Annotated in this window: 45 protein-coding genes and 1 pseudogene (1 of these 46 running past the window's edge); 21 read left to right on the forward strand and 25 right to left on the reverse strand. The window is 74.5% G+C overall.

Going from position 1 to position 57,671, the window contains the following annotated elements; all coding sequences use genetic code 11:
• Positions 1–140, reverse strand: a 140-nt coding sequence (locus CLV92_RS21100; protein ID WP_146099607.1) for a family 1 glycosylhydrolase, incomplete at its 3' end; no start/stop codon positions are given.
• 123 nt (positions 141–263) lie between these two features.
• Here CLV92_RS21100 and CLV92_RS16740 point away from each other — a divergent pair.
• Complete coding sequence (locus tag CLV92_RS16740; protein WP_158257296.1) at positions 264–1,469, forward strand: serine hydrolase domain-containing protein; 1,206 nt, start codon at positions 264–266, stop codon at positions 1,467–1,469.
• A 4-nt stretch (positions 1,470–1,473) separates the two neighbouring features.
• Here the strand turns inward: CLV92_RS16740 and CLV92_RS23110 are convergent, their stop codons facing one another.
• The 4 genes and pseudogenes from CLV92_RS23110 to CLV92_RS16755 form a co-directional block, all read right to left on the reverse strand.
• On the reverse strand, positions 1,474–2,124 hold the full coding sequence (locus tag CLV92_RS23110; RefSeq protein ID WP_425433586.1) for a nucleoside/nucleotide kinase family protein: 651 nt from the start codon (positions 2,122–2,124) through the stop codon (positions 1,474–1,476).
• Positions 2,125–2,199: 75 nt separating this feature from the next.
• Positions 2,200–3,057: pseudogene (locus tag CLV92_RS23115) on the reverse strand (PfkB family carbohydrate kinase); the annotation flags it as partial.
• Positions 3,027–3,752: an alpha/beta hydrolase gene (locus tag CLV92_RS16750; RefSeq protein WP_104434619.1), complete on the reverse strand. Its 726-nt coding sequence runs from the start codon at positions 3,750–3,752 to the stop codon at positions 3,027–3,029. The gene CLV92_RS16750 and the pseudogene CLV92_RS23115, both read right to left, overlap by 31 nt.
• A gap of 159 nt (positions 3,753–3,911) precedes the next feature.
• Positions 3,912–4,694 carry a hypothetical protein gene (locus tag CLV92_RS16755; protein WP_146099608.1) on the reverse strand — a complete coding sequence of 261 codons (783 nt, stop codon included), beginning with the start codon at positions 4,692–4,694 and terminating at the stop codon, positions 3,912–3,914.
• A 264-nt stretch (positions 4,695–4,958) separates the two neighbouring features.
• On the opposite strand from CLV92_RS16755, the gene CLV92_RS22040 reads away from it, so the two are divergent.
• The 6 genes from CLV92_RS22040 (at position 4,959) to CLV92_RS16785 (ending at position 18,674) form a co-directional block, all read left to right on the forward strand.
• Positions 4,959–6,758: a hypothetical protein gene (locus CLV92_RS22040; RefSeq protein WP_146099609.1), complete on the forward strand. Its 1,800-nt coding sequence runs from the start codon at positions 4,959–4,961 to the stop codon at positions 6,756–6,758.
• The gene (locus CLV92_RS16765) at positions 6,755–8,497 is read left to right on the forward strand and encodes a GGDEF domain-containing protein (RefSeq protein WP_104434623.1); all 1,743 of its coding nucleotides are present in this window, start codon (positions 6,755–6,757) and stop codon (positions 8,495–8,497) included. Before CLV92_RS22040 ends, CLV92_RS16765 begins: the two co-directional genes overlap by 4 nt.
• 41 nt (positions 8,498–8,538) lie before the next feature.
• A complete protein-coding gene (locus tag CLV92_RS16770; protein ID WP_104434625.1) occupies positions 8,539–9,894 on the forward strand; it encodes a signal peptidase I in 1,356 nt (451 codons plus the stop codon).
• Positions 9,891–13,493, forward strand: a complete 3,603-nt coding sequence (locus tag CLV92_RS16775) for a LamG domain-containing protein (protein ID WP_146099610.1) — start codon at positions 9,891–9,893, stop codon at positions 13,491–13,493. Before CLV92_RS16770 ends, CLV92_RS16775 begins: the two co-directional genes overlap by 4 nt.
• 185 nt (positions 13,494–13,678) lie before the next feature.
• On the forward strand, positions 13,679–17,221 hold the full coding sequence (locus CLV92_RS16780) for a LamG domain-containing protein (RefSeq protein ID WP_104434629.1): 3,543 nt from the start codon (positions 13,679–13,681) through the stop codon (positions 17,219–17,221).
• Between the two features lie 79 nt (positions 17,222–17,300).
• Positions 17,301–18,674, forward strand: a complete 1,374-nt coding sequence (locus CLV92_RS16785; RefSeq protein ID WP_104434631.1) for an FAD-dependent oxidoreductase — start codon at positions 17,301–17,303, stop codon at positions 18,672–18,674.
• A 3-nt stretch (positions 18,675–18,677) separates the two neighbouring features.
• Here CLV92_RS16785 and CLV92_RS16790 read toward each other — a convergent pair whose 3' ends face one another.
• Genes CLV92_RS16790 through CLV92_RS22050 form a run of 3 tightly spaced genes read right to left on the reverse strand, consistent with a single transcriptional unit; the run spans position 18,678 to position 20,932 of the window.
• On the reverse strand, positions 18,678–19,445 hold the full coding sequence (locus CLV92_RS16790) for an amino acid ABC transporter ATP-binding protein (protein ID WP_104434632.1): 768 nt from the start codon (positions 19,443–19,445) through the stop codon (positions 18,678–18,680).
• Positions 19,442–20,110, reverse strand: coding sequence for an amino acid ABC transporter permease (locus tag CLV92_RS22045; RefSeq protein ID WP_211291212.1), 669 nt, complete (start codon positions 20,108–20,110; stop codon positions 19,442–19,444). The genes CLV92_RS16790 and CLV92_RS22045 overlap by 4 nt, the downstream gene beginning before the upstream one ends.
• A 27-nt stretch (positions 20,111–20,137) precedes the next feature.
• On the reverse strand, positions 20,138–20,932 hold the full coding sequence (locus CLV92_RS22050) for an amino acid ABC transporter substrate-binding protein (RefSeq protein ID WP_211291213.1): 795 nt from the start codon (positions 20,930–20,932) through the stop codon (positions 20,138–20,140).
• Between the two features lie 184 nt (positions 20,933–21,116).
• Between CLV92_RS22050 and CLV92_RS16800 the strand changes: the two genes are divergently transcribed.
• A complete protein-coding gene (locus CLV92_RS16800; protein ID WP_104434634.1) occupies positions 21,117–21,413 on the forward strand; it encodes a GNAT family N-acetyltransferase in 297 nt (98 codons plus the stop codon).
• Positions 21,414–21,446: 33 nt separating this feature from the next.
• Here the strand turns inward: CLV92_RS16800 and CLV92_RS16805 are convergent, their stop codons facing one another.
• The 4 genes from CLV92_RS16805 to CLV92_RS16820 all read right to left on the reverse strand — a co-directional run bounded on the left by CLV92_RS16805 (position 21,447) and on the right by CLV92_RS16820 (position 24,894).
• The gene (locus CLV92_RS16805; RefSeq protein WP_245886917.1) at positions 21,447–21,947 is read right to left on the reverse strand and encodes a DUF6328 family protein; all 501 of its coding nucleotides are present in this window, start codon (positions 21,945–21,947) and stop codon (positions 21,447–21,449) included.
• 149 nt (positions 21,948–22,096) lie between these two features.
• The gene (locus CLV92_RS16810) at positions 22,097–23,179 is read right to left on the reverse strand and encodes an NAD(P)/FAD-dependent oxidoreductase (RefSeq protein WP_104434636.1); all 1,083 of its coding nucleotides are present in this window, start codon (positions 23,177–23,179) and stop codon (positions 22,097–22,099) included.
• A gap of 39 nt (positions 23,180–23,218) precedes the next feature.
• Positions 23,219–23,794, reverse strand: a complete 576-nt coding sequence (locus tag CLV92_RS22945; protein ID WP_281256953.1) for an isoprenylcysteine carboxyl methyltransferase family protein — start codon at positions 23,792–23,794, stop codon at positions 23,219–23,221.
• On the reverse strand, positions 23,791–24,894 hold the full coding sequence (locus CLV92_RS16820; protein WP_104434637.1) for a type III polyketide synthase: 1,104 nt from the start codon (positions 24,892–24,894) through the stop codon (positions 23,791–23,793). The genes CLV92_RS22945 and CLV92_RS16820 overlap by 4 nt, the downstream gene beginning before the upstream one ends.
• A gap of 145 nt (positions 24,895–25,039) precedes the next feature.
• Here CLV92_RS16820 and CLV92_RS16825 point away from each other — a divergent pair, with 145 nt between their 5' ends.
• Positions 25,040–25,915 (forward strand): UbiA family prenyltransferase, encoded by an 876-nt coding sequence (locus CLV92_RS16825; RefSeq protein WP_211291214.1) that lies wholly within the window; start codon positions 25,040–25,042, stop codon positions 25,913–25,915.
• A gap of 89 nt (positions 25,916–26,004) precedes the next feature.
• On the forward strand, positions 26,005–26,364 hold the full coding sequence (locus CLV92_RS16830; protein WP_104434639.1) for a hypothetical protein: 360 nt from the start codon (positions 26,005–26,007) through the stop codon (positions 26,362–26,364).
• A gap of 90 nt (positions 26,365–26,454) precedes the next feature.
• Here CLV92_RS16830 and CLV92_RS16835 read toward each other — a convergent pair whose 3' ends face one another.
• Together CLV92_RS16835 and sigJ are read right to left on the reverse strand one after the other, a co-directional pair.
• Positions 26,455–28,398, reverse strand: a complete 1,944-nt coding sequence (locus tag CLV92_RS16835; RefSeq protein ID WP_104434641.1) for a primary-amine oxidase — start codon at positions 28,396–28,398, stop codon at positions 26,455–26,457.
• A gap of 40 nt (positions 28,399–28,438) precedes the next feature.
• A complete protein-coding gene (gene sigJ, locus CLV92_RS16840; protein WP_104434643.1) occupies positions 28,439–29,341 on the reverse strand; it encodes an RNA polymerase sigma factor SigJ in 903 nt (300 codons plus the stop codon).
• Positions 29,342–29,503: 162 nt separating this feature from the next.
• On the opposite strand from sigJ, the gene CLV92_RS16845 reads away from it, so the two are divergent.
• Positions 29,504–30,268 (forward strand): SDR family oxidoreductase, encoded by a 765-nt coding sequence (locus CLV92_RS16845; RefSeq protein ID WP_104434645.1) that lies wholly within the window; start codon positions 29,504–29,506, stop codon positions 30,266–30,268.
• A 13-nt stretch (positions 30,269–30,281) separates the two neighbouring features.
• Here CLV92_RS16845 and CLV92_RS16850 read toward each other — a convergent pair whose 3' ends face one another.
• On the reverse strand, positions 30,282–31,097 hold the full coding sequence (locus CLV92_RS16850; RefSeq protein ID WP_211291215.1) for an NAD-dependent epimerase/dehydratase family protein: 816 nt from the start codon (positions 31,095–31,097) through the stop codon (positions 30,282–30,284).
• 325 nt (positions 31,098–31,422) lie between these two features.
• On the opposite strand from CLV92_RS16850, the gene CLV92_RS16855 reads away from it, so the two are divergent.
• From CLV92_RS16855 to CLV92_RS16865, 3 genes are all read left to right on the forward strand, one after another.
• Positions 31,423–32,817 (forward strand): glycoside hydrolase family 43 protein, encoded by a 1,395-nt coding sequence (locus CLV92_RS16855; protein ID WP_104434649.1) that lies wholly within the window; start codon positions 31,423–31,425, stop codon positions 32,815–32,817.
• A 152-nt stretch (positions 32,818–32,969) separates the two neighbouring features.
• Positions 32,970–34,163 carry an FIST signal transduction protein gene (locus CLV92_RS16860; RefSeq protein ID WP_104434651.1) on the forward strand — a complete coding sequence of 398 codons (1,194 nt, stop codon included), beginning with the start codon at positions 32,970–32,972 and terminating at the stop codon, positions 34,161–34,163.
• Between the two features lie 10 nt (positions 34,164–34,173).
• Entirely contained in the window at positions 34,174–35,631 is a 1,458-nt protein-coding gene (locus CLV92_RS16865; protein WP_104434653.1) for a sensor domain-containing diguanylate cyclase, read from the forward strand.
• 58 nt (positions 35,632–35,689) lie between these two features.
• Here the strand turns inward: CLV92_RS16865 and CLV92_RS16870 are convergent, their stop codons facing one another.
• Positions 35,690–37,465, reverse strand: a complete 1,776-nt coding sequence (locus tag CLV92_RS16870) for a glycoside hydrolase family 13 protein (RefSeq protein ID WP_104434655.1) — start codon at positions 37,463–37,465, stop codon at positions 35,690–35,692.
• Positions 37,466–37,731: 266 nt separating this feature from the next.
• On the opposite strand from CLV92_RS16870, the gene CLV92_RS16875 reads away from it, so the two are divergent.
• Positions 37,732–38,793, forward strand: coding sequence for a LacI family DNA-binding transcriptional regulator (locus CLV92_RS16875; RefSeq protein ID WP_104434656.1), 1,062 nt, complete (start codon positions 37,732–37,734; stop codon positions 38,791–38,793).
• Here CLV92_RS16875 and CLV92_RS16880 read toward each other — a convergent pair.
• Positions 38,756–39,763, reverse strand: a complete 1,008-nt coding sequence (locus tag CLV92_RS16880) for a LacI family DNA-binding transcriptional regulator (protein WP_104434657.1) — start codon at positions 39,761–39,763, stop codon at positions 38,756–38,758. The genes CLV92_RS16875 and CLV92_RS16880 overlap by 38 nt on opposite strands.
• A 162-nt stretch (positions 39,764–39,925) precedes the next feature.
• Here CLV92_RS16880 and CLV92_RS16885 point away from each other — a divergent pair, with 162 nt between their 5' ends.
• The 3 genes from CLV92_RS16885 (at position 39,926) to CLV92_RS16895 (ending at position 44,001) form a co-directional block, all read left to right on the forward strand.
• Complete coding sequence (locus tag CLV92_RS16885; RefSeq protein ID WP_104434658.1) at positions 39,926–41,209, forward strand: sugar ABC transporter substrate-binding protein; 1,284 nt, start codon at positions 39,926–39,928, stop codon at positions 41,207–41,209.
• A gap of 199 nt (positions 41,210–41,408) precedes the next feature.
• The gene (locus CLV92_RS16890; RefSeq protein ID WP_104434659.1) at positions 41,409–43,052 is read left to right on the forward strand and encodes an ABC transporter permease subunit; all 1,644 of its coding nucleotides are present in this window, start codon (positions 41,409–41,411) and stop codon (positions 43,050–43,052) included.
• 7 nt (positions 43,053–43,059) lie between these two features.
• Positions 43,060–44,001 carry a sugar ABC transporter permease gene (locus tag CLV92_RS16895; protein ID WP_104434661.1) on the forward strand — a complete coding sequence of 314 codons (942 nt, stop codon included), beginning with the start codon at positions 43,060–43,062 and terminating at the stop codon, positions 43,999–44,001.
• Between the two features lie 103 nt (positions 44,002–44,104).
• Here the strand turns inward: CLV92_RS16895 and CLV92_RS16900 are convergent, their stop codons facing one another.
• Positions 44,105–45,079, reverse strand: coding sequence for a zinc metalloprotease (locus CLV92_RS16900; RefSeq protein WP_211291216.1), 975 nt, complete (start codon positions 45,077–45,079; stop codon positions 44,105–44,107).
• A 280-nt stretch (positions 45,080–45,359) separates the two neighbouring features.
• Here CLV92_RS16900 and CLV92_RS16905 point away from each other — a divergent pair, with 280 nt between their 5' ends.
• Complete coding sequence (locus CLV92_RS16905) at positions 45,360–45,605, forward strand: DUF2630 family protein (protein ID WP_104434663.1); 246 nt, start codon at positions 45,360–45,362, stop codon at positions 45,603–45,605.
• A gap of 40 nt (positions 45,606–45,645) precedes the next feature.
• Here CLV92_RS16905 and CLV92_RS16910 read toward each other — a convergent pair whose 3' ends face one another.
• Positions 45,646–46,410, reverse strand: coding sequence for an endonuclease/exonuclease/phosphatase family protein (locus tag CLV92_RS16910; protein ID WP_104434665.1), 765 nt, complete (start codon positions 46,408–46,410; stop codon positions 45,646–45,648).
• 95 nt (positions 46,411–46,505) lie between these two features.
• Here CLV92_RS16910 and CLV92_RS16915 point away from each other — a divergent pair, with 95 nt between their 5' ends.
• A complete protein-coding gene (locus CLV92_RS16915) occupies positions 46,506–47,102 on the forward strand; it encodes a nucleotidyltransferase family protein (RefSeq protein WP_211291217.1) in 597 nt (198 codons plus the stop codon).
• Positions 47,103–47,158: 56 nt separating this feature from the next.
• Here the strand turns inward: CLV92_RS16915 and CLV92_RS22950 are convergent, their stop codons facing one another.
• The 3 genes from CLV92_RS22950 to CLV92_RS16930 all read right to left on the reverse strand — a co-directional run bounded on the left by CLV92_RS22950 (position 47,159) and on the right by CLV92_RS16930 (position 51,921).
• Positions 47,159–48,103, reverse strand: a complete 945-nt coding sequence (locus tag CLV92_RS22950) for a universal stress protein (RefSeq protein ID WP_104434667.1) — start codon at positions 48,101–48,103, stop codon at positions 47,159–47,161.
• 61 nt (positions 48,104–48,164) lie between these two features.
• Positions 48,165–48,374, reverse strand: coding sequence for a hypothetical protein (locus CLV92_RS16925; protein ID WP_104434669.1), 210 nt, complete (start codon positions 48,372–48,374; stop codon positions 48,165–48,167).
• Between the two features lie 148 nt (positions 48,375–48,522).
• The gene (locus CLV92_RS16930; RefSeq protein WP_104434671.1) at positions 48,523–51,921 is read right to left on the reverse strand and encodes a pyruvate carboxylase; all 3,399 of its coding nucleotides are present in this window, start codon (positions 51,919–51,921) and stop codon (positions 48,523–48,525) included.
• A 274-nt stretch (positions 51,922–52,195) separates the two neighbouring features.
• Here CLV92_RS16930 and CLV92_RS16935 point away from each other — a divergent pair, with 274 nt between their 5' ends.
• Positions 52,196–52,840, forward strand: coding sequence for a hypothetical protein (locus tag CLV92_RS16935; RefSeq protein ID WP_104434673.1), 645 nt, complete (start codon positions 52,196–52,198; stop codon positions 52,838–52,840).
• Between the two features lie 42 nt (positions 52,841–52,882).
• On the opposite strand, the gene CLV92_RS16940 is transcribed toward CLV92_RS16935, so the two are convergent.
• The 3 genes from CLV92_RS16940 to CLV92_RS16950 form a co-directional block, all read right to left on the reverse strand.
• Positions 52,883–55,411 (reverse strand): putative bifunctional diguanylate cyclase/phosphodiesterase, encoded by a 2,529-nt coding sequence (locus CLV92_RS16940; RefSeq protein WP_104434675.1) that lies wholly within the window; start codon positions 55,409–55,411, stop codon positions 52,883–52,885.
• Positions 55,412–55,578: 167 nt separating this feature from the next.
• Positions 55,579–57,087, reverse strand: a complete 1,509-nt coding sequence (locus CLV92_RS16945; protein WP_104434677.1) for a S8 family serine peptidase — start codon at positions 57,085–57,087, stop codon at positions 55,579–55,581.
• A gap of 109 nt (positions 57,088–57,196) precedes the next feature.
• Positions 57,197–57,671 carry the final stretch of a glycoside hydrolase family 2 protein gene (locus CLV92_RS16950; RefSeq protein ID WP_104434679.1) on the reverse strand. It continues 2,147 nt past the right edge of the window, so 475 of the gene's 2,622 nt are visible here — the last part of the coding sequence; its start codon lies beyond the right edge, outside the window — the gene reads right to left on this strand; it ends in the stop codon at positions 57,197–57,199.

Raw genomic sequence — 57,671 nt, forward strand, 5'->3', positions numbered from 1 at the left:
GTGTCCCAGATCGAGGGCGTGCGCCCACCCTCGGCCACCGCACCCTCGATCTGGTACGACGCCGTCGCCGACCCCCACGTGAAACCGGGAGGGAACTCGAGGCGGGTACCGGTGAGGTGGGGCGAGGTGCTGGTGCTCATCGTCCGAGTCTCGCCGAGGACGGCGCCGGAGCGCGCGGCGAGGCGGGGCCACCCCGCTCGAAGCGCTTTCCGAGACCCTAGGATCCCACCGGCGCGAGGAAGCCCCCGATGTCTGGAGCAGCGATGAGCCTTCGGTCCGATGCCACTCCCCCCGGCGACACGAGCCTGGACGGCCCGCAGGTCGGCGGCTGGGTCGCCCCCGGCTACGAGGGCGTCCGCGAGGCGTTCGCGGCGCAGCTCGCCGCGGGGGCGGAGGCCGGCGCCTCCTTCGCCGCCACCGCCGGCGGTCGCCCCGTCGTGGACCTGCACGGCGGGGTCGCCGACAGCGCGACCGGCAGGCCGTGGGAGGCGGACACCGCGACCGTCGTGTTCTCCGGCACCAAGGGCGTGATGTCCCTGTGCCTGCTGCTGCTCGCGGACCGCGGACTGCTCGACTACGACCGGCCCCTCGCCTCGTACTGGCCGGAGTTCGGCGCCCACGGCAAGGGCGCCACGACCGTGCGGGAGGCGCTCAGCCACCAGGCGGGGGTTCCCGCCTTCCGCGACCCCGTCGGCGTCGGCGACCTCGCCGACCACGACCGGCTCGCGGGACTGCTCGCCGCCCAGGAGCCGTTCGCCCTGGACCGCCCCTACTACCACGCCCTCACCCACGGCTGGATCACCGGCGAGCTGCTGCGCCGCGTCGACGGCCGCGACGCGGCCACGTTCATCGCCGAGGAACTCAGCGGCCCCCTCGGGCTGGACCTGTGGGTGGGTCTGCCCGAGGAGCTCGAACCCCGGGTCTCCGTGCTGGAACTGCGCGGTGACAAGCCCGCGGCGCCCCCGACGGACGACCCGGTGCGTGCCGAGGTCGACCGCCTCGTCGAGACGAACCCTCCCCTGCTGGGCGAGCCGTTCCTGTTCAACGAGCGGGCGGTCCACGCCGCACAGGTCGCCGGCGCAGGTGGCATCGCCACGGCCCGCTCCGTGGCGCGGCTGTACTCGGTCCTCGCCTGCGACGGAGAGCTGGAGGGCCGCCGCTGGCTGAGCGAGGACGCCGTGCGGACCGCCCGCACCGAGGTGGTGCAGTGGGCGAACCCGGACGGCTGGCCGAACCGCTACAGCGTGGGGTTCCAGCTGCAGATCTCCTCCGGCGGCGCGTTCGGGCCCCTCGCGGAGGGAGTGGGGCACGGCGGTTTCGGCGGCAGCCAGCACGGCTACTGGCCAGGCACCGGCGTCAGCTTCTCCTACTGCCCCAACAGGTTGGTCGTCGACGGCACCGACCAGCGCGCCGTCACCCTGCTGGCGGCGCTGCACTCCGCCTGGCGCGGGACCGGCACCCCGGCCTGACCGCTCAGTCCACCCAGCGCACCACGAGGTCGGCGCGCGGGCGGGTGGCGAGGACGACGTCGGCGTTGACCTGGTCGCTGCCCAGCGTCCAGGCCAGCGCCTCCTCCGGGGACTTGCCGAACTGCTCGTGCCGGCGCGCCAGCCGCCGCACCCGCAGGTCGTCGTCGACGTCGAGGAACCAGGTGGCGTCGAGCAGCCCCTCCAGCGCGGCCCAGGGACCCTCCCGCAGCAGCAGGTAGTTGCCCTCCACCACGACGAGGGGGACCTCCCCGGGCACGGGCAGGGCGGAACCCACCGGTTCCTCGATCTCGCGGCGGAACTCCGGGGCGAGCACCACGTCCTCCTCCGCCGTGCGCAGCCGCCGCAGCAGCGCCGCGAAACCCCCGGGGTCGAACGTGTCCGGGGCGCCCTTGCGGTCGCGGCGCCCCAGGGCCTCCAGTCGCGAGTTCGCGCAGTGGAAACCGTCCATCGGCACCAGCACCGCGGCGCCCGGCCCGGCCTCGGCGTTCACGGCCGCCACGAGCGCCGCGCCGAGGGTCGACTTGCCCGCGCCGGGGGCACCGACCAGCCCCAGCAGCACCCGCCGCCCGGGGGCGGTCAGGTCGACGGCCCGCCGGGTGAGTGCGGGCAGGTCCAGTTCCACGGCTTCCGGCACGGCCGGTCGCGCGGGTTCCCGGCGCAGGGGCAGGTCCGCGAACCCCGGCGCGCCGATCCAGGCCCGCGCACCGGGCACGGCGCACTTGAAGGCCGCCACCCGGACCGCGGCCTCCAGCGCCGCCGGCAGGTCGAGGCCGGCGGCCAGCGCCATCGCCGCCGCACCGTGCAGCACGTCACCGGCCCCGAGGGTGTCCGCCGCGTCGACGGCGGGGACCTCCACCGCACCCGAGCGCTCCCCCACCCGCCACTCGACCGGTGCGCCACCGTGGGTGACCGCGACCGCGGTGGGACCGGGGAGGTCTGCGAGCACGTCGCCGCCGTCGGGCAGCCGGAGGACGGCCGAGCACACGGCGACGTCCACGAGCGGCAGCAGCTCCGCCAGCACGGGTTTCCAGCTCCCGCCGTCCAGCAGCACCGGAACCCCGGCGCGCCGAGCGGCGCGGGCCCCTGCCAGCGCCAGGTCCGGGTGGTGGCCGTCGACGAGCAGGACCGCGGCGCCCTGCAGCAGCTCCCCGCCGGCGAGCGCCGGCGGCACGGAGGCCGCCTGCCCCTGCGCGTTGACGGAGGTCACGGACCGCTCGGCGGTCCCCGCATGCACCCGCACCCCCGACACCGCAGGCGGTTCCTCCCGCGACGGATCGGCGTCGACGACCTCCACCCCCTGGGCGGCCAGCTCGGCGGCGACGGTGCGCGCCAGCGGATGCCGGCCCAGGGCGGTGACGAGGCGGGCGCGCCCCCCCAGGGCGGCGAACGTCACCGCGGCGTTGGCGGCGGGCCCCCCGGCGACGACCTCCTGCGCGAGGGCGCCGACCTTCTCGTCCGGCCCGGGCAGGGCCTCGACGCGGTGCACGACGTCCAGGGTCGCCAGGCCCACGAACACGCCGACGGGCGGCTCCGTCGTCACCGCAGCCACCCCCTGTCGCCCAGCCACTCCGCGCAGCGCGCCGTCCAGGTCGCCGTGTGCGGTTCCTCCTCGGCCAGGCCGAGCCCGTGACGACCGGCGGGGTACACGTGCAGTTCGACGTCCACGCCCGCGGCGGCGAGGGCGGCGGTGTAGCGCAGGGAGTGGGTGACGTCCACGGCGTCGTCGGCGGCGGTGTGCCAGAGGAACGCCGGCGGGGTGCGCCCGTCCACGTGCAGGTCCGGGGACAGCGCGCGGGCCTGTGCGGGGGTCGGGTCCGGGCCGAGCAGGTTCCGCACCGACCCCGCGTGGGGTGCGTGCTCGAACGAGATCACCGGGTAGCAGAGGATCGACAGGTCGGGCACCGCTCCCCCGCCGAGGCCCGTGGACAGGCACGCGGCGAGGTGCCCCCCGGCGGAGAACCCCAGCACGGCGACGCGGCGCGGGTCCACGTCGAGGCCGTGCCCGCCGGCGCGGACGTGCTCCAGCGCGGCGGTGGCCTCGGCCAGGGGGCGGGGGTGGTGGTGCGGCGCGACGGCGTACTCGAGGACGACGGCGTGCAGGCCGAGCGAGGCCAGCCAGTCCGCGACCGGTGCGCCCTCGTGCGGGGAGCAGAACCCGTAGCCGCCGCCGGGCAGGACGAGCACGGCGGGACGGGGTCCGGCCTGCCCGTCGCGCGGGCGGGCGGGGAAGGGGGTGAGGCGGAGGTCCGCGTCGGTGCTCACGCACCCATCCTGGCCGGGACGGCGGGCGGGAACGGCGGAGGGGCCGCACCTCCCGCGCGTGCGGGTGGTGCGGCCCCTCCGGGTCCGGGCGGCCGGTCGCTCCCCTCCAGCGACCGGTTGCCCTGGATCCACCCCGGCGCCGTTGCCGGGGTGGAGTCATCAGGCCTGGCGCGCTTCCCAGGCGAGCCGCAGGGTGACCTGGTCGCCCTGGGCGCCGTCGTTCTCCGTGCCGGTCCGGGTGCCCAGCGTGTACGCGGTGTCGCGGTGCGGGAGGAGGTAGGAGATCCGGTAGGTGATGTACGTGGGGGTGGAGACCGAGCCGGCCGCGAGCCCCGCCATCCGGATGCCGTTGGTGTAGCTGGTGTGGGACGCCGGGAACGTCGTCGTGCTGACCGGGTCCTTCAGGTACGGCTGCGCGACGTTGCTGTTGTTGACCGTGAACTGGGGCTCGGTGGCGGCGGTCCAGGCGGTGCCGTTGGCCGCTTCCGCGCAGGTGGTGCTCGTCGCGTCGGTGGTGTGGCTGCCGAGGCGGGCGGACACGCGGAACTGGAGCTGGTCGTCGAGGTCCCACAGGTTGGTCGAACCGTCGAGGGTGGCGTCGTCGACGCTCAGGTAGGTCCCGGCGGCGGCGGTGTCCGCGGTGTGCGTCGTGGTGGTGTACAGCGCCAGGTCGGTCGCGGTCTGGCCGACGTAGGCGACCCGGATGCATCGGTCGACCCACGTCGTGGACGGGATGATGTTGGTGACGACGATCGTGGCCGCGCCGGTGTCGTTGTTCGTCAGCGTCATCGAGCCGGCCGTGAACGTGTTGTTGTCCGTCTCGGTCCGCGCCGTGAACGCAGCGGAGGAGGACTGGTAGACCAGGACCCCGCTCATGAGCAGACCGAGCGGGACAGCGGCGATGGCGGCGCCACGACGACGGCGCTCAGAACGTGCGGACATGTTCTCTTCCTCCGGTCAGAACAGGGGGATCACTGCCCCTCGACTCAGTGAGCGGTGCTTCCCTGCTCCCCCTCCGCATCGGTCCTGCCCCCACCCCCCTCAAGCCTGGATGAGCGCTCAATTTCCACGTGCCGCCCGATCGGCGTACTCATCGACTCGTTCGGAGTGCCGAAGAGTGACGGTGTAGCCGGCGAGCGTGCCGGTCTCGACGTCGTGCCCCGGGCAGTGCCCGGGGCACCGGTCAGCGGGGGTCCGATGGGAACGGTGGGCTCGAACGAGTCGCGCACGGGCCTCGGCGACCTCCTCACGCGCGCGCCCCTCGCGGGCTCGGCCCTGCTCGGAGCAGTGGCGGTCGCCGCCCTCGTCCTCACCTCGACCGGCTCCGCGGGGCTCGGCACCGATCCGCCGCGCTACGCCACCCAGCAGGTGAGCGGCCTGTCCCTCCTCGGGGGCACCGGGGCCGTGCTGCAGGCGGAGCACCTCGTCCCCGGCCGCCCGGCCGTCGGCTGCGCGGACGTCGAGGTCACCAGCGGCTCGCCGCCCGGGCCGGTCGTCTTCAGCGTCGCGGACGTCAGCGGCCCCCTCGCGAGCAGCCTCAACTTGCACATCGAGGAGGGGCCCCTCACGGCGGACGGGGACTGCACCTCCTTCGCGGGCGCTCCGCTGTTCACCGGGACCCTCGCGGAGCTCGCCGCCCTGTCGGCGGGTTCCGACCTCGGTGTCGCGGGGCCCTCCCTGCCGGGCGGCCGGCTGGAGCGCCGCTACAAGGTCACCGCAGAGGTGGCCGACGACGACGCCGCGCAGGGCCTCGCCGCCAGCGCCCGCTTCGTGTGGTCGGCCAACACGACCTCCCTCGTCGTCACGCCTGTGCCGCAGCCCGCCCCGGCCCCCGCGCCCGCTCCGGCACCCGCGCCCGCTCCGGCACCCGCGCCCGCTCCGGCCCCTGCCCCGGTTCCGGCACCCGCGCCCGCCCCGGCCCCGGCTCCCGCCCCGGCCCCGGCTCCCGCCCCGGCCCCGGCTCCCGCCCCGGCCCCGGCTCCCGCGCCGGCCCCTGCCCCGGTTCCGGCTCCCGCCCCGGCCCCGGCTCCCGCGCCCGCCCCGGCCCCTGCCCCGGTTCCGGCACCCGCCCCGGCCCCGGCTCCCGCGCCCGCCCCGGCCCCTGCACCGGTTCCGGCACCCGCCCCGGTTCCGGCTCCCGCGCCCGCCCCGGCCCCTGCCCCGGTTCCGGCACCTGCACCCGCACCCGACAACCGCCCGCGCTCGCCGATCAGCCCGGCCCCCCAGATCCCCTGGTTCCCGGACCGGACCCCCGCGCCCGGCCCTGTCCCCACGCCCGTCCCCACGCCTGTCACCACCCCGGGCCCCGACCGCGGTCCTTCCACGCCCCCGCGGGTGAGCTGGCCGATCACGCCGACGCCCGGCAACCCGTGGTACCCGCGCCTCGCGCCGCCGCCCGGCACGCTGCTGCTGCCGCCGCCCCCGACGGTCCTGCTGCCGGACCGCACTCCCCTGCCGCTGCCACCCGGCGCGCCCGGCACCCTGCCGCCGGGCCCGTGGGCGCCGGGTGTGGGCCCGGCCGGCAACACGGCGGCGGGCCCCGGCGGCAGCTTCCTCGTGAGCAGTGGCGACGCCGGCGAGGGCAGGTTCAGCGACGGCGGCGTCCGCGGCACGGGCGACGAGGACACCGGCATCCGCGCGCCCCTGCCCGGCTCCGACGTCTCGCAGTGGCTCGTCGAGAAGCTGCGGCTCGAGGGCCAGGCGGCCTCGATGGCGCAGGCGATGGCCGCCACCAGCGGCTTCCCCCTCCTGCTCCTGCTGCTGGTCCTGATGTTCCTCGTGATGCAGGACCGCCTCGACCGCCGCGACCCGAAGCTGGCCCTCGCCCCGCTGCGCCCGGATGCCGATGCAGTGTTCGAGGCACACCCCGACGACGCACCGGAGGGAGCGCTGCCGCGGCTGCTCCGCCTGCTCCTGGGCGAGGTGGCGGCGGACCAGCCGCCGAGGAAGGGCGGACACCGCCACCGGGAACACCCGCAGGCCCGCACGCCGGGGAGGACGTCATGAGCACGCGAAGCACGAGCAGTGGAGATGGGCGCCACACCGGCACCGCCGGTCTCGTCAGCCTCGTCGAGCGCCTGCGCTGGACGACCGCGCTGCGGCTCGTCGTCGCCCTGCTGCCCGTCCTGGCGTGGGTCCTGCTGCCGCTGGACCGCTCGGCTCCGTGGACGTCCGTGGCGGTGCCGGCGGTGCTGTACTCGCTGTTCCTGCTGGCCGGCAACGTGCTGGCCCGCACCCGCGAGTCCGCGCTGGCGCTGCTGGGCACCGGTCTCATCCTCGACGGCGTCTACCTGGGCTGGATGTTCCGCTGCCTGGAGGGCCTCGACGGCCCGATGGGCTACGTGCTCGTCCTGCACGCCATGTCGATCACGCTGCTGGCCTCGTTCCGCACCGGCGTGAAGCTCGTGCTGTGGCACTCCCTGGTGCTGCTCGTGGTGCTGGAGGCCGACCGCGTCGGGCTGCTGGGCGAGTCCGTCCTGCGCTCCTCCACCACCGACTACGCCCTCCAGCTCGTCGTGATGTGGGGGATCGTGCTGAGCACCGCGCTGTTCGCGGCGGCGAACGAGCGGGAGCTGCGGCGCCGCCGCTACGACGCCGAGGTCCTGCGTCGCCTCGCCCTCGCCCTGGAGTCGGCGGACAGCAGCACCGCCACGGCCCTGCTGCTGGCGCACCTCGCGAAGGGCGAACTGCTGGCGCGGCGGGCGGCGGTCGTCGTCCTGGACACCGCCGAGCACGTCCCCGCGGAGGAGCAGCGCACCGGACGGGCCGCGGCCGGAACCGCCGTGCGCGGGCGCGGCACCGCCGTCGTCCTCGGCGTGGACGGCTCGGAGCACACCCAGCGCTTCACCACCGACCTGCCCGCCCGGTCCCTGCTGGTGCGGGCGGTCGTGACCCACACGACGCTGCTGGCGCGCGCCCCCCACGCACTGCACGACGCGTGGCTGGAGACGCTGCTGCCGAGGGCGCACAACCTCGTCGTGGTGCCGTTCGCGCTCGAGGGCCAGACGGCCGGGGCGCTCGTCATGGAGCACCCGGGCAGCCGGTGGGGTCTGCGCTGGCTGGACGCCGGGCGACCGCCCCGCGTGGAGCGGCGCCTGCTGGCCACCGCCGAGCAGGCCACGGCACACGTCGGGCAGGCGCTCGGGCGGATCGCCCTGGTGACTCGCCTGCGGGCCGCGGCGAGCACCGACGGTCTGACGGGGCTGGCGAACCGGCGGGCGTTCGACGAGGCGCTCGCCGCCGAGTTGGCGCAGGCCGAGAGCCCCGCCGGGACCTTCTCCGTCGTGCTGGTCGACCTGGACCACTTCAAGGTCCTCAACGACACCCACGGCCACCTGGCCGGGGACGACGCCCTGCGTGCGGTGGGCCGGCTGCTGCAGCGCTCCCTGCGCGAGGGGGCGACGGCCGCCCGCTACGGCGGGGAGGAGTTCGTCGTCCTCCTCCCCGGCACGGACCGGGAGGATGCCGTCGCGGTCGCCGAGCGCCTGCGGCGCGGGATCGCCACGACGGAGGACGGCCCGGTCCCCGTCACCGCGAGCCTCGGGGTGGCGTGCTTCCCCGCGGACGGCACCGACGCCCTGTCCCTGCTGGCGACGGCGGACGCCGCGCTGTACGCGGCGAAGCAGCGCGGGCGCAACCGCGTGGAGGACTCGGCGGCCCTGCACCGCGCCGACCCCGTGGCGACGGCCGCTCCCGTCGAGGCGACCGCTCCGCGGAGGCGGGCGGCATCCGGCCGGAAGAGGTAGGGGGCGTCAAGGTGAGCTCTCAACGAGCCGACGATCCGCTCATGACCGCCCTGCCCGCGCCCACCGCCGCTGCCTCGCGCAGTGGTGGACGCGGCAGCGGCCGGCGGGTGCTGCCGGTGCTGACCGGCGCGCTGGCGGGCCTGCTGCAGGTGACGGCCACGGTCGCGATGACCACCGCGGCGGGCCTGCTGGTGTGGTCGATGCTGCCCCTGGCCTTCGGCTGGCAGGCCTCCGCCGTCGTCTCCGGCTCCATGCACCCCCAGATCCGCGTCGGCGACGTCGTCCTCACGTCCCCACCCGACGACGTGCAGGTCGAGCCCGGCATGGTCGTGATGTTCCCCGACCCCAGCGGCCTGCAACGCCACGTCATGCACCGCGTCGCCGAGGTCGACGAACAGGACCGCCTCATCACCCGGGGCGACGCCAACCAGTCCGCCGACTCCACCCCCCTGGAGCGCGGGACGGTCGAGGGCATCGGCCGCCTGCGCGTCCCCCTCGTGGGCATGCCCCGCGTCTGGTTCAACGACGGCAACTACCCCCCGCTCATCGCCCTCGCCGTCCTCCTCACCCTCGCCACCACCCTCACCCTGCCCCCCAGCCGGCGCGGTGAGACGGACGCGGCGCCGCAGGCGGCGGGCGATCACACGACCGGCGACACGAAGGACGACGCGGGCGACGAGCACGCGCGCGACGACACCGACCACGACGACGACCGGCCGGCCACCGCCGGCGACGCGGACCTGAGCGCGACCGAGAGCCTCATCGCCCTGCTCGCCACCGACCCCCGCACCGGCGCGCCCACCGGCGCACCCGTCGAGCACCGCCGCAGGGCCATCACCACCATCTCCGTCGCCGTGTCCCTCGCCGTCCTCGTCCCCGCCACCGTCCCCACCGACGCCCACGCCCGCTTCACCGCCGCCACCCCCACCGGCACCAACACCTTCACCGCCGCCACGGTCGTCCTGAGCCACGACCGGTCCAGCGCCCTCTTCACCCCAGGTTCGTCGACGACCTCGGCGAGTCCGATGCGCCCGGGCGACGCGGAGTCGGTCTGCCTCACCACCACGTACACCGGGCCCGTCCCCGCGACCGTGCGGCTGCGCGCCGTGAGCGGGTCGTCGGGAACTCTCGGGTCGCACCTCGACCTGCGCGTCGAGGGTCCCGTCGCGAACTGCGCCGCCTTCGACGCCCTGGCCTCCCACGCCAGCGCCGTGACCGAGCCCCTGAACACCTTCCTCGCCAACCGGACCTCCTGGACGAACGGCGTGGGGTCCTGGGCCCCGACGGCCGGCGGGCAGACGCAGGCCTACCGGATCTCCTACCGCTTCACCCGGGGCGCCTCGGGGACCGGCAAGACCGCGACCTTCGCGCTCGCCCTGGAGGCGAGGACGTCGTGAGCCACCTGACCCGGTGCGCCCGCTGGGTCCACGACACATTGGGCGTGCGGTCGGGGGCCCTGCAATGGGTGGCCCTCGCAGCGCTCGCCCTCAGCCTGCCCGGCCTCACCGGCGCGGTCCTGACCGCCACCGCCCCCACCGCGAGCAGCACCCTGACCTCGGACACGACCTTCCAGACGTACCCGCAGGCCGTGGCCGGCGGCGGCACGGTGGGCACCAGCCCCCACCTCTACTACCGCTCCGACGACAGCGCCGCCCACGCGCCCACCTCCACCGCGGCGCACCACTCCGACACCGCCCGCAACGGCACCTACCAGGCACCCACGGACGGCCCGGAGCTGTGGTGGCAGTTCGACGAGGGCACCGGCACCACGGTCGCCGACTCCTCCGGCTCCGTGAACACCGGCACGTTCGGGGCGACCACCGCAGCACCCGGCTGGACCAGCGACGGCTACGCCGCCTCCGCAGCGACCTTCGACGGCGGCGACCACGTGGTGAGCAGGCAGACCGCCGTGCGCACCGAGACCGACTTCACCGTCGCCGGCTGGGTCTACCTGGACGTCGCCAGTCCGAGCGCCGTGTACACCGTCCTCAGCCAGCCGTCCGGAACCAGCAGCTCCTTCATCCTCAAGCACGGCTCGACCGGCTCCGGCACGACCAGGAGCTGGGTGTTCCTCGTGAAGCAGGCCAACGGCATCGAGAAGCAGGCCGTCGCCACCTCCGGCGCCGGAAGCGCCCAGCGGTGGGTGCACGTCGCCGCGACGTACCGGGCGAGCACCAGAGCCTTGACCCTGTACGTCAACGGCAGCACCGCGGGGACGACCGGCGCCACCCTCGACTCGGGGCAGGTGGGTGCGGTCTCCACCTCGACCGAGGGGCTGAACGCGGGTCGCGCCTGGTACGGCTCGGCGTGGGTCGACCGCTGGGTCGGCCGCATCGACGACGTGCGGGCGTACTCGCGCGCCCTGAGCGCGGTGGACATCGCCGCGCTGCACGCCCGTCCGGTCGCGCGGTGGTCTTTCGACGAGGGCACCGGGGTGACGACGGCCGACGTGAGCGGCAACGGCAACACCGGCACCCTCACGAACGGACCCACCTGGGACACCGGCTTCACCCAGTGGGGCACCGCCTCGGGCACGGTGGGCCTCGGGTTCGACGGCACGGACGACCGCGTCGAGAGCAGCCGCAGCGCCGTCCGCACCGACCAGAGCTTCACCGTCTCCGCATGGGCCAACCTGTCATCCAAGTCCGGTGCCCGCACGATCGCCAGCCAGTACGGGGGCAGCGCCACCAGCCCTTCCGCGGTCGGCGGCTTCGCCCTGCGGTACTTCATCCCGCAGGACCGGTGGTCGTTCGTGATGACCCGCAGCAACGTCAACGGCGCCGCCACCGACGAGGTGTTCGGGGTCGCGTCACCGGCGACGGGGACCTGGCACCACGTGGCCGGGGTCTACGACGACGAACGCAACGAGATGCGGCTCTACGTCAACGGCGTCCTGCAGGGGATCCAGGCGAAGGCGGACGCCGACGAGTGGAACGCAGCGGGCCCCCTGGTGGTCGGTCGCGCGCGGTGGAGCAGTGACTGGTACGACTACTTCGCCGGCGGCATCGACGACGTGCGGGTCTACCGCCACGCCCTGACCGCCGAGGACCTCGCCGCGGCGCACCGGTTCCCCACGATGCTGTGGAACCTCGACGAGGGCGCCGGCACGACTGCGGGCGACGGCACCGGCGCCCGCAACCACGGCACCCTGAGCGGGGGAACGGCCTGGAACGCCGCGGGTCACCGGGGCGGCGCCGCGACGTTCGACGGGGTGGACGACATCGTCACGAGCGACCGCGCGCCCCTGCGCACGGACAGGAGCTTCTCCCTGTCGACGTGGGCCAAGCTCACGAGCGACACGGCGACCCGGACCATCGCCCACCAGGCGGGATCTCCCCTGCACACCTTCTCGCTGTCGTTCGTGCGCGACACCTCGCTCACCCCCGCCACCCGGTGGCGGATCGCGATGCCGACGGCCAGCGGTGGTCCGGGCGAAGTCCTGGACTCCACCGTCACCCCGGAGAAGGACCGCTGGACCCACCTCGTCGTCGTCTACGACGACCCAGGCAACACCCTGACCCTCTACGTCAACGGCACCGCGACGACGATGACCCGGCCCGACACCACTTACTGGACCACCAATCCGCTGGTCCTGGGCCGCAACCAGAGCAGCACCGCCTGGTGGGCCGGCAGCATCGACAGCTTCGCCACCTACCAGTACGCGCTGACCGCCACCCAGGTCGCGGCCCTCCGCGCCGAGTCCCCCGCCCTGGCGTGGAACTTCGAGGAGGGCACCGGCACCGCCACCGCCGACGACTCCGGCAACGGCGGCACCGGCACCGTCAGCGGCGCCACGTGGGTCACCGGCGGCAGGCCCGGTGGGGCGCTCTCCTTCGACGGGACCAACGACTGGGTCCACGGCCCCTCCTCGGCCCTCGACAGCTCCAGGAGCTTCACCGTCTCCGCCTGGGTCTACCCGACGTCGTTGCCCACCAGCGGGCACAAGAACATCCTCTCCAAGCACGGCGCTGACAACAGCCCCTTCTTCCTGCAGTACAGCGGCACCCCGCAGCGGTGGCAGATGAGCATGTCCAACTCCGACGCCCTGGATCCCGGCTACACCTTCACGCTGTCCACGAGCCAGGCGCAGGTGAACACCTGGACCCACCTGGCCGGTGTCCACGACGCCCGCGCCGGCGTCGTGAGGCTCTACGTCAACGGCGTGCTGGAGAGCTCGGCGACCGCGACGTCGACCCCCTGGAACGCCACCGCCTTCACCGGCTCCACCGGGCACTTCGCGGCAGGGAGCGCCTGGCACGGCAACGCCCCCGTCAACTACTGGCCCGGGCGCATCGACACCGTGCGGGCGTTCCAGCGCGTCCTCGGCAGCGACGAGGTCGCCGCCCTCCACGCGACCACGCAGCCGAACCCGGCGCCCGTCGCGACGGTCCTGCCGCACCGACCGGTGGAGGGCATGACCGCCATGCGCTCGGGCGCACTCCAAGGTGCGGCCCAGGGGCAGACGGCCTCCACCGCGATGGCCTTCAGCGGCGCCCGGAGCTCCGCCCTCCGCGACGGCGGCAGCGCCGAGGCGGCTCCGAGCGAGTTCACCGTCGAGTGCTGGGTGCGGCTCCACCCCGGTCACAGCGGCCACCTCGTCGGCTTCGCCTCCGAGCGGGAGTCCGCCTACAGCGGCAGCTCCGACCGCATGCTGTTCGTGAACAGCGCCGGTCAGGTGACGTTCGCCATCGCCGGCCCCGGGTACGCGAGCAGTCCGTCCCGCATCGACGACGGCCAGTGGCACCACGTCGCGGGGACGTACAGCGCGAGCACCGGCATGCGCCTCTACGTCGACGGCCTGCCCGTCGCCACGAGGAGCGCCGCGGCCCTGACCAGCTACAACGGCTACTGGCGCTGGGGCGGCGCCCGGATCTCGGGCTGGGGGACCGTCAACCCCCCCAACCCGTTCCTCACCGGCTCCCTCGACGAGGTCGCCGTCCACACCACCGCGCTCACCGACCGCGACATCGCCCGGCACTACTGGTCCAACTTCTGAGCAGGGCCCGCCTCCGCAGGGAGGTGGGCCGGTTTCCGGCCGAAAGGGGCAGGAGCCGTCAAGGTGGGCCCCGAACGCGCCGATCCGTCGAAGGTGACCGCTGCCTCCACCTCCGCTGCGCGCCTCCGCTCGCGCAACCGGATGCGGGTGGCGGCCGGCGCGCCGGCCCTGGAGCGGAGGATGCCGTGAGCGGCCTGGCCCGGTGCGCCCGCTGGGTCCGCGGCGTCCTGGGCGTGCGGTCGGGGGCCCTGCAGTGGGTGGCCCTCGCAGCGCTCGCCCTCAGCCTGCCCGGCCTCACCGGCGCGGCCTTCACCGCCACCGCACCCACTGCGAGCAGCACCCTGACCTCGGACACGACCTTCCCGACGCATCCGCAGGCCGTGGCCGGCGGCGGTACGGTGGGCACCAGCCCCCACCTCTACTACCGCTCCGACGACGGCCCGGTCCGCGCGCCCACCTCCACCGCGGCGCACCACTCCGACGCCGCCCGCAACGGCGCCTACCAGACGGCGACGGACGGCCCGGAGCTGTGGTGGCAGTTCGACGAGGGCACCGGCACCACCGTCGCCGACTCCTCCGGCTCCGTGAACACCGGCACGTTCGGGGCGACCACCGCAGCACCCGGCTGGACCAGCGACGGCTACGCCGCCTCCGCAGCGACCTTCGACGGCATCGACGACCACGTCACCGCGCCCGCATCCATCGTGCGCACGGACCAGAGCTACTCCGCTGCCGCCTGGGTGTACCTGGACAGCACCACCGTCAGCCGTGCCGTGATCAGCCAGGACGGCTCGCGGCAGAGCGCCTTCGCGCTGCAGTACTTCAAGGACACCGGCAAGTGGGCCGTCCGCCTCACCGGCACCGACAGCGACACCGCCACGGAGACCCGCGCCAGCTCCACGTCGAACGCGGCGCCGAACACGTGGACCCACCTCGCCGTGGTGCGTGACGTGCCGAACGGAAGGGTGCGGCTCTACGTCAACGGCGTCCAGGAGGCGGACATCGCCTGGTCCGGCACCTGGCTGTCCACCCAGGGGCTCGCCGTGGGCCGGATGAAGTCCTCGGGTGTCCTCGGGAGCTTCTGGTCCGGCCGCATCGACGACGTGCGGGTCTACTCCCGCACGCTCAGCGCCCTCGAGGTCGTGCGGCTCCAGACCCGCCCGGCCCTGCAGTGGCCGCTGGCGGAGGGGTCGGGAACGGCCACGGCCGACGTCAGCGGCAACGGGAACACGGGCACGCTCACGGACGGCGCCACCTGGGACGCCGGCGTCACCCAGTGGGGAAGCGCCCCCGGGGCCCGGGCCGTGTCGCTCGACGGCACGGACGACCACGTCGCCGGAACCCGGAACGCCGTCCGCACCGACCAGAGCTTCACCGTCTCGGCATGGGCCAACCTGCGCTCCAAGCCTTGGTACCACACCATCGTGAGCCAGCAGGGGGGGACCGCTGCCGACCCCTCCTCGGCGAGCGCGTTCTTCCTCCAGTACCGCTGGGACGATCAGCGGTGGGCGTTCACGATGACCCGCACCGACACGGCGACCCCGCTCACCGACCGGGCGATCAGCACGACCCTGCCCGTGGAGGGGACCTGGTACCACGTGGCCGGCGTCTACGACGACGAGCGCGACGAGCTGCGGCTCTACGTCAACGGCGTCCTGGAAGGCGTCGCCCCCAAGGCGGACAGCACCGAGTGGAGCGCGACGGGCCCCCTGCAGGTCGGACGCGCGCGGTGGAACGGCGGGTGGGTGGACCACTTCCCGGGACTCGTCGACGACGTGCGGATGCACCGCCGCGCCCTCACGGCCGCGGACGTGGGCGCCCTGTACCGGTCCCCCTCGATGCTGTGGAACTTCGACGAGGGCACCGGCTCGACGGCCGACGACAGCAGCGGCGCCCGCAACCGCGGCACCCTCAGCACGGGGATGACCTGGGACGCGATCGGCCACCAGGGCAGGGCCGTGCTCTTCGACGGCGACGACACCGTCACGAGCGAGCGCGCGCCCCTGCGCACGGACAGGAGCTTCTCCCTGTCGACGTGGGTGAGGCTGACGAACGACACCGCCACCCGGACCGTCGCCCACCAGGCGGGCACCTTCTCGCTGTCGTTCACGCGGACGTCGAACAGCACCGCCGTCTGGCGGGTGGAGATGCCGACCTCGAGCGGCGCCGCGGGTGAGGTCCTGAGCTCCACCGTCGCCCCGGTGAAGGACCGCTGGACCCACCTCGCCGTCGTCTACGACGACCCCGGAAACCTCCTGCACCTCTACGTCAACGGCGTCGTGACGTCCACGGCGCGACCGGACACCACCTTCTGGAACACCAACCCGCTGGTCGTGGGCCGCAACCAGGCCGGCACCGCCTTCTGGATCGGCAGCATCGACTCCCTCGCCACCTACGCGCACCCCCTCCCCGGCAGCCTGATCGCCGCACTGCGCGACGAGGGCCCCACCCTGGGATGGGACTTCGAGGAGGGCACCGGCACGTCCACCGCCGACGTCACCTGGAACGGCCGCACCGGCACCGTCAACGGCGCCACCTGGACCACGAGCGGCAAGCCCGGCAGGGCGCTCACCTTCGACGGAGTGGACGACTGGGTGCAGGGGTCGACCGCCGCGCTGGACACCACGAGGAGCTTCACCGTCTCCGTGTGGGTCAACCCCGCGTCCCGGCCGGCCAGGTTCATGAACGTCCTCTCCAAGCACGGCACGGCCAACAGCTCGTTCATCCTGGAGTACGCCGGGGGCAGCACCGGTGGGGCCGCGGCCCGGTGGCAGATGCTGCTCCCCAGCGACGACGCCGTCTCGCCCGCCGCCTGGGGAGGCGCCACCGCCGACTCCGAGGTCGTGGCCGGTGCGTGGACGCACCTGACCGGTGTCTACGACGCCCCGGCACGGCAGGTGCGGATCTACGTCAACGGCCGCCTCGAGAAGCTGGGCGGCGGTCCGTCGACGAACTGGAACGCCTCCGGCCCCGTGGCGGCGGGCGCCGCCTGGCACAGCACCGCCCGGACGAACCTCTTCCACGGCAGCATCGACACCGTGCGCATCGTGCAGCGCGCCCTGGACAGCGACGAGGTCGCGCACCTCCACGCTGCGACGACGCCGGTGACAGTGCCCCACCGCTCGACGGAGGGCGCGACGGCCGCACGGCAGGGGGCGTTGCAGGGTCCGACCCAGGGGCAGACCACGTCGACGGCGATGGCGTTCGACGGCGTCCGGGGCTACGCGGTCGGCAACTCCGCCGCTGCGGCGTCGGCGGCGCCGAACGAGTTCACCTTCGAGGCCTGGGTGCGCACCACGACGACGCAGGGCGGCGTCGTGGGCAGCTTCGTCAGCGACACCACCCCCGCCAACGGCGGCTCCTCCGACCGCATGACGTACGTGGACAGCGGCGGCTACGCCTCCTTCTACGTCACGGTCTCCAACACCGACCACCGTCAGCTCCGCAGCAGGACCCGCGTCAACGACGGCCAGTGGCACCACGTCGTCGCGAGCATGAGCGCGACGGGCACCAAGCTGTACGTGGACGGCCTCCTCGAGGCGCAGGGAGCGGGCGTGGCCTCGGCGGACGCCTACAGCGGCTGGTGGCGGTGGGGCGGCGCGCGGATCAGGAACCGGCCGAACCAGCCGTCGAGCGAGTACCTGCGGGGAACCCTCGACGAGGTGGCCGTGCACTCCACGCAGCTGAGCGACCGGGACGTCGCCCGGCACTACTGGTCGAACTTCTGACGCGCCACCTCGACACCCGCCCCGGCCCCGTCTAGCGTCGCCTCACCACGACGCCGACGTCGGACGCCAGGAGGCCCCCATGCCCGACCCCCTTCCCCGGCCGCTGCGCGTGGCCGTGGTGGGTGCGGGCCCCTCGGGTGCGTACCTGGTGGACGCCCTGACCCGCCATGCGGCGGAGGCCGGGGTGGACGTGCTGGTGGACGTGGTGGAGCGGCTGCCGACGCCGTTCGGGCTGCTGCGCTACGGCGTGGCCCCGGACCACCCGAAGATCCGCTCCCTGCGGCTGGTGCTGGAGCGTGCCCTGTCGGAGCCGCGGGTGCGGCTGTGGGCAGACGTGGAGGTCGGCTCCCACGTCACGGCGGAGGAGCTGCTGGCGCAGTCGGACGCGGTGGTGTGGGCGCTGGGGGCGTCGGCGGACCGGCCGCTGGGCATCCCGGGCGAGGACCTGCCCGGCTGCGTCTCGGCGGTGGAGGTCGTCGGCTGGTACTGCGGGGTGCCCGATGCGGGCGCGCGGGTGGCGGAGCTGCTGCGCCGCAGCCGCGAGGTGGTGGTGGTCGGTGCGGGGAACGTGGCGCTGGACGTGGTGCGGATCCTCGCCAAGGGCCCGCACGCCCTGGACGCCACGGACATGCCGCTGCGGGTGCTGGAGGCGCTGGACGCCAGCCGGGTGCGGCGGGTGACGCTGCTGGGGCGGCGCGGGCCGGCGCAGGCGACGTTCACCACGAAGGAGCTGCGCGAGCTCGGCGCCATCCCCGGCGCGCAGGTGGTCGTGGAGGACGCGCGGGCGGCGCTGGACCTGCCCGGACCGGCGCCGACGCGCACCGCGGAGCGCAACCTCGCGGTGCTGCGGGAGTGGGCGGCGAGGCCCTCCGACCCCGCGGTCGAGCGTGAGGTGCGGCTGCGCTTCCTGACCCGGCCGCTGCGGATCGTGGGCGACGGCGACGTCACCGGCCTGGAGGTGGAGCGCAACGCACTGGGCGCCGACGGCTCGATCAGCGGCACGGGCGAGACGGAGGTGCTGCCTGCGCAGATGGTGGTGCGGGCTGCGGGCTCGCGCGTCACGGGCGTTCCGGGGCTGCCGGTGAACGAGGCGGGCACGGCCGTCCCGAACGTCGGCGGCCGCGTCGTCCGCGACGGGCGGGCGCAGCCCGGTGAGTACGTGACGGGGTGGCTGGCGCACGGTCCCGTCGGGGTCATCGGCGACGCGAAGGCCGACGCGAACCGCACCGCCGCGACGGTCCTCGCCGACGCGGCGGGGCTGCTGGCACGGCCGGCGCCGTCGGGGCCGACGCTCGACGAGGTGCTGCGCGGACGGGGGCGGGCGCCGCTGTCCATGGCGGACTGGGCCCGCATCGACGCCGCGGAGACCGCGCTGGGTCGCGCGCACGGGCGGGAGCGGACGACCCTCGACACCCGGGAGGACATCCTCGCGGCCCTGCGCGGGGAGATCTGAGCCCTACCCTGCCTCGCCGAGCAGGCGCAGGAACCTGCGGGTGCGCTCCTGCCGCGGCTGCTCCAGCACCGCCGACGGGGCGCCCCGCTCCACGATGACGCCGCCGTCGAGGAACAGCACCTGGTCGGCGACCTGCCGGGCGAAGCGCATCTCGTGCGTGACCACCACCATCGTCCAGCCCTCGGTGGCGAGGTCGCGCATGACCGCGAGCACCTCACCCACGAGCTCCGGGTCGAGCGCGGAGGTCGGCTCGTCGAAGAGCATCAGCTCGGGCCGGATCGCGAGGGCCCGGGCGATGCCGACGCGCTGCTGCTGCCCGCCGGAGAGCTGGAAGGGGAACTGCTCCGCCTTGTCGGAGAGCCCGACGCGCTCCAGGAGGGCGAGGGCGTCGGCGCGGGCCTCCTCGCGGGGGCGGCGCTGCACGACGACCGGTCCTTCCATCACGTTGCCGAGGACGGTCAGGTGCGGGAAGAGGTTGTGGTTCTGGAACACCATGCCGCTCTGGGCGCGCAGCCGTGCGGCGGCGCGCTTGCCGACGCGGTGCCCCGGCGCGAAGTCGAGGCCGACGTCGCCGATGCGGATGCTGCCGGCGTCGGGGACCTCCAGGACGTTGAGGGAGCGCAGCACGGTGGTCTTGCCGGAACCCGACGGCCCGATGAGGACGGTGACGGTACCGGCCTCGGCGTCGGCGTCGATGCCGCGCAGGACCTCGTGGCCGTCGAACGCCTTGCGCAGGCCCCGGACCTGCAGCAGCGGACCCACCCCGCTCACCTCGCCACGTACCTGTTCAACCGCGTCTCCACCCGCGCCTGGGAGAAGGACAGCACGAGGCAGACGATCCAGTAGTAGAGGGCGGCCACCCCGTAGAGCGCGAAGAACTCGAAGGTGGGAGCGGCGAGCTCCTGCGCCTTGCGCAGCAGCTCGGTGACCTGGATGGTCGAGGCCAGCGACGTGTCCTTCACCAGGGCGATGAGGGTGTTGGACAGCGGTGGGACGGCGACGCGGGACGCCTGCGGCAGGACGATGCGCCGCATGGTGGTGGCGTACCCCATGCCGACGGTCAGCGCGGCCTCGGTCTGTCCCTTGGGCACGGCGAGGATGGCGGCTCGCACCACCTCCGAGGCGTAGCCCCCGACGTTGAGGGTTAAGGCGATGCAGGCGCTGGGGAACGGGTCGATCGTGACCCCGAGGGACGGCAGCCCGTAGTAGATGATGAACAGCTGCAGCAGCAGCGGGGTGCCACGGATGACGGAGACGTAGAAGCGGGCGATCGCGGCCAGCGGCGCGATGCCCGACAGCCGCATGAGGGCGACGGCGAGCGCGAGGGCGAGTCCCGCCGTGAAGCTGATGGCGGTGAGGGGGATGGTGCCGTACACCAGGCCCGCGAGCAGCGGTCCCAGAGCCGCGCGCACGAGTTCCCACGTGCCGGCGTCCATCCCCCTCCTCCCGTCCCCGGTCCTCGCTCAGCCGGCGACGGGGCCGCTGACGTCCTCGCCGAACCACTTCTCGGAGATCTTCGCGAGGGTGCCGTCGGCGCGGAGCTCGGCGAGCGCCTCGTCGAACTCCGCGGCCAGCTCGGCGTCCTCCTTGCGGAAGGCGAACGCCTGCTCGGTGCTCTCGTCCGTCTCGGCGGCGATCTTGATGCTGTCGTCGCCGGTGGACTTCAGGTACTCGAGGATCGTGAGGTTGTCGTTGAGGGTCAGGTCGACGCGGCCCTGCTTGAGCAGGGTGACGGCCTGGGTGAGGCCCTCCACGGCCTCCACCTCCGCCCCGGCGTCCTTCGCGACCTGCGCCCAGTTGCTGGTGGCGGACTGTGCGGCCCGCTTGCCCTGCAGGTCGGCGAGGCCGGAGACGCTGTCGTCGTCCGCGCGGGTCGCGATGACCCCGGTGGAGACGGTGTACGGCTCGGAGAAGGCGTACTTCCCCTTGCGCTCCTCGGTGACGGAGACCTGGTTGGCGACGACGTCGTACCGCTTCGCCTCCAGCCCGGCGAAGAGGGAGTCCCAAGCGTTCTCGGAGTACTCGACCTTCCGGCCGAGCTTGTCCGCGACGGCGTTGACGACTTCGACGTCGTAGCCGGTGAGCTCGTTCGTCGACTCGTCGTGGAAGGTGAACGGCGCGTAGGTGCCCTCGGTGCCGACGCGGAGGACCTCCTCCGAGCCGCCGGCGCCGTCCCCTCCCGCCCCGGTGCCACCGCAGGCCGCGAGCAGCCCGGCGAGGGTGAGGGCGCTGGCGATGCCGAAGATCCTGCGGCCCATGGTCGTGGTCCTCTCGTGACGGGTCCGACCCGTCGCCGACCGCCGGATGCGGCCCCGGCGGCGGGTCGCGCCCGGGTCGGGCGCGTGTGGCGTGCAACCGAAGCCTAGGCAGTCCTCTTCCCGACCCTGGAACGGCGGCGCCCACGGCGGGCGGGCGCGCGGGGAGCGGGAGAGGATCGGGGGCATGGACGTCACCGTCACCCACCAGGAGGACCGGCACCGGTACGAGGCGCACGCGGACGGCGCCGTCGTCGGTGTTCTCGACTACCGCCCGGCCGGGGACCCGCCGGGCAGCATCGCGGTGTTCACCCACACCGGCGTGCCCCCGCAGCACGAGGGCCGGGGCATCGCCGCGCGCCTCGTCCGCGAGGCCCTCGACGACATGCGCCGGCAGGACCGCCGGATCGTGCCGGCCTGCTCCTACGTCGCGGCCTGGGTGCAGCGCCACGCCGAGGAGTACGGCGACCTCGTGGCCCGGTGAGCCGGCCCGCCGAGCCCGTCCGCCGAGGGCGGTTCAGTCCGCGTGGGCCCGCTGGCGGCCCAGGCAGCGCAGCTCGTTGAGCGGCACGATGTACCAGCACGTGACGATCACCGAGAACATCGCGCCCGCGATGATCCAGCCGCCCGTGCGGCCGAGGACGACGTCCGCGACGAGCATCGACACCGTCGTGATAGCCATGACCAGCGTGACCAGACCGACCTTCGCGAAGCGGTCGCCCAGCGTGACGAGGCGGGCCTTGGCGTTGCGCCGGAACAGCATCCGGTGCAGGGAGACGGGGGCGAGGAAGAAGCTCGTCGCCGCCAGCGCGAAGATCAGTGCCACCAGGAAGAGGGTGCGCTGGTACTGGTCGAGCTCCTCGAAGCGCGCCTGGAACGGCAGGGTGATGAGGAAGCCGGCGAGGATCTGGACGCCGGTCTGCACGACGCGCAGCTCCTGGAGCAGCTCACCCCAGTTGCGGTCCATCCGCTCGGCGGGCGTCTCGTTGCGCAGAGCCGCCAGCTCCTCATCGGCCACCTGAGGACACAGCCCGTCGCGCAGCACCACGATCACCTCGTCCCGTTCCAGGACCCCCGCGGCCCTGGCCCGAACATAGGGTGTCTCCGGGATGAACGCACGATGAACGCGCTGGTCAAGGGGCCGCCAGGGGGACGGACGGCCGCCGGTCAGCGCGCCAGCCGCTCCACCACGCCCGCGAACAGCGGCGGGGCGAGCGCCGCGGCCGGCACCACCGCCCCCCGCGCCGGCGACGTCGCCACGGCAACGAGCGCCTCGGTCACCAGCCGGGCCTCGCGGGTCCCCGAGGCCCAGGCCCGCTCGTACGCCCTCCCCACGGCCCCCGGCGCGGCGCCCGCATCGAGGCAGGCGACCGCCGAGCGCGCCTGCGCCAGCCCCACCCGCAACCCCTCCCCCGTCAGGGCGTCGACGTAGCCGGAGGCGTCACCGACGAGCAGCACCCGCCCCCGGCTGCGCGCCCTCGTGCGCTGCCGCAGCGGCCCCGCCCCGCGCACCGGCCCGTCGGGCACCGCCCCGCGCAGCCGCCCCGCCAGCGCGGGGACCGAGTCGACGACGGCCTCCAGGCCACCTCCGCCCCCCCGCCCTCTGGCGGAGCGCAGGGCCCCGCGCCGCCCCAGCACCGCCACCCCCACCAGGTCCGGCGCGACAGGCGTCACGTACACCTCCGCCTCGTGGCTCCAGTGCACCTCCACCAGGTCCGTCCACGGGCTGAGCCGGTAGTGCCGCCGCAGGCCGAAGCGCGCAGCGCCCCGGGCCGGCCGCGACAGCCCCGCCAGCCCGCGCACCGTGGAGTGCAGGCCGTCGCAGGCCAACAGCCACCGCGCCCGGACCCCCGCTGCGCGCACCTGCGCCGCGCCCGGCTCCAGCCCCTCCTCCACGGCGCCGACGCGGGCCCGCAGGACCTCCACGCCCACCTCCTGCGCACGGGCGGCGAGTGCGGCGTGCAGCACCGTGCGCCGAACGCCCAGGCCGGCGGGACCGCGGAAGCGGTGCTGCACCCGGTGCCGGGCGTCGGCGTAGGCGAAACCCGCGATGGGGTGCCCGGCCGGGTGCACGCCCAGGCGGGCCAGCGCGGCGACCGCCCCCGGCATCAGGCCCTCACCGCACGCCTTGTCCACGGGCGTCCCGCGCGGCTCGACCACGACCGCGCTCAGCCCGGCCAGTCGCGCCTCGACGGCCGCCGCGAGACCCACCGGCCCGCCGCCCACGACGAGGACGTCGCAGTCCGTCACACCCCGTCCCCCGCGCCCGGTGCCGTTCCGGCGGCCACGTCAGACCCGGTCCCGGCGCTGCACCGGGAGGGCCGTTCCCCGCTGCGGCTCCCCCGCCGCCTCCAGGGCGCGCTGCTCCACCGGGATGCGGAACCCCAGCAGCAGGACCGCGTTCAGGACCGTGAACACCGCCGCGGTGACCCACGCGGTGTGCACCAGCGGCAGGGCCAGGCCCTCCAGCGCCACCGCCACGTAGTTCGGGTGCCGCAGCCAGCGCCACCGGTAGGGCCCGCGCGCGACCAGCGACAGGCCGGGGATGACGAGGACCCGGGTGTTCCACTGCGGCCCCAGCACGCCGATGCACCACCACCGCAGCCCCTGGCTGAGCAGCACCACCGCCAGCGCCGGCCAGCCCAGCCACGGCAGGAACTCTCGCTCCGCCACGTGGACCTCCACCAGGCAGCCCACGAGCAGGGCCGTGTGCAGCAGCACCATCGGCGGGTAGTGCCGCCTGCCGGACTCCACGGCACCGCGGGCCAGGGACCAGCGCGCGTTGCGGCGGGCGACGACGAGTTCCGCGACCCGCTCGCACACGGTCGCCCCGATGAGGACTGTGAACCACAGCGCGGAACTCACGACCCCACCCCCGCGACGGCCCCCGCCTCCGGCCAGCGCAGCAGCACCAGTTCCACGCTCACCCCCGGACCCACCGCCAGCACCACCGCCTCAGCCCCCTCCGCCCCGCCACCGCCGCCGCGCACGGCCAGCGCGTCCGCGAGGACGTGCAGCACCGACGCGGAGGACAGGTTGCCCACCCGCTCCAGCGAGCGCCAGCTCAGCTCCAGCGCACCCTCCGGCAGCGAGAGGGCCCCGGAGACCGCATCGAGCACCTTCGGCCCGCCGGCGTGCACCACCCAGGTCCCGACGTCACCGGGTTTGAGGTCGTGGTCGGCGAGGAACCCCTCGACATCCGCGCCGAGGTTGCTGCGCAGCACCTCCGGCAGGGCCGGGGACAGCACGATGCGGAACCCGCCGGAACCCACGTCCCAGCCGAGCTCCCCCTCGGTGCCGGGGTAGAGGCGGCTGCGGGTGGCGACCACCCCCGGACCGCCCGCGGCCGCCGCGGGATGCCCGTCACCGACCATCACCACCGCCGCCGCACCGTCGCCGAACAGCCCGCTCGCCACCAGGTTCGCCGCGGAGTCGTCGTCGTGCTGCAGGGTCAGCGAGCACAGCTCCACCGACACGAGCAGCGCCACCTCGTCGGGATGGCCCACGAGGTAGTCCGCGACGCGCGCGAGCCCCGCGGCACCGGCCACGCACCCCAGCCCGAAGGACGGCAGCCGCTTCACGTCGGGGCGCATGCCCAGGCGGGACACCAGCAGCGCGTCGAGGGAGGGCGCCGAGACACCGGTGACCGTGGTGAACAGCAGGAAGTCCACGTCCGCCGCAGCCAGGCCCGCCTGCGCCAGCGCGGCCTCCACCGCCTCCACCGCCAGGTCCGTGCCGACGCGGATGAACTCGCCGTTGGACGCGGTGAAGGAACCCAGGTCCGCGTAGCGCTCCAGGGGCAGCGCGAGGTGGCGGGTGCGGACACCGCTGGCGGCGTGCAGCCGGCGCAGCAGGGCACGCCGCTCGGGCGCCGGCAGGAGCATGGGGGTGAGGACCTCGGTGATGCGCTCCTGGGGGTAGGCGAACGGTGGCAGCGCCGGGGCGACTGCGGCGATGCTCGGCATGGCCGCATCGTGTCACCTGACTCCGGGGTCGGCCCGGTGGGACGGCACCCCGGCGGGCACGTCCGGCGGGCACGTCCGGCGGGCACGTCCGGCGGGGCGCGGGCGGTCGTTGCCAACCGGAGCGCGGCAGGGCACGGTGTCCGCCGTGACGGTCACCGACGGAGCCCCCTCCCCGGCCCCCCTGCGCAGGGGCGGGGGCTGGCTGCGGGCCCTGTTGCTGTCCTGCCACCCGCTGCCCACCGTGGCGGTCACCGCCCTCGCCACGGCCCTGGCCGCCGGCGCGGGCGGCGGGGTGGCGACGACCGCCCTCCTCGGGTCGGCGGTCCTGGCGGGGCAGCTCGCGGTCGGCTGGTCCAACGACTGGGTGGACGCCGCCCGCGACGCCGCGGTGGGCCGCGGCGACAAGCCCGCCGCCGCCGGGCTGCTGCCGGTGCGCGACGTGCGCGCCGCCGCCCTGGCCGCCGCCGCCGCCGTGGTGCCGCTGTCCCTCCTGCTCGGCTGGCGCGCCGGCCTGCTGCACCTGCTCGGCGTGGCCGCCGCCCTCGGCTACAACGCGGGGCTGAAGAGCACCCCCTGGTCGTGGGTGCCGTACGTGCTGTTCTTCGGCGGGCTGCCGACGGTGGTGACGCTGGCCGTCGCGGGCGGTGCCGCACCGCTGTGGGCGAGTGCGGTGGGGGCTCTGCTCGGGGTGGGTGCGCACTGCGCCAACGTGATCCCCGACCTCGACGACGATCGGGCCACCGGGGTGCGCGGCCTGCCGCACCTGCTCGGCCGGGCGGGTTCCACCGTCCTGGCCTCGGCGGCGCTCTCCGCCGCGAGCGTCCTCGTCGTCCTCGGCCCGCCCGGCCCGCCGGGAGCGCTCGGGTGGGCCGGCCTCGCGCTGGCGGGCGCCCTGACCGCCTCGGCCGCGTGGGCGGCCCTGACCTCCCCGCGCAGCCGCTGGCCGTTCCCGGCCACCGTGGCCGTCGCCGCGCTGGACGTGGCGCTCCTCGTGGCGGCCGGCGGGGCGCTGACCGCCTGAGCCCCACCGCCTCGCGCGATCACGGCTGGCCTTGCCGCTGGATCGTTGGCATCCTTGCGGGTCAGCCATCGACCGGAGGAGGAGCACCCATGAGCAAGATGACCGTGCTGATCGCGGGGGCCGCCGGCTACGTCCTCGGCGCCCGGGCCGGCCGCGAGCGCTACGAGCAGATCCGGTCCGCGGCCGTCCGGTTCTGGGGCAACCCCACCGTGCAGCAGAAGGTGAGCGTCCTCGAGGACAAGGCCACCGACGCCGCCAAGGCCGCCGCCAGCCTGGCGCAGGAGAAGGCCGGTTCCGCAGCCCGCGACGTGGTCGGCCGCGTCCGCCACCGCGCCGACTCCAGCCCCGACACGGAGACCGCGGAGACGACGGTGACGACCGTGACCACCGAGGACACGACCGTCATCCTGGGCGACCAGCGCTCCACCCGGACCGCCGACGCCCTCTGAGCGCCTCGGCCAGGAGCCCGGCATCCCGTTCCGGGGTGCCGGGCTCCTGTGTCTGCGGCCGAGCGCGGGCGCGTTGCCGGCAGCACGACCTCAGTGGCAGGACGGCCCGCCCTGCGCGGATCCGTGGCGCGCCCCCGGCGAGGGCGGAAGGTCCAGCGCCGGGTTTCGGTCGAAGAACCCCGACGGCTTCAGCCAGAACGAGACCACGTCCGCGGGCATGACGGGCCAGTCCTCCGGGCGCGTGATGTGGTGGATGCCGAACACGTGCCACAGCACCACGTCCGTGCCCACGAGGGGCTCGTCGTCGGCGATCCAGCGCGTCATGCCGGAGTCCGACTCGCTCTGCGTGGGGTGGTTCCCCGCCGGCCACAGCTCGTCATCGTGGTGGCGGGTGACCCACACGTCGTGCCCGATGACCGGTGCGCGCAGGAACTGCAGCGCCTGGGGGTCGAACATGTGCGGGATCGCCGAGGTCGCCACCAGCTTGTAGCCGACGGGGGTTCCCAGGCCGTTCCTCTTCGTGGCGTGCTGCACCTTCCAGGAGCGCTGCGCCGCCCAGTCCACGTCCCGCCCGGCCTGCGACTCCGACTCGATCGCCGTGGCGGTCGTCGTGACGGCCAGCCCGTGGGGGTTGCCCGGGCCGATCGGTGCGGCGGCCGAGTCCACCTCCAGCACCGTGTTCTCCGGGCCGTCCACGTCCAGGTCGAGGCGGGCCACGATGAAGTGCTGGTGGAACGGGGCGTAGGTGCGCTCGTCGACGAGCGTCCCCGTCGCCGGGACGGGGGCGCCCTCCGGCAGCGGCGTCGTCACCATGATGCCCGTGGCGCGCACCTCGCACTCGATGTTGCCGTCGGTGTAGAACCGCCAGTAGACGAGGTACTCGTAGTTCGCCACCGTCGCGTGGAAGGACACCACCATCCGGCGGGACCGGCGCACCTGCGCCCGCCCGTTCGCGTCCACGTGCTTCCACAGGACCGCGTCGTCCTCCTCGTGCAGGCAGACGGCGTTGGGGACCGTGTACGGCTCGCCCTTCGAGTCCGCCAGGACGGCGTCGACGTAGCGGATCTCCCCCAGGCAGTCACAGCCCAGCGCCAGCGACGTCGTCATGTACCCCAGGCCCCACTCGCCGATGTCGTAGGCGGTGCGGCGGTAGTGGTCGAACCCGGCGTCGCGGTAGGGCACCACCATCTCCGCGAACGACATCCGGTGGGCGATGGAGCGCTCGGTGCCGTCGTCGTCGTAGCGCACCCGGTGCAGGACGAGACCCTCGCGGCCGGTGAAGCCGAGACGCATGCGCCACTTCTGCCAGCGCAGCTCCCCGTCCTCCACGGTGAACGATGGCCCCTCCGGCTGGGTCACGTCGAGGGCTCGCACGTCCTCCCGCAGCCGGAACCCGGGCACCTTCGCCGCCACCAGCTCCGGTTCGTACTCCCCCATGACCGGTGCGGGCGGGGCGATCTCGTCGGCCACGTCGAGGTGCACGACCCGCATGGCGTCCATGTCCACGATCGGTTTCACGCCCTGCACGTGGTGGGCGTACGGACTGCCGAGCGGCGTCTCCCGCCGCCACACGTCGCACCAGCCGAGCCGCCGGTCGCGCCACTGCTCCGGCATCACCCCGAGCCCGTACGTCCAGACGTCGATGAGGACGAGGCCGAGGTCGGTGATGCCGCGGGCGGCCAGGGCCGCGACGACGTCCGGGTCGGCCTTCACCGCCCGCTCGCACTCGTGGTACTCGTCGACCGTGAAGTTCGGCGTCACGCCCGGCACGTGGTCGAACGACACGACCTCGCCGGCCACGAGGTCGACGACGGCCTCGTGGGTGCTGCGGCCGGCCCGGTCCCACAGCACGGACAGCGCCCGGCGCGGGACCGGGTCGCCCTCCCGCCACGCGAGCACGTCGGCCTTGGGGGGTTCCGCGAGGCTCACCGAGGCGAACCGCATGCTGGGCAGCAGGCGCCCCGACTCCTGCAGCACGCTGCGGCTGCGGTCGAACTCCTCGGCGCTGAGGGGGGTGAGCGGGTGGCGGGTCACGCGGGGTCCTTCCGGTTGGGCGGTCGACGACGGGGGTCCCTCAGCCGGGCAGCCGCACCCGTGCCAGCTTCGACGGCGCCCGCACGATGTCCACGCGGACCACCCGCCCACCGGACACGGCCAGCGCCACCACCAGCGTGACCCGCCCGCCGTCGTGGGCGACGAACCCGGGCCCGGAGTTGACCAGGACCGGCTGCACCACCTCGGTGGGCGAGCGCCGGCCCGCGATGCCGAGGACGAACCGCGCCACGGCGTCGTCGCCCAGCACGGGCCGCCGGGCCGCCGACACCTCACCGCCCCCGTCGGAGGTCAGGACGACGGCCGGGTCCAGGACCTCCAGGAGGTGGTGCAGGTCCCCGGTGGCGACCGCGGCACCGAACGCCGCCGTCACGCGGCGGTGCTCCTCCTGCGCCACGTCCAGGCGGGGTGCGCCCTCGCCGATGTGCGCCCGGGCCCGGGAGGCGAGGCGTCGCACCGCCTCCGGGGAGCGCCCCACCGCGGTCGCGACCTCCGGGAAGGGGAGGCCGAAGACGTCGTGCAGCACCCAGGCGGTGCGCTCGGCGGGCGTCAGCGACTCCAGCACGACCATCAGCGCGAACGCCACCGTCTCCGCCAGCACCACCTGCTCGGCCGGGTCGGCGCCCTCCCCGCCGGGCGGCGCCGCCAGCACCGGCTCCGGCAGCCAAGGGCCGACGTACTGCTCGCGGCGGTGGCGGGCGGAGCGCAGCACGTCGACCGCCCTGCGGGACACGGCGACGGTGCACCAGCCCACCACGTCGCGCACCTCGCCCTCGGCGGCGGCGCCCGCCAGGCGCAGCCACGTCTCCTGCACGACGTCCTCCGCCTCACCGCGCTCGCCGAGGACGGCGTAGGCGATGCGCTCCAGGCGCGGCCGGGCCGCCTCGAAGGAGTGCGCGAGCTCGTCGACGGCCTGCTGCGTCATCGCAGCACCGTAGGGCCCGGACGGCGCCGTGGGGCTGCGACGCGCATCACACCGCTTCGCGCCGCCGCCGTGTCACACTCCCGCCCGCCGTCTCGTCCTCCGTGTGCGGGTCCCGGTCGGCGGGGCCCGCCGGAGCAGGTGGACGGAACGAGGAGGCAGCAGATGCGCATCGTGGTTCTTGGGGGAACGGGCGTCGTGGGCCGGCACGTGGTGGCGGCGCTGCGCGCGTCGGGGCACGAGGCGGTGGTGGCGAGCCGGTCCACGGGGGTGGACCTGCTCACGGGCGCCGGCCTGGACGCGGCGCTCGAGGGGGCGGGCGCCGTCGTCGACGCGTCCACCGTCGCGACGTCGAGGGCGCGCACCGCGGTGGAGTTCTTCACCCGGTCCGCGGAGCACGTGCTGGCCGCGGAGGTGCGGGCGGGCGTCCGCCACCACGTCGTCGTCTCCATCGTGGGGCTGGAGCGGGTTCCCCTCGGCTACTACGCGGGCAAGCTCGCCCAGGAGCGGGCGGTGCTGGCCGGTCCCGTTCCGGTCAGCATCCTGCGCGCCACGCAGTTCCACGAGTTCGCCGGGCAGATGCTGGACCGGATGGCGTTCGGCCCCGTGGCGGCGGTTCCCGTGGCGCGGGTGCAGCCGGTGGCGGCGCGCGACGTGGGCGCGGCGCTCGCGGACCTGGCCCTGGGGAACCCCGTCGGCAGGGCACCGGAGATGGCAGGCCCCGAGGTGTTCCACCTGCCGGACCTCGCGCGCCGGACCGCGGCCGCCCGCGGTGCGCGGGTTCGCGTGCTGCCCCTGCGGCTGCCCGGCGCGGCCGGGCGGGCGATGGCGGCCGGGGCGCTGTGCCCGGACGGGGCCTTCACCTGCGGCAGCACCCCGTTCGCGCAGTGGCTGGCGGGGAGCGGGCCGGCGGTCGGGGCCGGTCGCTGACCCGCGCCGCGCGTCAGTCCTCTCCGCCGAGGGCGGTGTCGTGCATGTCGCCGCCGACGAGCTCCATCTCGGGGGCGTCGCAGTCGAGGTCGCCGACCCCGGCGAGGATGCTCTCGGCGAAGCGCTCGGCGTCGTCGGCGGGATCGAACCCGATCTCCTCGCCCTCGGCCAGGGAGAGCCACCGCCGGGTGTTGCGGGAGATGCCCCACACCTGGCGGTAGCCCGGTGCGGGCGTGGCGATCGCGGCCTCCACGAGGCGGGCCGCGTCGTCCGGCGACAGCCAGTTCGACAGGGCGCGCACCCCCTCGGGCTCCTCGGTGCAGTGGCCGATGCGCAGGGCCACGACGTCGAGGCCGCACCGGTCCGCGTAGAGGCGCCCGAGGGACTCCAGCGCGGCCTTGCTCCAGCCGTAGTAGGTGTCCGGGCGGGGGCTGACGGTCGCCGAGAGGCCACCGGGCGGCGCCTCGTGGCGGCCGTGCATCCCGGCGGCGTGGTTGCTGGAGGCGAGGACGACGCGCGGCACCCCGGCACGGCGCGCGGCCTCGAGGACGCAGTACGTGCCGCGCACGTTGACGCGCAGCACGTCGTCGAAGGGCGCCTCGTTCGGGATGCCGCCCAGGTGCACGACGGCGTCCACCCCGGCGCAGGCGCTGACCACGAGGTCCAGGTCCTCGGCCGAGCCCTGCACCAGCTCGGTGCGGGGACCGGCCTCAAGGTCCTCGCCGAACCGCACGTCGAGCAGGCGCAGGACCCGGTCCGCGCGGGCCATCCTGGCCAGCAGGAACCGCCCGATCCTGCCGTCCGCCCCGGTGATGAGCACCCGTTGCACCTGTCGCTCCCCTCGCCGCGCCGCCTCGTGGCGGCATCCTCGCGCGCGGGACGGGTGCCGACGAGTCGAGTCGTGACTCCCCGCAGCGCGACGGCGCCGGGCGGTGACGCACCGGACGCGCCCCGCCGGGGACGGCGGAAGTGCGCGTGAACAGGTGGTTGACAGGGCGGGCGGCAGCGGTTGGAATGGCGGCTCGCACCGATTGTTAACGCTCACATCGCTGCCGGCACCGCTGCCGACCGCGCATGCTCGCGTGCTCTCGTGCGTCCCCACCCGTGGCACCGCCCCCGCGCCTGCCGCGCACCAGCCGCCCGAACGGAGTCCCATGCCTGAGTTGACTCGTCGCACCGCCCTCGGTGGAGCGCTCGCTCTGGTCGCGTCCGCGTCCGTCCTCAACGCCCCGGCCGCCTCCGCAGCCATCACGCCCGCCGCGTACGTGATGGGCTACTTCGCGGAGTCCCCGAACTGGGAGGTCGCCTCCTACGGGCTGCACCTGGCCGTCAGCCGCGACGGGCTGGAGTGGACCCCGCTCAACCAGAACAACCCCGTCGTGCTCCCGACGGCCGGCACGGGCGGGCTGCGGGACCCCTACATCCACCGCAAGCAGGACAACACCTTCGTCGTGCTCGCGACGGACCTGAAGGGCACGAACTGGGCCGAGCAGAACCAGTACATCCACGTCTGGGACTCCACCGACCTGCGCAGCTTCACCGGCTACCGCCGCATCAAGCTGCACTCCCTGCCGACGCACTCGTGGGCGCCGGAGGTCATCTGGGACGCCGGCCGCAGGCAGTACGGCATCGTCTACTCCGCCAACGACGGCAACCGCAACGTGCTCATGGTGAACTACACGACGGACTTCCGGACCGTCGGCGGCCACCAGGTCTACTTCGACCCCGGCTTCAACGTGATCGACGGCAGCTTCGCCTTCCACAACGGCATGCACTACCTGTACTTCAAGCGGGAGCACGACTTCACGCTGATGGGAGCGCGGTCCTCCTCGCTGGCACCGGGCAGCTTCGACCGGGGCGTCTTCACCGGCGCCTACCGCGGACCCATCGGCACCGAGGCGCCCACCGTGGTCAAGGCGATCGGCCAGAACGTCTGGTACCTCTGGGGCGACAACTGGGCCCCGCGCAACGGCTACGCCACCGTGTGGCGCACCACCGACCTGGCGGCCGGCACGTGGTCCCCGGTGAGCAACGCGAACTTCACCCAGCCCATGCACGGCAAGCACCAGACGATCACCGAGATCACCCAGGTCGAGTACGACAACCTGCTCGCGCGCTGGGGAACCCCGGCCTGGAACCGGCTGAAGTCGCACAACTTCCCCGACCACTTCGTCCGGCACGCGAACAACGTCGGCCGGATCGACCAGTACCCGTTCGACCCGTACCGGGACTCGATGTGGCGCCTGGTTCCCGGCCTGGCCGCTTCGACGGGGGTGTCGTTCGAGTCGGTGAACTTCCCCGGCCGGTTCCTGCGGCACTCCGGGTTCGTGGTGGGACTCGCCCCGAACGACGGCAGCGCCGGGTTCCGTGCGGACGCCACCTTCCACCGCACCTCCGGGCTCGCGGACTCGAGGTGGACGTCGTTCCGCTCGCACAACTTCCCCACCCGCTACCTGCGGCACTCCGCCTTCGCGCTGCGCATCGACGAGATCTCCTCGGCATCCGCGCTGGGCGACCGCCGCGACGCCACCTTCCGCATCGGCTACTGACCCCACCGCACGCCGAGCAGCAGGAGGGGCCCGGCCCGTCCCGTCCTCCACGGACGCGACGGGCCGGGCCCCTCCTGCCACACTGGTCGAGGCACTCAGGGGCGAGCTGCCGCCGCGGCGCGCCCCGCCCCGACCGGGACGGAGACGGCACCATGACGGTTCCCCAGCTCGACGCCGGGACCATGGGGGTGGGCCACAGCGGCTCCCCGGACCCGCGACAGGCCGCGCGGGAGTGCGTGCAGGCCGCCCTGGCCGGCCGGACACCGCAGCCCGGCGACCTTCTCGTCGTCTTCACCACCGTGGGCGAGGACGTGCCCGCCTTCTTCGACGAGGCGGCGGCAGCGGCGGGGGCAGCCACCGTGGTCGGATGCTCCGCGTACGGCTGCTACACGACCGAGGCGCCCGGGGTGGGTGGCTGCAGCGCCGCGTACCTGCCCGCCGGGGACCTCACCTTCGGCGTCGGCACCGCCGAGAGCCTCGGCTCCGACATCGCCGCAGCCACCGAGGCGGCGGTGGTGCAGGCACGGGCCGACGCCGGCGGCTCGGGCGAGCACGACGCCCTCCTGCTGATGTCGGACGGCCTGGCCGGGGACCAGCGCGAGGTGCTGCGGGGCGCCTACCGCGCCGCCGGAGCCCAGGTGGCCATCGTCGGCGGGGCCGCGGCGGACTCCCTCACCCAGACGGGCACCTACCAGTACGCGCGGGGCCGCACCCTGACCAACGGGGTGGTGGCCCTGTGGATCAACTCCCGGCGTCCCGTGGGCATCGGGGTGGCCCACGGGTGGCGTCCCGTGGGGGACCTGATGGTGGTGACGCGCGCCAGCGGCAACGTCGTCCACGAGCTGGACGGGCGCCCGGCCCTCGAGGCGTACCTGGAGATGCGCGCCGACGCGGAGGCCGAGTTCGGAGCGCAGGACGCCCCGGCGCGCTCCCTCGCGGAGCGCCTCATGGACGGGCCGCTGGGCCTGCCCACGACGGCCGGCGGCTACGACGTCCGCCACATCTTCGGGGAGGGCCCCGACGGCGGGCTCGTGATGTTCGGCTACGTCAGCGACAACGCCGTCGTGCAGGTCATGACGACCAGCCACGACGAACTGCTGGCGGCCGCGCAGGAGGCCACGGCCGTCGCGACGCGGGCCATCGGCCGCGTGAGCCGCGGCGCGCTGGTCTTCTCCTGCACCGCGCGCCTGGCCAACCTGGGCGAGAAGGTGGTGGAGGAGGGACCGGCCATCGCCCGCGGCCTCGACGGGGCGCCCGCGTGCGGCCTCTTCACCTACGGGGAGTTCGGCCGCAGCACGGGGTCCAGCGGTTTCCACAACGCCACCGTGACCGTCCTGGCCGTGTGACGGAGCAGCCGTGAGCACGTTCGAGCCCGAGCAGACCGCTGCCGAGCTGCTGGCGGAGGTGACGCGGCTGCGGGCGGAGAACGAGCGGCTGCGCCAGCGCAACGCCACGGCCCAGGCCCGTGCGGCGCAGGCCCTCAGCCGCGCCACCCGCCTCGCCCAGGTCGTCAGCGTGCTGGGGCAGCTCACGGACGTCGACGAGGTCCTCGACCGCGCGGCCAGCGAGATCGCCGAGCTGTTCGGAGCGGACATCCTCGTCATCTGGCTCGGGACGCGGGCGGACCAGCCCGCCACCGCGTGGGGCATGCGCCCCGGCGCCCCGCCCCCGGTGCTGTCCCTGTCGGAGGCCGACACCGCGCGCCTGGTGGAGGTCCCGATCCTCGTCGGCCCTGTCGCGGAGTGCTCCGTGCCGGAGGCGGTGCGCGCCTACGAGCCGGCGCACGTGGCGTGGATCAGGCTCAGCCACCGCCGCGACGACCTGGGCACGATGCTCCTGGTGCGCCGGGCGGACCAGCCCTTCGACAGCTCGGACACGCTGGAGCTGCGCGCCGTCGCCACCCGCGTCGCGCTCGCCATCGACAACGGGCGGCTGCAGCGCCGCTCGCAGGAGCGCCTGGAGCGGCTGGAGCGGCTCTACGAGCGCACCGCCCAGCTCGTGGGGATGCTCGAACTCGGGGAGATCGCCCGGCTCCTGGCATCGGTGGCCCTGCAGGAACTGCCTGTGACCGGCGCCGAGATCTGCATCGAGCGTCCCGGGGCCGGCGCCGAGCACGCGGCCTCGGGCAGCCTCGCGGGGGACGGCTCGACGGAGGGGGCCGGGGACGCCGCCGTCCGGAGGGCACCGCTGACCCTCATGGAGCCCGCGACGGGCTGGCTGGGGGTGGCGGACCTCGACGAGGACGACTCCGAGGCCGTCGACCTGCTGCACCACATCGCCGACCTCGCCAACCTCGTGGTCGGCAAGGCGTTGCTCTTCGACGCCACCCGGACGCAGGCGCAGTACGACGCGATGACCGGTCTGGCCAACCGCGCCCTGTTCATGGACCGGCTGGAGGAGAGCCTGCAGCGCGCCCGGCGCTACCAGCACCTGGTCGGGCTCATCTTCGTCGACCTCGACAAGTTCAAGCAGGTCAACGACACCCTGGGCCACGCCGCCGGCGACGAGCTGCTCGTCACCGTGGCGCACCGCCTCCGGGACGCCGTGCGGGCGACGGACACCGTGGCACGCCTCGGCGGTGACGAGTTCGTGGTGCTCTGCGATCGGATCGACAGCACCGAGAACCTGCGGGTCCTCGCCGGGCGGCTGAGCACCCGGGTGCAGGAGCCGGCGACGATCGCGGGGCAGGAGATGCGGCCCGGGGCGAGCATGGGGGTCGCCGACACGGAGACGTCCGGCTACGAGTCAGCCGTGCTGCTGGCCGGGGCCGACGCGGCGATGTACGAGGACAAGGCCGACCGGCGCAGGCGCTGACGGGCCCCGCGGGGTCGAGGGGCTCCGCGGCCGGACGGCCGCGGAGCCCCTCGACGGGTCACTCGGCGCCGGCGCTGCGCGCCCGCGGGAGTCGCTGCGTGGGGGGCAGGATCCAGGCCGTCGTGTCCGGCGGCAGCAGGGTGCGACCGCGGGCGTCGGTCCCCAGGTGGTCGCTGGCGAGGAGGACGTCGGAGCCGGCCGGCAGGACGACGGGGCCGGGACCGTACGCGGTGATCACGAGGACCTCGCGGTTGCGCAGCGCCACGACCTCGGAGGGGTCGGTGTCGGCCAGCTCGACGCAGTCCAGGCCACCGGAGGCCAGGCCCAGGTGCCGGCGCAGCGCCACCGCCTGGCGGTAGAGCTCGTACGTCGACCCGGCCACGCCGCGCTGGGCGTCCAGGGCGTAGCGGCCGTAGCCCTCCGGCTGCGGCAGCCAGGCGCTGCCCGTCGGGGAGAACCCGAAGCCGGGCTCGGCGGCCGACCACGGCAGCGGGACGCGGCAGCCGTCGCGGCCCGTCTCCCGGTCGCTGCCGGCGTCGGCGGTGCGGAACCACGCCGGGTCCTGGCGCACCTCGTCCGGCATGGTGGTGTGGTCGGGCAGGCCGAGCTCCTCGCCCTGGTACAGGTAGGCGGCCCCGGGCAGGGCGAGCATCTGCAGGGTGGCCGCCCGCGCACGGCGCAGGCCGAGCTCCTCGTCGGGCTGCTCGTCGGAGGCGGCGATGCCCTTGGGCATGGAGCCGGCTTCGCTCAGGCCGAAGCGGGAGGCGTGCCGGACGACGTCGTGGTTGGACAGCACCCACGTCGTGGGGGCGCCCACGGCGTCGGAGGCCTCGAGGGAGTCGATGATCGACTGCCGGGCCTCCTCGGCGTCCCACCTGCTCGTGAGGTAGGTGAAGTTGAAGGCCTGGTGCATCTCGTCGGGGCGGACGTAGCGGGCGATGCGGGGCAGGTGCTCGATCCACGCCTCGGCCACCAGCACGCGCTGGCCCGGGTAGGTGTCGAGCAGGCGGCGCCAGGAGCGGTAGATCTCGTGCACGCCCTCCTGGTCGAACATCGGGCCGGTGCCGCTGTCGCGGGAGCCCTCGACCATGGCGGTGTAGCCGCTCCAGTCGGGCAGGCCGTCGGCCTTGACGAGGCCGTGGGCCACGTCGACGCGGAAGCCGTCGACGCCGCGGTCCAGCCAGAAGCGCAGGATGGACTCGAACTCCTCGTGCACCTCGGGGTTGGACCAGTCCAGGTCCGGCTGGCGGGAGTCGAACATGTGCAGGTACCACTCCCCCGGCTCCCCGTCGGGTCCGGTGGTCCGCGTCCACGCCGGTCCCCCGAAGATCGACTTCCAGTTGTTCGGGGGGAGCTCGCCCGCGGCGCCGCGGCCGGGGCGGAAGATGTAGCGGCCGCGCTCGGCGCTGCCCGGGGCCGCGGCGAGGGCCTGGCGGAACCAGGCGTGCTCGTCGGAGGTGTGGTTGGGGACGAGGTCGATGATGATCCGCAGGCCGAGGGAGTGCGCCCGGCCGAGGAGGTCGTCGAAGTCGGTGAGGGTGCCGAAGAGGGGGTCGATGTCGCGGTAGTCGGCGACGTCGTAGCCGGCGTCCACCTGCGGCGAGCGGTAGAACGGCGAGATCCAGACCGCGTCGACGCCGAGCTCCGCGAGGTGCTCCAGGCGCGAGGTGATGCCGGGCAGGTCGCCGATGCCGTCGCCGTCGGAGTCGGCGAAGGAGCGCGGGTACACCTGGTAGACGACGGCAGTGCGCCACCACTCCGCCCCGGGGGTGGCAGGGTGGACCGGGTGGAGGTCGACCCACGGGGCGGTGGAGACATCGAGCAGGGCGTCCATGGTGGTCCTCCTGGGAGCGCTGGAACCTCGCCGCGGCGTCGTCGCCGCCGGCGCGCGACCCGGCGCGCTGGAACGGCGAGCCAGGTGGGGACGGGGGCCGTGGTCGGCGTTCCCGCGAGAGAAGCAGGACACACCCGCTCACCCGGGTGCGCCAAACCTCGCGCTGAAAACCTTGCAAGCGATCCGACAGGGCCGCAAGATGTTGCAATCGAACGGTGCCGCACCGCACCGCCGGGCACCCCGGCCGAGCCTGACGGGGAGATCGGATGACACGCCGGCGCACCAGCCTCGCCGACATCGCGGCCCGCGCAGGGGTCAGCCAGGCGACGGTCAGCCGCGCCCTCAACGGCCGGCCGGGCGTGGCCCAGGCCACCCGCGAGCGCATCGCCGCGGCGGTGGAGGGCCTCGGCTACCAGCGCCTCACCGTGCCGCAGGCGCACCCCGCGGGCCTCGTCGGCGTCGTCGTCCCGGAGATCGACAACCCGGTCTTCCCGGCGCTCGGGCAGGCCGTGGGGCGGGTGCTGGTGGCCTCCGGCCTGAGCTGGGCCCTGTTCTCGCAGGGTCCCGGCGGCCTCGACGAGGACCAGTGCACGACGACGCTGCTCGGCCACGGCGCCTGCGGGGCGGTGATGGTCAGCGGCCTGCACGCCGACCTCTCGGCCGACGCCTCCCGCTACGCGCTGCTGCGGGAGCGCGGCCTGGCGCTGGTGACGGTCAACGGCTACCGGCCCACCGCGGGGGTGCCGTCGTTCTCCGTGGACGACCGGGAGGGCATGACGCAGGTCCTGCGCCACCTCGTGCGGCTGGGGCACCGCCGCATCGGCCTGGCCGTCGGCCCCCCGCACTACGTCACCACGGCGCGCAAGGTGGGGGCGTTCCGGGCGGCGCACCGGGTGGTGCTCGGCCACGACGCGCCGCCAGCGCTGCTCGCGCACGCGCCCTTCGGCCTCGCCGGCGGCCGGGCGGCGGCCGGTGCGCTGGCCGCCGCCGGTGCCAGCGCGGTCGTCTGCGGCTCCGACCTGACCGCCCTGGGAGCCGTGGAGGCGCTGCGCGCCAGGGGCCTGCGGGTCCCGGAGGACGTCTCGGTGGTCGGCTCCGACGACTCCCCGCTCATGGCGCACACCGATCCGGCGCTGACGACGGTGCGCATGCCGGTGGAGGAGCTGGCCGCGGCGGCGGTGGGCGCGCTGCTGGGTCAGCTCGAGGGCGAGGCGGTGGAGCCCTCGGACACGCTGATCGCCCCGCAGCTCACCGTCCGCCGCTCGACGGCGCCTCCCGGCGCGGGCTCGCTCAGCTCGCCGCGACGGCCGTGGAGGAGCGCACGATGAGCTCGGGCCGGAAGAGGAACTCCCCCCGCGGCGTGGGGTGACCGAGGATCTCGTCGACGAGCGCACGCACGGCGGCGTCGCCGATGGCCTGGACCGACTGGCGGATCGTCGTGAGCGGCGGGTCGGTGAAGGCCATCAGGGAGGAGTCGTCGGAGCCGACCACCGAGACGTCCTCCGGGACCCGCAGGCCCCGGTCGCGCACGGCGCGGATGGCGCCCAGGGCCATCAGGTCGGATCCGCAGGCGATCGCGGTGACGCCCCGGTCCAGCAGGCGGTGGGCGGCGGCCACCCCGCCCTCGACCGAGAAGATCGTGTGCTCGACGTGGGCCTCGGCGCCCTCGCCCAGGTGCCGGCGCACGGCCGGCTCGAAGGCGGCGGTGCGGCGCTGGACGGGCCGGAAGCGCTCCGGGCCGGTGGCCAGGCCGATGCGCCGGTGCCCCAGGCCCGCCAGGTGGCTGACGGCCAGGTCCATCGCGGCGGCGTCGTCGTTGGACAGGCACGGCACGTCGAGGCCCTCGACGAAGCCGTTGACGAGCACGATGGGCAGCCGCCGCTCGTGCAGGGCCACGTAGCGGGAGGCGTCGCTGGTGGTGTCGGCGTGCAGGCCGGAGACGAAGACGACTCCTGCCACGCCGCGGTCCAGCAGCATGCGCAGGTAGTCGTCCTCCTGGATGCCCCCGGGGGTCTGGGTGCACAGCAGCGGCATGTAGCCGCTGACGACGAGTCCGGTCTCGATGACCTGGGCGAAGGTGGGGAACACCGGGTTGCTCAGCTCGGGGACGATCAGCCCCACCAGGCCCGCGGCCGATTCCCTCAGCCGGGACGGGCGGTCGTAGCCGAGCACGTCCAGGGCGGTGAGGACCGCCTGGCGCGTGGCCTCCGACACACCGGGCCGGTCGTTGAGGACGCGACTCACCGTGGCTTCGCTGACGCCCGCCTGTGCCGCCACGTGGGCGAGTCGTGCAGTCACGCTCCGGAAGGTAGCGCACCCGTGGGCCTGAAATCTGCCTGCAAGCCGCTTCCGGTTCCTGCAATTTCTTGCTACGTTTCGCGTGTTCTGACGACGGGGTCGGACTCGAACGATCGAGCCGCTCCCCCGGGTCCCACCCCCACCGCCACGTGGAGCTCCCCCATGACCACCTCCTCGAAGCTGCTGCGCACCCTGGCCCTCACCGCCTGCCTCGGCCTGTCCGTCACCGCGTGCGGGTCGAACGGGGCCCAGCCCGCGCAGAACGAGCCCAGCTCCTCCTCCACCAGCACCCCCAGCGAGAGCGAGACCGGCGCCCCCGAGCGCGCCGGCGCCGACCTCGTCATCTGGGCGGACGACCTGCGCGCCAAGGCCCTGAAGGGCGTCGCGGAGGAGTTCGGCGAGGCCAACGGGATCACCGTCGCGGTCCAGGCCGTCTCCGAGGACCTGCAGACCAACTTCGTCACCGCCAACACCGCGGGCAACGGCCCCGACGTCGTCGTCGGCGCCCACGACTGGATCGGCAACATGGTCCAGAACAGCGCGATCGACCCGCTGAACCTCCCCGAGGCCCAGCAGGCGGAGTTCAGCGACATCGCCCTCAAGGGTGTGACGTTCGACAGCAAGACCTACGGCGTCCCCTACGCGGTCGAGTCCATCGCCCTCTTCCGCAACACCGACCTCGTGCCGGACGCCCCCGCCACCGTCGAGGACCTCGTCGCCAGCGGCAAGGCCTCCGGAGCGGAGAACCCCCTCTGCCTGCAGCAGGGCCAGGAGGGCGACGCGTACCACATGTACCCGCTCTACAGCTCCGCCGGCGGCTACCTGTTCGGCCAGACCCCCGAGGGCGACTACGACCCCACGGACCTCGGCGTCGGCGGCCCCGGCTCCATCGCCGCCGCGGAGAAGGAGGCGTGGCTGGCCAAGGAGGGCGCGCTGAAGACCTCCATCACCGGCGACAACTCCATCTCCCTCTTCGCCGAGGGCAAGTGCGCCTACCTGGTCTCCGGCCCCTGGGCCACCGCCGACGTGAAGAAGGCGGGCATCAACTACGCCCTCAGCCCCATCCCCGGCTTCGCCGGCATGGAGCCCGCCCAGCCTCTCACCGGCGTCCAGGCGTTCTACGTGGCGAGCAAGGGCAAGAACAAGGCCTTCGCCGAGCAGTTCCTCCTCGACGCCGCCGCCACCCCCGAGACGATGGACGCCCTCTACGAGGCGGAGCCCCGCCCCTCGGCCCTGAAGGACGCCCTCGCCAAGCAGACGGCCGCCGACGCCGACACCGCGGTGTTCGCCCAGGCCGCCGAGGGCGGGCAGATCCTCCCCGCGATCCCGGCCATGGCCGGTGTCTGGGAGCCCCTGGGCAAGGCCCACGCCGCCATCATCAACGGCGCCGACCCCGCGCAGACCATGACCTCGGCCGGCGACGCCATCCGCGCCGCCATCGGCTGACCCGAGCCCCGAGGCTCCTCAGCGACCGTCCGCCGCGCTGCGTTCCCCGCGCGCGGCGGGCGGTACTCCAACTCCCGGGCGGTGGCCCTGATCTGGACCGTCCTGATCAGGGTCACCGCCCGGGTCGCACCACCCCCGGTGCCCCCGCGCCCTCCCGCCGGCACCACGGCCGCCCGCACACCCGAGGTGAGACAGCCCCATGCCCGCTCGCACCCATGCTCCGACGGAGGCGTCCCTCCCGCGGACCGCCACCGCCGGGACCGGCCCCGACGGCCCGGGCCGGAAGCCGGCCCCCGCGCACCGCTCGCTGTCCGCGACCACCATCGCGATCCGCGTCGCACTCCTCGGAGCCGTCGCCGCCGTCGTGGTCTGGCTCGTCCCGGTCCTGGTGGCGCAGGAGCGCTGGATCGGGCTCGCCGGGCTGCTCCTCGGCGCCGCCGCCCTCGGGGCCGTGTACTCCACCAGCCGCCTCGTGCCGGCCAAGTACCTGCTCCCCGGCACGCTCTTCCTGCTCGCGCTGATCATCTACCCGATCATCGCCACGCTGCAGCTGTCGTTCACCAACTTCGGTGACGGCAAGCGCGGCACCAAGGAGGAGGCGATCGCGAGCATCATCGGCAGCTCGGTCGAGCAGCTGCCGGACTCCCCCGTCTACGCCCTCAGCGTCGGCACCCAGGGCTCGACGACGGACGGGCCGTTCACGTTCTTCCTCGTCGACGCCGAGTCCGGCGAGGTCAGCAGGGGTGACGCGGAGGGACTCGTCGACGTCCCCGCCGACGAGGTCGAGGTGGCCAAGGGCAGGGTCGTCGAGGCCGACGGCTACACCATCCTGACCCCCCGCGAGGTCAACGCCGCAGGCCCCGTCGTGCAGGAGTTCACGGTCCCCACCGAGAACGGCGCCATCCGCGCCCAGGGCGTGGCCCGCGCCTTCGAGGGGCGCACCGCCCTGCAGTACGACGAGGCGGCCGACCGGATCATCGACACCCGCACCGGCGAGAGCTACGGCATCGGCCTCGTCGGCGACAGCGAGTTCTTCGTCAAGGAGGACGGCGCCCCCGCCTTCTCCCAGAGCTGGCTGCAGGGCGTCGGCACCGCCAACTACGAGCGCATCTTCACCAACGACGTCATCATCAAGGACTTCCTGCGCATCTTCGCGTGGACCCTGGCGTTCGCGGCCCTGTCGGTGGGACTGGCGTTCGGGCTGGGTCTCGCGCTCGCCGTCATCCTCAACGACAGCAGGATCCGCGGGCAGCGGCTGTACCGCTCGCTCCTGATCCTGCCCTACGCGGTGCCCGCCGTGATCGCGATCCTGGTGTGGTCGAGCTTCTACAACCGCGACTTCGGCCTCATCAACGAGACGCTGGGCATGCGGCTGGACTGGTTCGGGGACCCGTGGCTGGCGAAGGCCGCGATCCTGCTGACGGGCACGTGGATGGGCTACCCCTACATGTTCATCGTCTGCACCGGAGCGCTGCAGTCCGTGCCCTCGGAGCTGCGCGAGGCGGCCGTCATGGACGGCGCCCGGCCGTTCACGGCCTTCCGCAAGATCATCCTTCCGCTGCTGATGGTCCCGGTCGCGCCGCTGCTGGTGGCGTCCTTCGCCTTCAACTTCAACAACTTCAACCTCATCGCGCTGCTCACCGAGGGCGGCCCGTTCACGGCGGACAACCCCTACGCCGGCGGGACGGACATCCTCATCAGCTACACCTACCGGCTGGCCTTCGGCGGAGCCGGCGCGCAGTTCGGCTTCGCGGCGGCCGTCTCGGTGCTGCTGTTCATCCTGACCGCTGTGATCGCTGCCGGGCAGTTCCGCGCCACGCGCGCGCTCGAGGACGTGAACTGAGGACACCATGACGACTCCGATCACCACCCCCGGCACGGCGATCGCCGGCACCACGGCCGCCTCCCTCGGCTCCCCCACCCCGGCCCCCAGGCGCCCGGACCGCGCCCGCTGGGTCCGCGAGGTCGGCTGGCGCCACCTCGTGGCGCTGGCCGCCGTGGCCTTCGCGATCTTCCCGCTCCTCTTCGTCGTCTCGGCGTCGCTGAACCCGATCGGGACGGTCGCCAGCACCAGCATCATCCCCCGGCAGATCAGCTTCGAGAACTTCACGCGGCTGCTGTCCGGCGAGCGCGGCCCGTTCCTGCGGTGGTACCTCAACACGCTGATCCTCTGCACCCTGGTCTCGGCGGCGCAGGTCCTGTGCAGCGCCCTGGCGGCCTACGCCTTCTCCCGCTTCCGCTTCCGCGGGCGGCGCACCGGCCTGCTGGCCCTGCTGCTGATCCAGATGTTCCCGCAGTTCCTCGCGGTGATCGCGCTCTTCTCGATGTTCGCGGGCATCGGGGAGATCGTGCCGGCGCTCGGGCTGAACTCCATCCTCGGCTACGGCCTCGTGCTGATGGGCGGGGCCCTGCTGCAGGTGTGGCTCATCAAGGGCTTCTTCGACACCGTGCCCCGCGACCTCGACGAGGCGGCGATGCTGGACGGCGCCAGCCACGCGCAGGCGTTCTTCCGCATCATCCTGCCGCTGGTGACGCCGATCCTCGCGACCACCGGGCTGCTCGCCTTCATCGGCGTGGCCAACGAGTTCATCATCGCGAGCATCTTCCTCACCGACGCGGAGTCGAAGACCCTGGCGACCGGCCTCTACGGGATCATCGACGGTGACCGCAGCAACAACCTCGGTCTCTTCGCGGCCGGTTCGGTGCTGTTCAGCATCCCCGTGATCATCCTGTTCCAGTACCTGCAGCGCTTCATCACCGGCGGTCTCACCGCGGGCGCCGTCAAGGGCTGAGCGTCGACCGCCCGCACGGGCGCGGAGGAGGGACCGGGGGCCGGTGGCGGCCCCCGGTCCCTCCTCCGTTCCGGGCACGAGCAGCCGGACCGCGGCGCCGGGCTCACAGCACCGGCACGCACTCCCCGCGCCCCAGCTCCGCCAGCCCCGCCAGGTCGCCCGGCCCGAAGGTCACGACCTCGCTGCCCGACGCGTGCATGAGCTGCCCCGGGTCCTCGACGTGGCCCAGGCCCACGACGTGCCCGAACTCGTGCAGCACGATCGCCCGCGCCCGCTCCTCACTCCCCGGCGCGGCGAGCAGCTCGCCGAAGACGGTGGCGTTCAGCTCCACCGTGCCGCTGACGTACACCCACGCACCGTCCGGTGCCGTCACGGGACGGGGGGCCGCCCGGCCGCCCAGCCCGCGCATCTCCGGCTCCTCCGCGGGGGTCGACCACACCACGAGCACCGGCGCCCAACGGTTCCCGTAGCGCTCGGGCTGCAGCGGTGCGCGCTCCGCGGACGGCGCCTCGTCCGTGACCCCGTCGTAGACGAAGCGCAGGCCGGTCGCCGCCGCCACCTCGTCCAGCGCGCCGGTGAGCAGCGCCTCGGCGCCGGGCGGGGCGCCGTCCGGGCGCATGACGACGTGCACCGGCCGGCACGGGTCCCAGGCGATGGGGGTCGTCCCGTCCCGTTGCAGGTGCGCCGGCATCCAGCCCGCGCCCGACGCGGGGGCGTGCTCCGCCGGCCGCGCCGGCGCCCCCTGCCGGGGACCCGGCCCGCTGCGCGCGGGGACGGCACCGTCCGGAGCGTCCGGCAGCACCCCCGCCCCCGAGACCGCGACGATCCCCGCGAGCAGCGCCAGGCAGCCGACGCCGAGCGCCGCGGTGCGCCGGCGCCTGCGACGCCGCCCCCGGGGACCGGCACCGCCGTACGTGGGCGCCGACCGCCACCCGCTGCGCTGGGGCGCCCTGCCCGTCGCCTCGTCCAGCACCCACTGCGGCACGCGCCCCGTCGGGGACCGCGGCACGTCAGGCAGGCCGTCCCGCCCCAGGCGGGGGCGGACCGGGGCCTCGAGGTCTGCGTACCGGGGGTCCACCGCGATGCTCCGCTCCGCTTGGGCGACGTCGTCCCGCCCGGCCGTCGCGGCGGGAGGGGCCGGCCGGGGCAGCGGCCGACCCTCGCAGGATGGCGGCGCCGCGACCGGGCTCCGCACCGCAGCCGTACCGGTTCACCCGCCCGGCGCCACCGGCTCCCCCACCCGGGTGCCCGCACGATCACGGCGCGCCACGGCGGCGCGGAGGTCATAGCGTGCTGTGCGGACCCGGCACCGGACCGCCCGCCACGGCGGCCGGCGCCCCGGACGACAAGGAGGCACGATGGACGAGAAGCAGCTCCTCCAGCGCATCCAGGAACTCGTCGACGAGGAGCACCGCCTGCGCCAGCAGCTGCAGGACGGGCAGATCGACGAGTCCGAGGAGCACGCACGCCTGCGACAGGCGGAGGAGCAGCTCGACCAGGCGTGGGACCTGCTCCGCCAGCGGCGCGCCCGCAGGGACGCCGGCCTCAACCCCGACGACGTCGACCCGCGTCCCGTCCCCGAGGTGGAGGACTACGAGCAGTAGCCCCCGCGGCTCAGCGCGGCCCGGGTCGGCGCGACCCGGGTCAGCGCAGGTCCACCACGAGGGGCCGGTGGTCGGACAGCGGAACGCAGGGGGCCTCCGCCGCCGCGACCTCGCCCACGTCGCCGCGGGCCAGGACGTGGTCCAGCTGGCGGTGCGGTGCGTGGGCCGGGAACGTCGGGACCTGCGCCAGCGAGCGCAGGCCCGTGACGCGCTCCGGCTCGCCGCTGTCCATGTTGAGGTCCCCGGTGAGCAGCAGCGGCTCCGGGCAGCACCCCGACACCGCGCGCATCAGCCGCCGCAACTGCCAGGAGTTCCACCGCGGCACGAACGACAGGTGGGTGTTCACCACGGTGATGAGCCCGCGCGGCCCCTCGACGACCGCTGCGACCGCCACGCGCGGCTCGTCGTGCGCGAGGACGGGCCAGCGCCTGTCGGGGAACTTCACCGGCATGCGCGTCGGAGGAGCCGGCAGGCGCACCGTCTCCCAGGAGTGCACCGGCAGCCGGGACAGCAGGGCGATCCCGTAGGTCGCCGAGCCGGGCTGCTCGTCCCCCGTCGCGGCCATCCACGTGGCCCCGGGAGTTCCCCTCAGCGCCGCCACGAACTGGTGCTCCGGCGCCCCCATCGCCTCGGCCGCCACGGCCGTCAGGTCCGCGCCGAACGAGCGCGGCTGGTCCCGGTCCACCTCCTGCAGCCCGAGGACGTCGGCGTCGAGGTCCTTCACCGCCGCCGCGAACCTGTCGAGGTCGACACGGTCGTCCTCGGGGGACCGGCCGTGGAGGATGTTGAACGTCGCCACGCGCACCCGGCCAGTCTGCCCCGCGCGAGCGCGGGGTGCCCTCCCGAACGCGCTGCCGCGCTGGCCGAGCGGGCCGGTGCCCCGTCGGGGAAGATGCTGGGGTGACGCAGCTCGAACAGGTCGTGCAGGAGCGCAGGGCCCTGCGGGAGGCCCTCAAGCGCACCGCGGTGGCGCTGAAGCGCAGCGATCTCGGCTTCTGCCTCTGCGGTGGCTACGCGGCCTGGGCCCGCGGGGGGCCCGAGTCCGAGCACGACGTGGACTTCCTCATCGCCGAGGACGACGTCGACCGGGCGATCGAGGTGCTGCGGGAGGCCGGGCTGGAGGTGGAGCGCCCGCCGGAGGACTGGCTGTTCAAGGTCTGGACGGACGGCGTGTTCGTCGACGTCCTGTTCCGCCTCGCCGGAACGCCGGTCGACCGGGAGCTGGTCCAGCAGGCCGACGAGCTGGAGGTCCTCTCCGTGCGGATGCCGGTGCTGCGGGCCACGGAGCTCTTCACGTCGAAGCTGCTGGCGCTGTCGGAGCACTTCTGCAACTACTCGCGGATGCTGCCGGTGGCCCGGGCGCTGCGCGAGCAGGTCGAGTGGGACCGGGTGCGCGCCGATGTCGACCACCACCCCTACGCCGCGGCGTTCCTGTTCCTCCTGGAGCGCCTCGACGTGCTGCCCCGCACCGAACCCGGCTCGCCCTCCGCCGCCTGACCGCTCCCGGTCCGGCCGCTCCGCGAACCAACCCGTCCGACCCGGGCGGCTCGCCCTCAGCGCTCCTGCGGCACCGGCTCGGCGGGCAGGGTGAGCGTGCGGTCGCCGGGGAGACTGATCATCCGGTAGCCGCCGAGCCCCGCGTACTGCGGAGGCACGATGGCCACCGGCGCCGGCAGCGAGCGCACGGGGACGTCGTGCAACCCGACCCGCCCGAGCACCACCAGGTCACCGGCCACCGCGCGGTGCTGCAGGACGTCGCGCAACCGCCCCTCCGCCAGTTCGCTGCGGGCGGGACGGCGCAGGACCGCGTCCAGGGCGGTCGCCGTCCGCCGGTGCCGGGACAGCGCCTCCTCGTGCGCCCGGCTCCGCTCGGAGTCGTGGTCGATCAGGCGCAACGGTCCCACGCCCCAGGGCGTCACCACCCGGGCCCGGACCCGCCCGGTCCGCGCCCGCAGAGCCGCCCAGCGCCCCACGGCCTCGTCGTCGTCCGCCATCACGAGCAACTGGCGCACCGGCGCGTCGACCACGGCGGGGCCGACCACGACCAGCGGGCACGGGCAGTTGCGCACCCCGCCCCGCAGCACGCGGCCGGAGCCGAAGCCCAGGGGTCCGAGGCGCCGCCCCGCACCGAGCACCAGGACCCGGCTGCCTGCGGCGGCGTCCATCAGGGCCACGGCCGGATCACCCCGCACGCTGCGCACCACGACGTCCGGTTCGCGTCCCCCGCTGCTGCGGCGCTGCTCGGCGAGCGCCTCGCGCACGGTCGAGGATGCGCCCGTGACGTGGCCACCGGGCATCCGGGGCAGGCCCAGCAGGTTCGGCGGGTCAACCGCCACGACGTCGAGCCCGCACCCCCAGGTCTGCGCCTCGCGCAGCGCCCACCGCAAGGCGGCCCGGGAGGCCTCCGACCCGGAGTAGCCCACCGTCAGCGGTGCACCGCCGCCCGGGGCCGCGCCGGCCGCGCTCGTCTGAGGACCGCTGAACTCCGGACCGGTCATGGCCCCTCCACCCTCGAACCGACCGGTGGCCGCCCCCTCGGGGGGACGGCCACCGGTGTCGCTACGGCACCTCGTGTGCGTAGTCGTCCTCGTCGAGGGGCACGGGCTCTGGTCGCTCCGGGTCCTCGAGGGGACGGTCGGCCGCGTCGGTGACGTCGGGTTCCGCGGGCAGATCCTCCGCGGGGTCCTCCACCATCACCGGCGGGGCGGGTGCGTACTCCTCGGCATCCCAGGGGATGCCGTCGATGTTCGTCAGCGGGTCCAGCGGCACGGCGCCTCCTCTCGCAGGCCGTCGGCGGATCTCGTGCACCACTCCTCGGATCGGCTGCCAGGTCTCACGGCCTCCTTCGATGGTGCTCCCGTCGGCGCTGCACGGCAAGAGGAACGGCACGACCGATCCCCTCGCCGCGCCGGCGGGACTAACCCACCACGACGATCAGGTCACCGCCCTGGACCTGCGACACCTCCGGCACCGCGATCCGGCTGACCCGGCCGGCGACGGGCGTGGTGATCGACGCCTCCATCTTCATCGCCTCGATGGTCGCCACGGCCTGCCCGGCCGCCACCTCGTCGCCGACGGCGACCCGCACCGTCACCGCACCCGCGAAGGGCGCAGCGACCTGCCGCGGGTCGGTGGGGTCGGCCTGCTCGGCCTCCTTGACGTCCGCCTCCACCGAGCGGTCGCGGACCTGGACGGGGCGCAGCTGCCCGTTGAGGGTGGTCATGACCGTGCGCATCCCCCGCTGGTCGGGGTCGGAGACCGCCTCCAGCCCGACGAGCACGTTCACGCCCCGCTCGAGCTCCACGACCTCCTCGCGCCCCGTCTGCAGGCCGTGCAGCCAGGCGGGGGTGCGGATCACCGAGACGTCGCCGAAGTCGTGGCGGCTGTCGGCGAGCACCTTCGTGGGGCCGGGGAAGAGCAGCCGGTTCAGGGCCTCCCGTCGCGGCCGGCCCGGGCTCTGCAGGTCCTCGAAGTCCTCCTCGCTGGGCACGACCTCCCGGACGGTGACGTCGCGGCCCTCCAGGGCGCGCGTGCGGAACGGCTCGGGCCAGCCCCCGGGAGGGTTGCCGAGCTCGCCGGCGAGGAAGCGCACCACGGAGTCGGGGACGTCGAACTTCTGCGGGTCCACCGCGAACTCGGCCGGGTCGGCACCGACGGCGACGAGGTGCAGCGCGAGGTCGCCGACCACCTTCGAGGAGGGCGTCACCTTCACGAGGCGCCCGAGGATCCGGTCGGCGGCGGCGTAGGTCTCCTCCACCGCCTCGAAGCGGTCCGCCACACCGAGGGAGATGGCCTGCTGGCGCAGGTTCGACAACTGCCCGCCGGGGATCTCGTGGCGGTACACCCGCCCCGTCGGCCCGGGCAGCCCGGACTCGAACGGCGCGTACACCTTCCGCACCGCCTCCCAGTACGGCTCCAGGGCGCCCACCGCCTGCAGGGAGATCCCCGGGTCGCGCTCGGTGAACTCCAGCGCCGCGACCAGCGCCGACAGCGACGGCTGGCTCGTGGTCCCCGCCATCGGCGCCGATGCCGCGTCCACGGCGTCCACCCCCGCCTCCACCGCAGCGAGCAGCGTCGCCAGCTGCCCTCCGGCGGTGTCGTGGGTGTGCAGGTGCACGGGCAGGTCGAAGCGCTCCCGCAGCGCCGCCACCAGCGTGCGCGCAGCCGGCGGGCGCAGCAGGCCCGCCATGTCCTTGATGGCGAGCACGTGGGCGCCCGCGGCCACGATGCGCTCGGCCAGCCCCAGGTAGTAGTCGAGGGTGTAGAGCCGCTCCGCGGGGTCGGTCAGGTTCCCCGTGTAGCAGAGCGCCACCTCGGCCACCGCGGTGCCCGTGGCGCGCACGGCGTCGACGGCCGGGCGCATCTGCTCCACGTCGTTGAGCGCGTCGAAGATGCGGAACACGTCGATCCCCGTGGCGGCGGCCTCCGCCACGAACGCCTGGGTGACGCTCGCCGGGTAGGGGGTGTACCCGACGGTGTTGCGGCCCCGCAGCAGCATCTGCAGGTTCACGTTCGGCACGGCCTCCCGCAGCGCGGCGAGGCGGTCCCACGGGTCCTCGCCGAGGAAGCGCAGCGCCACGTCGTACGTCGCACCGCCCCACGCCTCGATGCTCCACAGCTGCGGCGTCAGCCGGGCGACGGCGGGGCCCGCGGCCACCAGGTCCCGGGTGCGCACGCGCGTGGCGAGCAGGGACTGGTGCGCGTCGCGGAACGTGGTGTCGGTGACGGCGACGGCCGTGGCGGCGCGCAGGTCCGCGGCGAACCCCTCCGGTCCGAGTTCCGCGAGGCGCTGGCGGGAGCCGGGCGGCGGCGCCGCGGCGAGGTCGACGGCGGGCAGCTTGCCCGAGGGGTCGGGGGTCCCGCGCGGCGGCCCGTAGGGCCGGTTCACGGTCACGTCGGCGAGGTACTGCAGCAGCTTCGTGCCGCGGTCACCGGACTCGTTGCCGCGCAGCAGGTCGGGGCGTTCGGTGATGAATCCTGTGGAGACGTTGCCCGCGAGGAAGTCGGGGTCCCCGAGCAGGTTCAGCAGGAACGGGATGTTGGTGCGGACGCCGCGGATGCGGAACTCCGCCAGGGCCCGGCGGGAGCGGCGCACCGCCGTGGGCAGGTCGCGCCCGCGCGCGGTGAGCTTGACCAGCATGGAGTCGAAGTGCGGGCTCACCTCCCCGCCGGTCTGGGTGGTGCCGCCGTCCAGGCGGATGCCCGCGCCGCCCGCGCTGCGGTAGGCGGTGATCCGGCCGGTGTCGGGGCGGAACCCGTTCGCGGGGTCCTCGGTGGTGATGCGGCACTGCACCGCGACGCCGTTGACCCGGATCGCCTCCTGGCGGATGCCGAGGTCGGCGAGCGTGGCCCCCGAGGCGATCCGCAGCTGGGAGGCGACGAGGTCGATGTCGGTGACCTCCTCGGTGACGGTGTGCTCGACCTGGATGCGCGGGTTCATCTCGATGAACACGTGCTGCCCCGCGCGCTCCCCCACGGTGTCCAGCAGGAACTCCACGGTGCCGGCGTTGACGTAGCCGATGGCCCGGGCGAAGGCCACCGCGTCGCGGCACAGCGCCTCCCGGACGGCGGGGTCGAGGTGGGGGGCGGGCGCCATCTCGACGACCTTCTGGTGCCTGCGCTGCACCGAGCAGTCCCGCTCGAACAGGTGCACGACCTCACCGGTGGCGTCGGCGAGCACCTGCACCTCGATGTGCCGGGGGCGCAGCACCGCCCGCTCCAGGAAGACCGTCGGGTCGCCGAAGGCGGCAGCGGCCTCCCGCATGGCGGCGTCGAGGGCCTCGCGCAGCTGCCCGGGCTCCTCGACCCGGCGCATGCCGCGGCCGCCACCGCCCGCGACGGCCTTCACGAACACCGGGAAGCCGATCTCCTCGGCGGCCGCGACGAGCTGCTCCGGGTCGGACGAGGGCGCCGAGGAGGGCAGCACCGGCAGGCCGGCCTCGCGGGCCGCCGTGAGCGCGCGGACCTTGTCGCCCGCCAGCTCCAGGACGTGCGCCGGCGGGCCGACGAAGGTGATCCCCGCCGCGGCGCAGGCCCGCGCCAGCGCGGGGTTCTCCGACAGGAAGCCGTAGCCGGGGTAGACGGCGTCCGCCCCGGAGTCGCGGGCGACCCGCACGATCTCGTCCACGTCGAGGTAGGCGCGGACCGGGTGCCCCTCGGTCCCGATCGTGTAGGCCTCGTCCGCCTTCAGGCGGTGCTCCGAGCCGCGGTCCTCGTAGGGGAAGACCGCGACGGTCCGCGCTCCCAGCTCGACAGCCGCCCGGAACGCCCGGACGGCGATCTCGCCGCGGTTGGCCACCAGCACCTTGGAGAACACGCATGCTCCTTCCGGGCGCACCGTTGCGCCGGCGTCGACGAGCCGACGGCCGCCGGCGGCCACCCGTGCACGGTCCGCCCCGCGGTGGACGCGGCGGTGGTCACCGGTGACCTCCTCGGCCGAGATGGCCCCATGATGACGTGAACGTCAACCGCGGCGCCGGGCACCCCCCGGCCGGCCCCTGCGCCGTCCGGGCGACACACCCGCCGCGACGGCGCGCGCTGCGGCGCGAAGGCGCCTAGGGTTCTTGTTCCCCGCAGCGAGGAGGCCGCAGGTGCTCACCATCCGCACGTCGATGCCCGACTACCTGCAGGGCTGCCGCGCTGCGCTGGGCAGCCTGCTGCAGCTCGTGCAGCAGGAGCGCCGCGAACTGGGCATCGCCGAGGAGCGGCTGGCGCGGCTGACCGCCGAGGTGGTCAGCGAGTACGACACCGGGCAGGACCTCGACCTCGGCGAGGAGGACCCCGACGAGGTGATGCGGGCGGCGACGCGGCACACCGAGGGGTACTGGCTGGCGGGCGGCCACACGGACGAGGTCCGCAGGCACCTCGTGCACGCCCAGGTCGACGTCACGGCCCACCGGGAGGCCGCCGCGGCCGCGGCGGGGGCGGTGCTGCAGATCGCCGAGCAGGGACTGCTGCTGGTCCACGGCAGCAGGGAGCACGCCCTGGGGCACGGGCGCCACGTGTGCACGGGGCAGGCGCTGAGCACGGTCGTCCTCGCGGCGCGGGAACAGGCCGCCCAGCGCCCCGGCGACCACCCGAGCCCGGGCATCGCGCCCTGCTTCGCCGCCCTCGCCGAGCAGGTCGACGCGTCGTTCGCGGAGCACCGGCACCGGCGGATGAGCACGGCGGTGCTGCAGCTGCTGGAGTGGGAGACCCCGGACGACGTCGCCCGCGACCTCCTCGCCGCCGGCTGACGCGCCCGGTCCCGGGAGCCCGGTCGGGGCCTCGGCCGGTGCTCAGACCGCGCGCAGGGACCTCGGCACGGCGCGGGAGCGCTGCTCGTACCAGGTGAGGAAGTCGGAGACGGGCATCGCCCTGGCGAGGTGCCAGCCCTGGACGAGGTCGCAGCCCATCGCGGTGAGCAGGTCCCACGCCTCCTGCTCCTCCACACCCTCGGCGACCACCCGCAGGCCCAGGTGCCGGCCCAGGTCCACGATGGAGCGGACGATGGGCACGTCCCCGCCGCCCTCGCGCAGGCCCACGACGAAGCTGCGGTCGATCTTGACTTCCTGCACGGGCAGGCGCTTGAGGTAGGACAGCGACGAGTAGCCGGTGCCGAAGTCGTCCACGGACAGCCGCACGCCGAGGGCGCGCAGCTCGTGCAGGATCGCCACGGAGCGCGCCGGGTCGGACATCACGGACCCCTCCGTGACCTCCAGGACGAGCCGGTCGCCTGGCACGCCGTAGCGCCGCAGCAGCCGGGCGACCTCCTCGACGAGGTCGGAGCCGCGCAGGCTCCGGGGGGACAGGTTCACGGCGACGCTGACGTCCACGCCCCGGCTGCGCCACTGCGCGGACGCGGCGAGGGCCACGTCCAGCACCCGCGACGTCAGGGGGCCGATGAGACCGCTGCGCTCGGCCACCGGCACGAACTCCTCCGGCGACACCTTCCCCAGGACGGGGTGGTCCCAGCGCACCAGCGCCTCCACGCCGACGACCTCGCCGGTGGTCAGCAGCGCCTTGGGCTGGACGTGGACGTCGATCTCGCCCCGCTGCAGGGCGGCGCGCAGCTCCCCCACCATCGTGAGCCGGCGCGGGGTGGCGGTGTCGATCTCGGGCTCGTAGAGGCACAGGCCGCGGCCGGAGGCCTTCGCCTCGTACATCGCCACGTCGGCGCGCTTGAGCAGCGTCGCGGGGTCGACGGCGTGCTGGGGGGCGAGCGCGACCCCCAGCGAGCCGCCCACCTCGACCTCCATGCCGTTCAGCTCCACCGGCTGCTCGAGGGCGGCGAGGATGCGCCGGCCGACGCCCTGCGCCCGCTCGGCGTCGGCGCCGGGCAGGAGCACGGCGAACTCGTCGCCCCCGAGGCGGGCGACGGTGCCCGCGGACCCGACCGCGTCGGTCAGGCGCGCGGCGACCTCGACGAGCAGCTGGTCGCCCTGGTGGTGGCCGAGGGTGTCGTTGACGTCCTTGAACCCGTCGAGGTCGAGCAGCAGCACCGCCGCGCAGCCGCTGCGCCGGTCCCGCACGTCGTCGAGGGCGGCCACGGCGAGGCGCTGCAGCTCCGCCCGGTTGGGCAGGCCGGTGAGGGCGTCGTGGAAGGCGTCGTGGCGGAGGCGGTCGACCAGCTCCCCGTTCTGCAGGGCGGTGCTGGCGTGGTTGGCGACGGTCTCCAGCAGGAGGACGTCCTCGGGGCTGAAGGTCCGCACGTCGCCGAGGCGGTCGGCGACGACGAGGGCGCCGACGATGCCCGCCCCGCCCCGCAGCGGGACGGCGACGGCCTCCCGCACCCCCTCCCGCTCCAGCCAGCGGTGCTGCGCGGCGTCCCGCGTCCCGCGGGGCATGAGGACGGGCGCGCCGCCGTCGACGACCGCGCCGAGCAGCCAGCGGTCGGCGGACTGCTCCACCTCCTCGGAGCGGCGCAGCCGCCCGCCGACGTCGAGGCGCACCCGCGCGATGCTGCCGCCGGGCGTCACGAACGCCGCCTCGGCCTGCTCCGCGTGCAGGAGGTCCTTCGCCTCGGTGAGGACGCTGGTGAGGACCTCGTCGACGCCGGGCGAGCTGGTGACGGCCTGGCTGAAGCGGAAGATCCTCTCCAGGCCGAGGTGGCGGTCGTGGAGGGCCGAGTAGGCGCGGTAGGCGATGAGCATGACCCCACCGGCACCCGCGAGCAGGAGAGCGCTGCGGGGGTCCGCGAACAGGCACGTGACAGCGATGAGGGCGAGGGTGATGCCCATCGGTGCGGTACGCAGGCCCGCGATGGTCACCCACAGGATCGAGCCGATGCGCGCGTCACCCTCGTGGACTGCGATGACGAGGCCGAGGCCGACGAAGGAGAGGGCCTGCGCGAGCAGGACGGCGACGTAGGCCGCTCCCCAGGAGAGAGGGTCCAGACCGTCGGCCCAGGTGGTGACGACGGCGAAGGCGGCGACGGCGACGCAGGTCTCGAAGCCCACCAGGGCGAGGTTGAACGTCGTCTTCAGCACTGGTGACCGGCGGATGAGGACGAAGACGAGAGCGGATCCGACCACCCGGCCGACGAGCAGGTCGGCCGGAGCCGCGAGGAAGAGCCCGAGCACCAGGGGCAGCTCGCTGATCGAGACGGCCGTGGCCTCCCGCTTGATCTGCAGGTCGAGGCTCACCGCCTCGACCGCGGCGAACACGAGGGCCAGTGCCCACCAGGGGACCGGCAGGAAGGGGAGATGTGCGGGTTGCCCCCACTGCGGCGCACCCAGCCCGGCGCCTGCGAGGAGCAGCGCGGCGATGAGGGCCAGAACGAGGAACGTCTCGCGGGAGGGGCGGAGGTAGCGCTCTCTCACGAGCATGCCGACTCCTTCCACGCGACGCCGGTCCGTCTGGTCCTTCCGCTGGTTCTCGGCAACACCGGTGCGCTCCCGAAGGGCCTGCCGCGAATCCCACCCGCTCGGACGCCAAGAGGGGCGGGGAGGTGGATTTCCCACCCTCCCCGCCCCTCGCACCAGGCATCAGCCCGTCACGACCAGCCGGCACTCGCCAGCGTGCTGCTCTTCCAGGTGACGCCGGTCCACGTCCCCTCCTTCCAGGTGACGCCGGTCCACCCCCCGTCCTTCCAGGTCACGCCCGTCCACCCGGCGTCCTTCCAGGTCACGCCCGTCCACGTCGTGCCCGCCCAGCTCGTCGTGGGCCAGGTGGTGCCCGACCACGCGGAGCCGGTCATCGTCGCGCCCATCCACGTGCCGGCGTCCCAGGCGGTGAGCTCGTCGGTCGCGGACGCCCACGCGACGCCCTGCCAGGGCCGGCCGAAGATGTCGACCTCGCCGCTCAGCGCCACGCCGTTGAAGCTGACGTGGGAGCTGCCGCGGGAGAGCTCCACCGAGCCGGTGCCGGTGGAGGCCGCCGTGGGTGCCTGCACAGCCAGCGGCACGGGCAGCGTCTGCGCCCGGCGCACCCCCGTCAGCCCGTTGCCGCGGTGCTGCACGGGCGTCGAGCTGAACGGCGTGGAGGTGTTCATCAGCAGGCGCTTGACCTGGTCGGGGGTCAGCGAGGGGTTCTCCTGGAGCAGCAGGGCCACCTCGCCGCTCACCACGGCGGCGGCCTGGGAGGTCCCGGACGCCCTGGCGAAGCGGGTGCCGGCACGCGCCAGCGGGTTGCGGACGTCGGCGTAGCCGCCGGGGACCCGCAGCCCGTGGACGGACACGCCCGGGGCGACGACGTCGACGTGGCGGGTGTTGTCCCCGCGGGTGCCCCAGGCGGGGACGACGTCGTCGGCGGCGCTGAGGGTGCCGCGGGTGTCGTCGGCGCCGACGGCGATGACGTACGGGCTCTGCGCGGGGTTGGCGAGGACGCGCTTGTCGGAGCCGTCGTTGCCGCCGGCGACGACCACGACGATGCCCTTGCGCCAGGCGTTCTCCACGGCGTAGGCGAGGGGGTCGACGGCCGGGCTCTGGAGGGAGTCGGTGCCGTAGGAGAGGTTGATGACGCGGATGTTGAGCCCGGGGTCGTTGCGGTGCTCGACGACCCAGTCGATGGCGGCGATGACCTGGGTGACGTCGACCGCGCCGTCGTGCGCGCCGACCTTGACGTTGACGAGGGTCGCGTCGGGCGCGATGCCGTTGAAGCGCGAGGACTCGGCGTAGGAGGCCGGCCTCCCCGCTCGGTCGCGCCCGGCGATGATCGACGCCAGGTGCGTGCCGTGCCCGTAGCCGTCGAGGTGGGCGAGGTTGGGGTCCTGGCTGTCGAAGGACAGGTCGGGGCCGTTGACGACGTTTCCGGTGTTGAGGCCGGGCACCCGCGTGACGCCCGTGTCGATGAGGGCGACGCCGATCCCCTTGCCGGCGAACCCGGCGCGGTAGGAGTCGTGCGCACCGACGGCGGCGGCGATGTGGTGGAGGGAGCCCTTGTGCCCGGGGTCGTACCCGAGGGTGCTGGCGCTGGCGGGTGCGGCGGCGCTGAGGAGCACGGCGAGGGTGCCGGTCATCGCGACGGCGGCGCGGGCGGCCTGGAACCTGCGGCGGGCGCTCATGCGAGCTCACCGCTGATCTTGTGCGACATGGATCTCCTCGCGCTCCGGCCACGGCCCGTCGTGCTGTCACGGGCAGCCACCTGGGCAATCACATTTGGTGATTGAAGACTCACAGAGCGTTCGAGGTAGATCCAGGACCCTCACTCCTCCGCAGCAGGGGCGTCCCCCGAACGGCAGGTCCGGCCACCTCACCCCCGTCCGCCCCGCGGCGCCCCCCGGACAGCGCGAGCACCCCCTGCAGGTGGGTGACCACCCACGGGGCGGTCACCGCGGCCGGGTCCAGCGCCTCCGGGCAGCGCACCCGCACCACGGCCGTCTCCCCCGGCAGCAGGCTGAGGAAGCCCTCGCTCGCCCACGCCGCCGGGTGGATGCGGTCGGCCTGCACCAGCACCTCCCGCGCCGGCGCCGCCGCGGACAGGTGCACGTCGAGGCCGCCGGGGACCGCCTCGGCACGGACCCGCAGCCGGGGGTCCGGGAGCTCGAGCTCCCCGTCCGGGGCGGCGAACCACCAGGAGCGGCCACCGTTGCCGGCCGTGGCCACCAGGAACTCCCGCTGCGGGGACGCCGGCACCGCCAGCTCCGCC

This window comes from Kineococcus xinjiangensis, from assembly GCF_002934625.1.
Taxonomy (GTDB): domain Bacteria; phylum Actinomycetota; class Actinomycetes; order Actinomycetales; family Kineococcaceae; genus Kineococcus_A; species Kineococcus_A xinjiangensis.

Bases quoted from the DNA above. Each gene is read 5' to 3' on its own strand.
- CLV92_RS16740 (WP_158257296.1), top strand. From the start codon at position 264: ATGAGCCTTCGGTCCGATGCCACTCCCCCCGGCGACACGAGCCTGGAC.
- CLV92_RS16755 (WP_146099608.1), bottom strand. From the start codon at position 4,694: ATGTCCGCACGTTCTGAGCGCCGTCGTCGTGGCGCCGCCATCGCCGCT.
- CLV92_RS16765 (WP_104434623.1), top strand. From the start codon at position 6,755: ATGAGCACGCGAAGCACGAGCAGTGGAGATGGGCGCCACACCGGCACC.
- CLV92_RS16770 (WP_104434625.1), top strand. From the start codon at position 8,539: ATGACCGCCCTGCCCGCGCCCACCGCCGCTGCCTCGCGCAGTGGTGGA.
- CLV92_RS16785 (WP_104434631.1), top strand. From the start codon at position 17,301: ATGCCCGACCCCCTTCCCCGGCCGCTGCGCGTGGCCGTGGTGGGTGCG.
- CLV92_RS22045 (WP_211291212.1), bottom strand. From the start codon at position 20,110: ATGGACGCCGGCACGTGGGAACTCGTGCGCGCGGCTCTGGGACCGCTG.
- CLV92_RS22050 (WP_211291213.1), bottom strand. From the start codon at position 20,932: ATGGGCCGCAGGATCTTCGGCATCGCCAGCGCCCTCACCCTCGCCGGG.
- CLV92_RS16800 (WP_104434634.1), top strand. From the start codon at position 21,117: ATGGACGTCACCGTCACCCACCAGGAGGACCGGCACCGGTACGAGGCG.
- CLV92_RS16820 (WP_104434637.1), bottom strand. From the start codon at position 24,894: ATGCCGAGCATCGCCGCAGTCGCCCCGGCGCTGCCACCGTTCGCCTAC.
- CLV92_RS16830 (WP_104434639.1), top strand. From the start codon at position 26,005: ATGAGCAAGATGACCGTGCTGATCGCGGGGGCCGCCGGCTACGTCCTC.
- sigJ (WP_104434643.1), bottom strand. From the start codon at position 29,341: ATGACGCAGCAGGCCGTCGACGAGCTCGCGCACTCCTTCGAGGCGGCC.
- CLV92_RS16845 (WP_104434645.1), top strand. From the start codon at position 29,504: ATGCGCATCGTGGTTCTTGGGGGAACGGGCGTCGTGGGCCGGCACGTG.
- CLV92_RS16855 (WP_104434649.1), top strand. From the start codon at position 31,423: ATGCCTGAGTTGACTCGTCGCACCGCCCTCGGTGGAGCGCTCGCTCTG.
- CLV92_RS16860 (WP_104434651.1), top strand. From the start codon at position 32,970: ATGACGGTTCCCCAGCTCGACGCCGGGACCATGGGGGTGGGCCACAGC.
- CLV92_RS16870 (WP_104434655.1), bottom strand. From the start codon at position 37,465: ATGGACGCCCTGCTCGATGTCTCCACCGCCCCGTGGGTCGACCTCCAC.
- CLV92_RS16875 (WP_104434656.1), top strand. From the start codon at position 37,732: ATGACACGCCGGCGCACCAGCCTCGCCGACATCGCGGCCCGCGCAGGG.
- CLV92_RS16885 (WP_104434658.1), top strand. From the start codon at position 39,926: ATGACCACCTCCTCGAAGCTGCTGCGCACCCTGGCCCTCACCGCCTGC.
- CLV92_RS16890 (WP_104434659.1), top strand. From the start codon at position 41,409: ATGCCCGCTCGCACCCATGCTCCGACGGAGGCGTCCCTCCCGCGGACC.
- CLV92_RS16895 (WP_104434661.1), top strand. From the start codon at position 43,060: ATGACGACTCCGATCACCACCCCCGGCACGGCGATCGCCGGCACCACG.
- CLV92_RS16905 (WP_104434663.1), top strand. From the start codon at position 45,360: ATGGACGAGAAGCAGCTCCTCCAGCGCATCCAGGAACTCGTCGACGAG.
- CLV92_RS22950 (WP_104434667.1), bottom strand. From the start codon at position 48,103: ATGACCGGTCCGGAGTTCAGCGGTCCTCAGACGAGCGCGGCCGGCGCG.
- CLV92_RS16940 (WP_104434675.1), bottom strand. From the start codon at position 55,411: ATGCTCGTGAGAGAGCGCTACCTCCGCCCCTCCCGCGAGACGTTCCTC.
- CLV92_RS16945 (WP_104434677.1), bottom strand. From the start codon at position 57,087: ATGAGCGCCCGCCGCAGGTTCCAGGCCGCCCGCGCCGCCGTCGCGATG.